We start from the raw sequence: 57,671 nt of genomic DNA on the forward strand, positions 1-57,671 counted from the left end.
GCATTCCCGCATGGTGAAACAGCAGCGACAACCAGGTGTTATCGTATCCCCAACTATCACTATAGGCTTTGCCTATCTCACGCAGTTCGTCGTTTAACCACTGTGCCACTTGGCGCACAGGGTGGCCTTCTCGCTGTAAGCGAGCTCGGGAAATTCCGTGCAAAAGTTCAGCTTTGGAGTCCCAATGCGTCCACTCTTCCAACGGCTGAATGAGAAACGCGCAGCAGCTACCGTCGGCACGAGCAATGCCAACTTCAATAGGATAGCTGCCGCGCCCAAATCCTGACGCTTCAATATCTAGCACTGTCGGTAGCGTCTCGGACACTGATTTCCTCATTCACTGATCTCAGCGGCCAAACCACTGACTTATCTTCTAGGCTGCCGCCATTTCCGTCGCTGACTGACGATCAGCCAAGCGTTGCCAATAGGCCGCTTGCTCGCCGTCTACTGCCAAGCCTAGCTCACCTAACCGATAAGCGCGCGCTAGTCGCTCTGCGGCTAAATAATGGCCTGACTGGGCAGCTCGGGCATACCACGTCACCGCGTAATCCTCGCGCCGCGGATACTGAACACAGCCATGCTCATGAATTTGCGCTGCTTGATACTGTGATCTTATATCGCCAGCCTGAGCCGCCTCTAATACATAACGCGCGCCACGCGCCTTATCCTGCGGTGACAGGCTGCGATGAAACAGCATGTGACCGTAGATCGACTGTGCGTCCGGATGCCCCGCTTCTGCACAGCGTTTAAACAAGCGCATCGTCAAACGTTGGGTGCGCGGCGAACGCGGCAATAACCAGCGAGTATGAAACAGCTGTTCGGCTAGGCGAAACTCTAACCGGGTAAACAAAGTTGATGCCTGCGGCATGGCAAACCACCCTGCCTATCTGTTGAGATCTTCGGCTAGCCATCGTTCCTGCGATTTGACCGCTAACCATACGATTAACCAGCGCTAGGCTGGTCGATGGGCTGGCAAGCATACGCTTGCCTTTGCGCTTACTCAACCCTATTGATTTGCTGCTTTTGTAGCGCCTCGCTAACATGCCTCTCACGCGCCGTTATTAGCGGCGTTTATCACCGAATATCCTGAGGCAATTTCGCTTCATTGAGGAGACGATAATGCAAACGCGCCCACTGGGTAGAACCGGGATGGAGGTCAGCCGACTTTGTTTAGGCACCATGACCTTCGGCGAACAAAATAGTGAAGCAGAAGCCCACGAGCGGCTTGATCGCGCAGTCGCTTTTGGCATCAACTTTATTGACACCGCTGAAATGTATCCGGTTCCACCAAAGGCTGAAACGCAAGGGCTTACAGAGTCTTATATTGGCAGTTGGCTGAAAGCCCGTAGTGCCAGAGATGATGTCATTATTGCCACCAAAGCCGCAGGCCCTGGCTTAGACCATATTCGTGGTGGTCCAAGAATGACTCGCGACCATCTACACCAGGCTGTTGAAACCAGCCTTGCACGGCTCAACACTGACTATATCGATCTCTATCAATTGCACTGGCCAGATCGCAAAACCAACTTTTTTGGCCAACTGGGTTATGCCCATGAAGAGCAAGAAGACGCAACGCCGCTAGAAGAAACACTGTCAGCACTAAAAGAACTTGTTGATGCCGGAAAAGTACGCGCCATAGGCCTTTCTAATGAAACGCCGTGGGGAGTTATGCGCATGCTGCAGTTATCTGAGCAGTTGGGGCTGCCACGGGTAGCGTCTATTCAAAATCCCTATAACTTGCTTAACCGTTCGTTTGAAGTCGGTCTCGCTGAGATAGCTCACCGTGAAGACGTGGGCTTACTCGCTTACTCGCCGCTGGGCTTTGGTGTGCTGTCGGGTAAGTACCTTGATGGTGCACAGCCGCCGAAAGGGCGCTTGACGCTCTATGAGCGGTTTAAACGCTATACCTCGCCAGAAGCAGAAGCGGCAACACAGGCGTACGTTCAACTGGCCAGGGAGCATGACTTGGATCCTGCCCAAATGGCGCTGGCATTTGTGAACTCTCGCCGTTTCCTGACCAGCAATATTATTGGCGCCACCACGATGGATCAGCTTGAAAGCAACCTCGACAGCGAGAGCCTTAAGCTGGATGAAGAAGTGCTCACCGCGATCGACGACATCCATCGTCGGATGCCTAACCCCTGCCCCTAATCACGTTTTCACGTTTTCACTATCAAACCGATAGCCTCGGCCATTGCTGAGGCTTGGTATAATCGCATCAGTTACTTCTTCCTCTTTTCTGTCACGGCATAAGGAGCACGCCATGCTGAGCGTTATTTCCCCCGCCAAAACGCTAGACTTTGAAACACCCTCAACAACCGATAAAGTCACTCAGCCCAACTTTCTCGACCATAGCAAACCATTAATTGAGATTCTGCGCGATTATTCACCACAACAACTCAGCGATCTAATGGGCATCAGCGATAAATTGGCGGGCCTTAACGCTGCCCGCTTCGCTGACTGGCAACCACCGTTCACCTTGGATAATGCCAAGCCAGCGGTTCAGGCTTTCCAAGGAGATGTCTACACAGGGTTGGAAGCCAACACCTTTAGCGATGACGACAACCTGTTTGCCCAGCAACATCTACGTATTCTATCGGGGCTATACGGCTTGCTGCGTCCGCTGGACCTGATCCAGGCCTACCGGCTGGAGATGGGCACTAAACTACCCAATGACGCTGGCAAGGACCTTTACGCCTATTGGAAACCAACGTTAACGCAAGCACTTAATAGCGCCATTGAAGAAAGTGGCTCAAACGTACTGGTCAACCTTGCATCTAACGAATACTTCAAGGCGATCGATACGAAGAAGCTAGGCGCTCGGGTCATCACCCCCGTTTTCAAAGACGAGAAAAACGGCTCTTTCAAAATCATTAGTTTTTATGCAAAAAAAGCCCGCGGCTTGATGAGCGCATGGATTATCCAGCAACAAATCAACGATCCCGAGCAACTCACTGCTTTTGACGTGGCTGGGTATCGGTTTGATCCTGCGGCCTCTCAAGGAGACACGTTAGTGTTCACCCGTAACGAAAATGCTCGTCCATGAACGCGCTCATTAGAAAAAAGTCACAGCGCGCGGCGAGCGCGGCTTTAGAAAGCGTTGGTGGACATCTTTGAACAGTGGCGTATCACAGCGATATAGCCATTCATAGGCAACCATGTCTGCTGTCACCGCCACTGCTCCGTTAGCACAAGCGCGCTCCCTAGCAAGGCGGGCCTCATCACTGCGACGGCTCGCCGTCGCTTCGCTCAGCCAAAACACTTGATACCCCGCCTCTAACAAGCCAAGCGCACTTTGCAAAACGCAGATATGAGCTTCTGTGCCGCAAATGATCACTTGTTTACGCCCCTGTTCTGCAAGCGCTTCAGCAAACGCTGTCTCTTCCATTGCGCTGAAATGATGCTTTTGCCAAATGCGATGATCGCCTAGTGCATTTAATAACGCAGGGGCAGTACCACCGAGCCTCTCTGGATACTGTTCCGTTAGCCAAACAGGTACTTTTACTGCATTAGCAACACCAGCCAACCAGGTAGCCTCTTCAATCGCTGATTCGCCTCCATCAATCACGGGCAAAAGTCCCGCTTGAAAGTCGACAATTAGTAACAAACTTTGAGCTTGATGTAAGCGCACGTTTTCACCCTCTTTTTGTCGTTATACACAACAACACCTTAACCCGTTTCCCCACTTACACGGTAAACTTGTCACTGCTTATTTCCTACACGCCTCTCCCGAGGTGGATAACCTTAATTACTGCATCTCTCATGGAGAATCAGAATGTTACGACAGTTTTTTGCCATGTTCCTGGTCAGCGTTATAGGCATAAGTGCCGCCGTTGATTATGCCGAAGCACGACGCTTAGGCGGTGGTAGCAGTATGGGTAGTGTTTCTCGCTCGGCGGATAAGCCCGCCAGCACTCCGGCACAACAACAAGCTCAGAGCACTCAGCAACAAGGCCAAGCTACTGCCGCTCGTCGTGGTGGTATGGGCGGCATGGTGGGAGGCCTGCTGGCCGGAGGCTTACTAGCAGCGCTTTTCTTCGGCGGCGCCTTTGATGAGCTACGCCTTATGGACATATTGCTAATGGCTGGAATTGTTGCCTTAGCAATCTTCGCTTTCCGTGCCTTTATGCGACAGCGACGCCCAGCATCAGCCACGGTGGCAGGCTATCAGCGTGAACGCCAGGAGACTCAGCACACACCGAGCAGCTTCACCGCAGCACCTGGCAGTTTGGCGAGCAGCTTACAGAGCACGCCTGCTTGGTTCGATAAAGAGCGCTTTTTGGGCGGTGCCAAAGAGCACTTTATGACGCTGCAACGTGCCTGGGACAATAATGATCTGCCCCAGATTCAAGAGTATGTAACGCCAGAATTTTACAACTTGCTACGTAAAGAGCGTGCCGAGCAGCCTGCCAATAATCGTACCGAGGTGGTACGTCTGTTTGCTGAACTAGGCGATATCAATGAGTACGATGGCTATGCCGAAGCCAGCGTTATTTTCCACGGCATTTTGGAAGAGAACGGCGAGCAAACCGAGTTCAACGAAACATGGCACCTGACTCGCAGTCTGCGCGATCAAGCGCCCTGGTACCTACAGGGTATTGAGCAAAATCCGGGTTCATAGCCCCTGATCAGTTAGCATGACTGCCTTAGAACGCAAAACAGCCGCTTCTTAGCGGCTGTTTTTGTATCGATACGTATCAATACACGGTGAAGAGGCGCTCGCTTACTCCTTAGCAGACTCTTCGATATTCTCGCCCATCTCTTCTAGGCTTTCGCCCGCATCTTCCATGCTCTCATCAATATTTTCACCTGCTTCTTCAGCAGGGCCCTGATTATCACAGGCAGCTAGGCCGCCCATCATCATGGCCATCAGTAGCGCAACCGCAAGCTTCTTCATCAACGGGGTACTCATATCGCTTCTCCTCCTGAGATGCTGCTTGAATGATAGGTACCCGCTCATACTAGTTGCTAGGCAGCGCTTCCGCCACCACGGACCAGTAACTCCCTGTTATTTAATTTATTTAAACGGTTGCTTTAAGGAAGCTCTATGCACTTCTCCGCGCCGCCCTCGTCATTCCCGCAGGCCCTTAGCGGGAATCCATGTTGAGCTGGGGTTTCGGGCTGCTGCAGGCCAAGGTCAAGATGGATTCCCGATAACCCCACTCGGGAATGACGGTGCAATGGCTCAGGAATGACGTGTGGCGACTTGAGCATGACGTGCGGTGCACGCTTCGGGAGGTGGCCACATTGTTATACCTCCGCGCCGCCCTCGTCATTCCCGCAGGCCCTTAGCGGGAATCCATGTTGACTTGGGGTTTCGGGCTGCTGCAGGTCAAGGTCAAGGTGGATTCCCGATAACCCCACTCGGGAATGACGGTGTGGTGGCCGCTTTGTTATAAGGGCTAGGGAGTGTTTTTTTCTTCCGCGCAAAACAAAAAACCCAGCCGATGGGCTGGGTTCTTTGTTAAATAAGTGCCTGACGATGACCTACTCTCGCATGGGGAGACCCCACACTACCATCGGCGCTAAGCGGTTTCACTTCTGAGTTCGGCATGGGATCAGGTGGTTCACGCGTGCTATGGTCGTCAGGCGTAACTTGTAATGTATATCATGCTGAACGTGTCATCGATGTTTTGTGGCGTCTCTCGTCTCCTGTCACTGACAGGAAGCGCGTATCCGGTTTTCATTATCACTGCGACCAGACCCCTTGGGTGTTATAGGGTCAAGCCTCACGGGCCATTAGTACACGTTAGCTCAACGCCTTGCAGCGCTTCCACACCGTGCCTATCAACCAGCTGGTCTCGCTGGGCCCTTCAGGAGGCTGTCGCTGACCGGGTTGCCGTTGCGGTCTTCGGCGCTGGCGTCCACGGTGATTTCGCCGTCGACCAGGCTGCTGAGGTCTTCGGTGGTGGTGTAGCTGCCGTCGGCACCCACGGTGGCCGTGGCGTTAACCACGTTGCCTTCGCTGTCGGTGATCACCAGGGTGACGGTCTCGCCGTCGGCGACGTCGGTGGTGGTACCGCTGATGTCTACGGCAGTCACGTCGGCCAGGTCGCCTAGGATGACCTCAAGCGTGCCGTCGTCAGCATCGGCGTCTGCATCTGCATCTGCATCTGCGTCGGCGTCGGCGTCGGCGTCGGCGTCGGCGTCGGCATCAGCATCTGCGTCTGCGTCTGCGTCTGCGTCTGCGTCTGCGTCTGCATCAGCATCTGCGTCTGCATCAGCATCTGCATCTGCGTCAGCATCTGCATCAGCATCAGCATCTGCATCAGCATCGGCGTCAGCATCGGCGTCTGCGTCTGCGTCTGCGTCGGCATCGGCATCTGCATCTGCATCGGCATCTGCATCTGCATCGGCGTCTGCGTCCGCATCGGCATCTGCGTCAGCATCCGCGTCGGCATCTGCATCTGCATCTGCATCGGCGTCTGCATCTGCATCGGCGTCTGCATCTGCGTCGGCGTCGGCGTCGGCGTCGGCGTCGGCGTCGGCATCAGCATCTGCGTCTGCATCTGCATCTGCATCTGCATCTGCGTCAGCATCTGCATCTGCATCAGCATCGGCGTCAGCATCTGCATCAGCATCGGCGTCTGCGTCCGCATCGGCATCTGCATCTGCGTCTGCATCGGCATCGGCATCGGCATCTGCATCTGCATCTGCATCTGCATCTGCATCGGCATCGGCGTCTGCGTCCGCATCTGCATCGGCATCCGCGTCGGCGTCGGCGTCGGCGTCGGCGTCTGCATCAGCATCAGCATCTCCGTCATCATCGAGCGTGCCGCTGTCGCTGTCGCTGACCGGGTTGCCGTTGCGGTCTTCGGCGCTGGCGTCCACGGTGATTTCGCCGTCGACCAGGCTGCTGAGGTCTTCGGTGGTGGTGTAGCTGCCGTCGGCACCCACGGTGGCCGTGGCGTTGACCACGTTGCCTTCGCTGTCGGTGATCACCAGGGTGACGGTCTCGCCTTCGGCGACGTCGGTGGCGGTACCGCTGATCTCCACGGCGGTTTCATCGCTCAAGTCACCCAGGGTAACGTCGAGGCTGCCGGCGGTGGCGTCGAGTTCGCCGCTGTCGCTACCGCTGACTGGGTTGCCGTTGCGGTCTTCGGCGCTGGCGTCCACGGTGATCTCGCCGTCGACCAGGCTGCTGAGGTCTTCGGTGGTGGTGTAGCTGCCGTCGGCACCGACGGTGGCCGTGGCGTTGACCACGTTGCCTTCGCTGTCGGTGATCACCAGGGAGATCGTCTCGCCTTCGGCGACGCCGGTGGTGGTACCGCTGATCTCCACGGCACTTTCGTCGCTCAGGTCACCCAGGATGACATCGAGGGTGCCATCGTCGGCATCCGCGTCAGCATCTGCATCCGCGTCAGCATCTGCATCGGCATCGGCATCGGCATCTGCGTCAGCATCGGCATCTGCGTCGGCATCCGCATCCGCATCCGCATCCGCATCCGCATCCGCATCCGCATCAGCATCAGCATCAGCATCTGCATCTGCATCTGCATCAGCATCAGCATCTGCATCCGCGTCCGCATCCGCATCCGCATCCGCATCAGCGTCTGCGTCTGCGTCGGTATCGTCAAGCTCAACGAGCTCGGCCCTTTCAAGGCCGCTTCCTTCAGTGCTAAAACTAAGCGGGTCGGTTTCTTCGGCGATACGGGCAAGGCGCACAAAACTGCTACCGCCACCACCACCGCCGGCAGCACCACCGGCTGCGGTGGCATCTAACAGCTCGAGCAGGTCGCCATCTTCATCATCCAGAGCGGCGAGTAGCGCCTCTAAGTCGTCATCCGAAGCACTGGCATCGGTGGCGACAATCGCGTCAAGATCAAGCTCCGGAGTGACAGCAACTTCTTGACCGCCTTCAACAACGTTAACACCTGTTCCGTCGGCAAAGTCTAGATCGACACGACCATCTGCAGACGTGATAATCGTTTCACCTTCCTGAAGAACATCGCCAATACGAAGCTCTCGCAGGTTGCCATCTTCATCACGTGCCCAAGCCTGACCTGAAATCGCGATAACTGTTGCCATGTGCTGTATCCCACCCGCCGTTTCATTAAAGAGTTTGCCGCTTTTGTAAAAATCAATGAAAGTAAACATTCATTAACGGCATTTTGCGGCAAGGCTAACCTTGATGACGGCGAATTCATATTGTACCGATGGACAGTACTAGCACAGTGATAGGAAGGGGCTGACGGATATGCTGAAAACTACGATGATTTTTTAATACTGAACGGAGCGTTCCAGTTTGGCTTTTTGTTCATCAACCTGCCCAATGGATTCATAGGCTTTTATAAGCCCGGACATCATATTGAGTGCGCTTGAATCATTATTGAGGCGACAACGTTGGCAGAATTCGTGCGCACGCGCAGCTAGCGCAACGCAGTTCACCGCCATGGTTAGTGAGGCAAACCCAGGCCAGCCTTGCTGACTATCAAGGCTTCTCCATTCACTGCTAATTAACTCATGCACTTCCGCATTTAGTTTTGCTGATAGCGGCCAGTGCGCTCCCAGCGTGTCATACACCCAGCCATGCCAATCCAGCAGAAGCATATGATTGCCTACGGTTGCCATGCGCGCGCTACTTGCATTTTGCACCGTCAAGCATTTGGGGAGTCTTTCTATCTCAACGATCATAAGCGGCCATAACTGCATGAAACGCTCAACTTGAAAGGCCTGTTTGTCTTCTTGCGTTAGATAGGCAAAGTGCGATGCCTCAATATTTCTCATGCGCTCGGGCAGCGAGGCAAACGTTGCAGCGTATTGGGTACTGATCTTGTCCGGCAAAGGGACGTGCTGCAAGCTTTGACGCAGCTCATTCATCCAAGGCTTACGCTCTTCAGAGTTCTTCCACTGAGGTGGATTATCGCCTACTTCCAGCAACAAATATGAACACCAAGGCAAACGCCCACTGGCTCGCAAAACAGGCACGGTAGGGATGCTTCCATAACAATACCCACCTACTTCACTCAGTAGCGAAATTTCATGAAGCGCTTCGTTCTCTCTTGCAGAGACATAACACTTCAGCAACCTATAACGAGGGAGGCCATTGCTATCGACATCACCAATTAATACGTGTGCGATGGCCCGCCCAGAAATCAGGCGACACTGCAAAATTTCAGGGTCGCGGTGGCAGTAATTAGACTCAATCAACCATGGCAATAGCCACTGTTGAAGAGCTGCTTGTTCAAAACGTTGTACAAAATTTGTGGTTGAAAAGAGAGAAATTTGCTGGGAGCGAGGCAAAAGCAGCATATTAATCTGCTGAAAATACTTGATGATGCTCAAGAAATTGACCAACCCATTAACACTGGCCGCCATGAGTTGGCGCATTCCCAGCAGCAATATGAACAGTGTCAAGAGTGGGCGCATCGTCCCATTGAGATAATCCAGGACAATAATTAAAAACCCCAACGCAAAGCTGATATTGATGACAGTCAGAACATTGCCTTGCAACATATTCTGAATTTTCTGCACCCGCTCAAAGCGGTAGTAAAAGCCAACAATCATTACTAGCCCCAACACGCAGGTAACTGCCAATAGAGCTAATAGAGGGTGTAGCAGAGCGATTATAAGACAGAAAATCAGCGCAATCACCGTTGATGATAAGGCACCTATCACAATGCCTAATACGTGCTTGCCAAGTAATCGGTGATTGGCAACTAACCGAGTTTTATTCAACCCCCCCAGAATGAGAGTTGAAAGATAAGCAATGGCTTTTTTGACTAGCCATTGAAGGATGGCGTAGCTGCAAAAGCAGAGAACGGTCAATACGATTAATATCGTTATCTTGTCACCGTGGTCATCCACCCTGGGAACCCAACCATCAATACGGCTATGCCCGGTGATCAACATTTGAAGCAGTTGCCAGGGTAGCACTAGGCTTGCCAGCAGCATGACCTGACTTGCAATTTGTATTAGCAAGATAGCCAACACGCGCCAACGGAACGGCCACAGCACCGCACGAACTAACGCAGCCATCAGATCGAGAACTTGATCCCCTTTAATCGTGTCTCGCTTACTGTTAGTGGTCTGGTTGCTCATCAATCAACCATGGGTTCAATAAGTTGCATGAATGTACGTAATTCGTCCGGTTGTTCGGCTATCGGCATATATATGGAAACGGCATGGTGCACAGCGGATAAGATGGCTCTATTGTGTCGCAGGTCATGCTGTTCTGCCTCTGCCCAACCATACACTGGCCATTGCTCTTGATGGGCCAGTGTCGCCCCAGCCTCATTTAGCGAAGAGAAAAGTAACGGTAGAAATGCACTGCCATGATACTCACTCACTGCCACTACTTGGCTGCCATCGTGATAACGCATCTCTCGTAACGCTTTTGGAATGAGGCTAGCGCCTTGGGGGTCAAGTAAATAAAACAGTCGTTGCCAAAAGGTTGCTGCGCCGTAACTATCTTGCATCACCACGTCCAGCGCTTCGGCATTAGTCGGTAAGGGGCGCCCTACTGGTGCCCCACCTCTCAATAGTGATTCCGACCAACGAGCCAACCCTTCATGCACCCAACCTTGCTTAAACATCATGTGTGCATTTTGATACAGATGAAATAACTCATGTGCAGGTGTTAAGTTTTCTGCAGCATTGACTTGCCCACCTAACGCTATACGAATATGGCAATCAGACACGGCAGGGCTGCGTACTACTTCATCATAAGCTTGCCCACCACGCACTTGGTCAGCACGCAGCATCACCATCATGAAGTTTGCACGCTGATAGCGTGGCATAAGTAAAGGTGGTGTGAGGCCTAGCACTTCACGATAGAGCACATCGGCAGCTTCAAGCTGCATTTTCAAGTCATCAAGTCTTGTGGCGTCTGGCAACGCTCTCTGATCAGCGGTCTCAACGAAGAAGCGAACACTCTCCAGACCCTCAGTATTATTCGGCTCACTTGCCAGCACCTTGAGCGGCCTGTCGCGCTGCAGATAATAGCACTCGCCTGCTTCTGGGTGCGGCTGGGCAACCACTGGCGTTAGCTTGCCGACCATCACGCAAAGCATCAGCAAAGCAACCCACCCACGCCACGGATGGAATCGGGTAGCTTTTTTTACTGTGTCGCCAGCAGTTGCCATCTGCATTTCACCTGTCCGTGCTTTATCGGTGCAAAGTAGCAAACCGCTGCTATCTCTATGTTTTTCGCATTTATACCTTGCGATACGCCGCTCACATTCAGGTACATCAATTGCAACCGTTATGAAAAGCGCTCAGCAACGGGGGCTAACTTTAATATTAACTGCAGGCGATCACGGACAGATAGCTTCTTAAATACCGCGCTTAGGTGAGCTTTTACCGTGCGCTCAGTAATGTCTAACCGGCGGGCAACTTCTTTGTTAGTTGCCCCGCGAGCAACGGCTAGCGCCACGCCTCGCTCACGCTCCGTGAGTAGGCTCAAATATTCACTGTGCTGATGACGTTCACCGCTCTGGCGATTTTGCAGGGCCATAAATGTTCCACCCATCACTTTCGCAAGCAGCTCTTGACCTACCCACACACCTTGATTGGTCACCACAAGGGCCACTTGCTTAAGTACATCAGGTGCTGCCAGTGTATGCACATATCCGCGAGCTCCAAGATCAAGCGCCTTTAATGCCTCGCGATCATTAGGAGCATAGCTGAGCAGCACTACAATTGTCTTTTGTGAGGTTAGCGTCGGAATCAATTCATCCCAGTTTTCGATCATGGTTGTTAGCCATACCACGTCACCTGACTGCAACTGATCCAATACTTTATCTGGCGTGGTGGCTGCGCTTTGAGGAAAAGCACTTTCCCAGCGTGCCTTGAGGCTACCATCCGTTGCTACAAACCAATGTTTCATTAGCGCTCCCCCATGGAATCTCGCCATGCCCTCAAAACAGGTTTTAGCAAGAACTGCATGACCGTTCTTTTGCCTGTCACAATATCTACCTGTGCCGTCATCCCTGGGATAACTTGAAGCTGATCAGTAATGCTTTCATCTTGCAAACTACGAACACGGACTAAGTAAAATGTATTGCCCTCATCATCAGTGATCGTATCTGCGCTGATGTGATCAAGCTCAGCCTGCAATCCACCATAAATGGCATAGTCATAGGCAGTGAGCTTAATCGTCGCGGGCTGACCGGGGTGGAGAAAAGCAATATCTTGGGGCGCAATGCGCGCTTCAACCAGCAGTTGGTCATCGCTGGGCACGATATCTACCACTTCCTGGCCTGGCTGGAGCACTCCACCAATCGTATTAACATGAAGGCGCTGAATCACACCATCGACAGGTGAGCGTATTTCGGTAAGCCGTACTCTATCTTGCAGACCCGTACCTGACTGCTGAAGCGCATTTAAGTCTCCTAACGTCTGAGCAAGCTCATTTCGCCACTCACTCCTGCGTTCGGCACCTAACTCTAGTAACTGCCCCTCGGCTTCTTCCACGCCAGCTTCAAGACGTGAAACAGCGGCGGCAGCTTGGTTACGCTCACCTGTAGCGCGTGATACTTCACGCTGCAAGCGCAATACCTCAACTTCTGAAACAGCACCAGAGGCAAGCAACGGGCGCGTCAAGTTAAGCTCTTGTCCGGCCATACTTGCTTCGCGCTGGGCAGTATCACGACGTGCCTGCGCTTCCCGAAGCTCTTCTTGACGCTGCCGAATGCGATCGTTGAGCACATTTTCCTGCTCGCGCAACTCCTCGCGGCGGCTTTCATATACTTCTCGTTCCTGCATTACGATATCGGGCACTTCTTGACGCAACTCTTCGGAAGGCTCAAAAGTAGTTCCCGTAGCTAACGCCCGCAGCCGCTCCGCGCGTGCTTCAAGCGCAAAACGCTGAGCACGGTTCTCGCGAAAGTCAGAAACGAACCGCGTTGGGTCAACTTGCATTAACACGTCGCCAGCACTGACCACCTGCCCTTCTCGGACCATGATTTGTTCTATCGCACCACCGTCAAATGACTGAATACGCTGCAATTGGCTGGCCGGAATGACGCGCCCTGCACCACGAGTCACTTCGTCGATAGCAGCAACCGATGCCCAAGCCACCAGTACAACGATGGTCACTAAAACGGTGTAGAGAAATAGCCGCGCACGAATGGGCTCTTGCTGCATACGCGCCCAATCAGTGTCGCTTGCCCAATCACGATTAAGATGCGCAGAGGTGATACGTCGAGCAAAGAGTCGATCCATAAAAGGACGAAATGGCTTCTTCCCTTTCTCAGAGAAACGACCAATGGCCTCAAAGCCTTTTTGCTCCCCTGTGGAGGTGGTTTTTTTCGCCATTATGACGCCCTCCCGATCTGGCCTTTGCGCAATGCCTCCACTACCGTGTCGCGAGGACCATCCGCCACCACTTTTCCAGCATCCATAACAATGATGCGATCAACGAGGGATAGCAGCGATGTACGATGAGTGACAACCAGGATGGTTTTCCCTGGTGCAACATTGGTTAGGTTGGCTTTAAACGCTTCCTCACTGGCGTTATCCATTGAACTGGTTGGCTCATCAAGCAGCAATATTGGAGGGTCTTGCACCACGGCCCTTGCGATAGCTACCGCTTGTTTTTGCCCGCCTGAAAGCGCCTGCCCTCGTTCACCTACTTCAAGATCAACGCCTTTAGGGTGGCTATTAACCAGTGAATCAAGCCCAGCAATTTCGATTGCCCGGAGCAACGCCTCGTCATCAACTCGGTCGTTTCCACCACCAGCGACAATATTATCTCGCAGTGTCCCAGCAAACAGGCTGACATCCTGAGGCACATAGCCAATATGACGACGAAGCTGGAGGGGGTCTAGCTGACGAATATCCACGCCATCTACCAATACCGCGCCGGACGTAGGCTGATAAAAACCAAGCACAAGTTTGTTCAGCGATGACTTTCCACAGCCAACACGGCCGAGTAACGCGACCTTTTCACCGGCTTTGATGGAAAGAGAGACATCACGCAATGCTTCTCTTTCTTCATGGGGATAGCGCAAGGTAACTTTCTCTAAGCGAATGCTGCCGGTAAAACTGGGCTTTTCTACGTAGGCTTTACCTTCATGACGCTCTACACCCCTGGCCATTACATCATTTAACGACTCCAGGGCCGTTGAGGACTGATGGTACTGAGCCAGTAAAGCAGCCGCTTGGCTAACAGGCGCCATTGCTCGGGAAGAGAGCATGTAAGCGGCAATTAAACCGCCCTGGGTCAAGTTGCCTTCAATAATTTGATAGACACCGATGATAATGACGCATACGGCCACGCTATGCTGAGCCCACTGAGCAACGCTTGAAACCGAGGTACTCACCATTTTGAGCTGAGCGCCGGTTCTCGATAAAAAGGCGGATGCTTTTTCCCAGTGGCGCTGAATACGGCTTTCTGCTCGCAATGCCTTGACGTTTTCTAATTGGGAAACAGACTCCACCAGTAAAGCATTACGCTGCGCGCCCACTTCCCAGGTCGTCTGTGAAAGCTCATGTAGCTTCCCTTGTGCTGCAAGGGCATATAAAAGCACGAAAACGACACCTGCAAGCACTGGCAACACAAGCCAGGGATTGATCAGTGCAATGATGGCCGCAAAAAGCATGACAAAGGGCAAATCCACTATGCCAAGGATGGTTGCAGAGCCAATAAACGCTCGTATCGACTCAAACGATTGAAGCGTGGAGGTAAAAGAGCCTGTCGATACTGGCCGCTCCTCTAAACGCAACCCTAACGTTTTCGCCATAATAGACGATGAGAGTTTTACGTCTGCCCGGCTGGCCGCCAAATCAACAAAGCTACTGCGCATTAAGCGCAGCGCTAAGTCAAAGCACAGCACGATAAAAATACCAATTGCCAGCACCCAAAGCGTTTCAGTGGCTTGATTGGGTACGACACGGTCATAAACGTTCAACACAAACAGCGGCATCGCCAGCGCGAATAAGTTGATCGCCACTGAACCTAAAACAATGTCGCGGTAGAGGCGACGATTTTCACGAATAACGCCCCAAAACCAGTGCTGGTCCCGGCGTTTTTTAACACTCGTTTCGGAGGTGCTATCGACTCTGAACTTTGGCCGCACATAGATGGCTTCACCGCTGTAACCGGCGTGAAGCTCCTCTAGCGATATTTCCGTGTCAGCTTCTGACAGCTCAGGAAAAATTACTTTTGCTTTTTGTTGCTTGAAATCCAGTCCTAGCAACACACAAGCACGGCCTGGTTCCAGCAATAAAATTGCCGGAAACAGCGCAGGATTTAGCCCTGAGAGCTTACTTTTCACAATATGCGCAGTAAGCCCGGCTCGTGAGGCTGCCCGCCCGAAGACAGAAGGAATTAATTTTCCTTGCTCTAAAGGCAGGCCCGCTTTTAAGGCCTCTGATGACACCTCGTGCTGATAATATGAAGCAACTGTCTTTAAACACTCCAGTAACTCATCGTGTTCTTCCTGATCACTATCGCGGTCAGTCCGAGATACTTCCAGCTTACGTTGCGTCACTGAGACCTCATCATCCTAATGAATTCGTCGAAAAAATCATTCACGGAAGCTTCACCAGCAAGTATGCCTAATGCGGCGACCTAATGGCCGCCACTCATCAGCCATTAAATACCACTGGTAAAATCTTCTAGCGTAAAGCCACGCGGCCCATCAACTGCGCAGGCCATCTCTACACGCGATGCAGAGTCTTCGTAGCCAAGCTCATCAAGGCTAGGAATATCATCACGGGCTACTTGTAAGGTTTGCATCAGCTGCCCCATCGCCGCCAGCGTTCGTGCTTGCGCCAGCGTTAAGTCAAACTGCGCGTTTGCATAGGCACGACTTGCTTCAAAATATTCGTTCTCACTGTCCAGTACGTCTAAAAGCGTGCGCTGGCCAATATCGAACTGCTGCTGATAAGCACCACGTACACGATCAATAGACTGTCGGTGTTCGTTTAAATATTCCAACTGTTCGTTGAGACGCTGCGTGTCGTTATAAGCGATTTGTGTCGTTTGTCTAACATTGGTGCACGCTGTTTCTCGCTGGCTATCGGCTTCTTCAATTCGTGTGGTTGCCGCATTGAAGGCAGCATAGTCGGAACCACCGCGGTAAAGATTCATGCTCGCGACAAGTTGAATGCTGTGCTCATCACGACGGCCACCAATGGCATCATCTTGGTTGTTAGTGCCGGTGCGTCCTTGAATATCTAGACGCGGCATAAAGGCAGCGCGGGCACCCTCACGCTCAGCGCGTTGTACCGCCATATTTTCAATCGCCGCGTGGAACTCAGGGTTACCCTGGAACGCCAACTCAATGGCTTGGCTAACATCCGCGGGCAGTTCAGTAGCAAGCGACGGCGCGGGCGCCATAGTTTGTGCCGGTAGTGCACCAACAATTCGCTGGTAGCGTGCAGTCACATCATGAAGGTTCGATGCTTCCGACATCAGATTGGATTCGGCTAAGGCTAAGCGGCCACTAATCTGTTCAAGATCAACACCTCGCCCTGCACCAGAAAGCGCTCGCTCTTCAATCTGTGCAAATACCCGCTGGTGTTCACGGTAGTTATCCTGCGCTAAGCGCACCAATTCGCGATAGCGCAATACATCGAGATAACTACGAAAAGCCTCAAGCGCAACTTCTTCACTGGCACCCAAAAGTTCAAAATAGGCGACTAGCCGCGCACGATCCAAGCGCTCAACCTCACTGCGCGTTGCAAAACCATCAAAAACCATTTGGGTTAAGGTCAGCTCAGCAAAATCGCTATCGTAGCTGCCGCGCCCATCATTCTGCTGATCTTGCCGACCGATACCCGCGCTGACATCAATCGTAGGCAAATAACCACCTTGAGCAACTCGAATATCACTTCCCGAGGCACTAAAGTTGGCCCAGGATGCGTTCACCTGAGGATTGGTAACGATAGCCTGCTGAATGGTGCTCGACAGATCAGTAGTACCTGGCGCGTAAAGCGTCGCTGGTAACGCCTGAGCTAAAGCAGAGAGAGGAAGACAAGCCAGAGTAGTAACCGTAAGCGGTCGAATAGCGCGCTGTAAAAACAAAGTTCTTAGTGTCGTTTTAATACCGTCTTTCATCGCCATAGATCCCTAATGAATATTTACGCTGCTGAAGAAATAGCTGCTAAACGCCACCAACCCTGGGGCACCCTTGACTCTCTTGCTTCGCCCTCTGGTCAACACCTCATACTAATGAGTATTGATACGACTCAGTGTTACGAATTAGCGCATTTACTTAGCTTAATTTAATAGCATTAGCCGTTAGGCCGATGTCATGAAGCCAAGAGTCACAAAATTTTACAATAAAAATCCTAAAAAAACATTACAAAGCATTTACTTTAACTAAATTTCACATTCTGGGTTCTGAGGCTAGATGTTAAGATCAGGTTTTAAGAACTGAGCTTTAAGCACCGGTTTCAAGAGCTAGGCTTTCGAAGATTGCAGCTGCTGCAGCGCTAGCCCTGAAAGGATCAGCATCAACCCTACCAACGTGGATGCCAACAATGGCTCATTGACAACCAGATAGAGCAGTAGCAGCGAAATAGGCGGCGAAAGAAATATCAGATTAGACACCTTGGCCGTACGCGAGACCTTGCGAACCGCCATCTGCCAAAGAATAAAAGCGACCCCCATTTCGAAAAGACCCACATAGACACCCGCGCCTAAAGCTTGCCAGCCATGCCAACTGAACCCTGGCCCGACAATCAATAGCAGCGTTAAAACAGGCAAGCCGACGCTGAAGTTCTGCCATTGTGCGACTAAGGGCGCCCTTTCATCCCGTGCGTTGAGCAACCAGTAGAGTGCCCATAACAGCGTCGACACAAGTGCAAACACGACTCCAAGGGGGTCTGCGAAATCTACATTGAAAACATTACCGCGGGTTGCTATCACCCAGACACCCGCGTAGGCAATGAGCCCCGCGATCACATCCACTCGCGTGAGCCGTTGCCCTAGGATCGGCACCGCCAGAAGCGCCATTGCCAGCGCCCAAGTATAGTTGAGTGCCATTGCCTCTTGCCCAGGCAGCCTATCGTAAGCGGCAAACAGCACTAGATAGTAGGCAACAGGATTCATCAACCCAGCCCATGCAGCGGTTCGCCAGCCATGGCGAAGGGCTTCTGTTAAATGTCCTTGCTTCACTACCAACACAAACATGAATACCCAAGATACAAGGGCCGCGAGCCACATCAACTCTAGCGGACTCATCCAGGCAAGAGCGACCTTAAAAGCCGTAGCAACTGTCGACCATAGCGCCACCGCTCCAAGACCATACAGTATGGCTTGACGATCTTGGTTCATCGGTCGATATGCCCCAAATCCCGAGCTGGCTCGATTTTATCCCGTACGCGTTGCTTTAGGACCTTGATATCTGGAAAGCCACCATCGCGCTTTCTTTCCCATAGCAATGCCTCGTCGCACCATATCTCAAAGGTGCCACCATGAGAGGGAGACAATGCAACCTCTGCAAGACTTTCACCAAAGGTTGAAAGCAGCTCTTGGGCATACCAAGCACTGCGCAACAACCACTGGCACTGCGTGCAGTAACGTATTTGAATGCGTGACATACAGAGGTCCCTAAACGTTTTAATGTGGCATCCTTGTTTTTCATTCTGTCACCTTACATTAGCAACTGCCAAGGGAACGCAATGACCAAGGTAGGTGGGATGATCGGTGGATTGGCCAAATGGCCTGGTAGCGCTCCGCTGCTATTCTGCTTGCCGGGACAGCATTCGGTGCCATGTTATCAGCCCAACGATTACCTGAGGCAGAATAGCGCCGTCGATTGCAATGCATCACAACGCTCGCCATGATGGTAGGTAATTAGCGGTGATTAGCTGGGTTTTTGCTATTCTACCTTTATTAAGCAATATGAAATGCCGCTTAGCTCCGCGTTGATGGACAGCGCATAGCTTCGGAAGAACGAGAGCAGCAACAGGAACCCATTGATGAAACGATCTCCTTTGATCAGCCCTGAGTTACTCGAACGCATTATTGACGCCTCCGAGGATGGCATCGTCGTTGCAGAGCAAGAAGGCGATGAAAACATTCTGATTTACGTCAACCAAGGCTTCGAACGTCTCACCGGCTACAGTGCAGATGAAATTCTTTATCGCGACTGCCGTTTTTTACAAAATGAAGACCGTGACCAAGATGCACTGGTCTCTATCCGGGAAGCGCTGAAAGAGGGTCGCCCTTCTCGTGAAGTGCTGCGTAATTACCGCAAAGACGGCACTATGTTCTGGAACGAGCTGTCTATTACACCCGTTTATGACGAAGCTGATAACTTGATGTACTACATCGGCGTACAGAAAGATGTGACGGAACGCGTAGAAGCACAGCAAGCATTGGCAGCCATTCAAAAGCGCCAAGAACTAGCAGAATAAACAAAAATGCCAATAAAGTAGCCTCAAGGGCTTGAACTTCAACCTAAGTGGCGGTATATAGCGGCTAAGCGCATAAAAGCGCCAGGCGCTTCTTGTTTCATCTACCGATTGAAAGAGGAAGCCGTTGTGATGCCGGTGCGCCGGCTTGGGTTGGAGGGCATACTATGAGCCGTGACCCCTTAAATCGTGAATCTTATGCCAGTGATGCAATCGATGCAGATGAGTTCGATAACTTAGACGCTGTTAACGATGACCACTACGGCAAAAGCAAACCCAGCAAAGCAGATACGCTTCGCGCCCGCCGCCAAGTAGAAGCATGGCTTGAAGAGCGCCGTTTGCAGCGCGCTATTGAAGATGATTGGGATGAAGAGGAATAACCTGATCGCCTCAACCGCTTTCATTGATTGGCAGCTTAGTTACGACGTCGAGTGACTCACGCACTAAGCCTTCACTGAGCTGCCGATCAACGCATACACAAGACTTATCTTCTACGCGTCTGGCCTTTACCTGCGCTGAGCACTATCATCTTAGCCCTATGCCAGCACACAGCTGCGACTCTTTTCTCCAACAACCTAACGGATTTCCATGGCGCAATACGTATTCACCATGAACCGGGTTGGCAAAGTTGTGCCACCCAAAAAGCAAATTCTCAAGGATATTTCGCTATCGTTTTTCCCTGGCGCCAAAATTGGCGTACTGGGTTTGAACGGTTCCGGTAAATCCACACTGCTACGCATTATGGCCGGTGTCGATAAAGAGTTTGAAGGTGAAGCTCGTCCGATGCCTGGTATTAATGTGGGCTACCTGCCTCAGGAGCCACAGCTTGATGACGAAAAGAACGTCCGCGATACGGTAGAAGAGGCGTTAGGCGCGATTAAAGAAGCCCAGGAAAAACTGGATGCGGTGTATGCCGCGTATGCCGAGCCTGATGCGGATTTTGATGCCCTAGCAAGCGAACAAGCACGCCTTGAAAATATTATTGAAGCCGCTGATGCGCATAACCTTGAGCGTAAGCTGGAAGTTGCTGCTGAAGCGCTGCGTCTGCCGCCCTGGGATGCCAAAGTAGGCAACCTTTCTGGGGGCGAGCGCCGCCGTGTAGCACTGTGCCGCCTACTGCTTTCAAGCCCCGATATGCTCTTGCTCGATGAGCCTACCAACCACTTGGATGCTGAATCCGTGGCCTGGCTAGAGCGCTTCTTGCACGACTATAACGGTACTGTCGTGGCCATCACCCACGACCGTTACTTCCTGGACAACGTTGCCGGATGGATTCTGGAACTTGACCGCGGCCAGGGCATTCCTTTTGAAGGCAACTACTCTCAGTGGCTGGAGCAGAAAGAGCAGCGCCTGAACCAAGAAGCCAAACAGGAAGTATCGCGCCAGAAAGCTATCAAACAAGAGCTTGAGTGGGTACGCAGCAACACAAAAGGACGCCAAGCGAAGAGCAAGGCGCGCCTTAATCGCTTTGAAGAGATGCAGTCTGGCGACTTCCAAAAGCGTAATGAAACAAATGAGATCTATATTCCGCCTGGCCCGCGTCTGGGTGATAAGGTCATCGAGTTTCATAACGTGACCAAGCGGTTTGATGACAAACTGCTCTACCAAGACCTCTCGTTCACCATCCCTCAAGGGGCGATTGTCGGGATTGTAGGTGGTAACGGGGCTGGTAAATCAACACTGTTCAAGCTAGTCACCGGCCAGGAACAGCCGGATGCTGGCGAAGTAGTGATTGGTGAGACTGTCGATATTGCCTACGTTGAGCAGTTGCGCGACGCGCTAGACGACAAGCAAACGGTTTGGGAAGCCGTCTCTGACGGACAAGACATTCTCAACATTAACGGCTATGAAGTTTCTTCGCGCGCCTACGTTGGCCGCTTTAACTTTAAGGGCAACGATCAGCAGAAGCGTCTAGATGAGCTTTCTGGTGGTGAGCGCGGCCGCCTTCAGCTTGCCCAAACGCTTAAACAAGGCGCAAACGTACTGCTGTTAGACGAACCTTCAAACGATCTGGACATCGAGACCCTACGCGCTTTGGAAGAAGCGCTGCTGGCCTTCCCAGGCTGCGCGATGGTAATCTCTCACGATCGCTGGTTCCTAGACCGTATCGCCACGCACATTCTCGCCTTTGAAGGCGATTCAGAAGTCGTTTTCTTCGATGGTAACTACACCGAATATGAAGAAGACCACAAGAAGCGCGTGGGTAACGACACACCTAAGCGAATGAAGTATAAGCGCATCGACGCATAACGATTCGTTGCCATACCGCTGATACGTAAAAAGCCCCTTGTACGCTAAAAACGCACAGGGGCTTTTTGCTTTTGTTGGGCTATAAAATAAACAAACCCGCTATCAGCCTGCCGGCCAAGTAAACTGCCGACCTCCCAATAAATGCATATGAATGTGATAAACCGTCTGACCACCCATTTCATTACAATTCATCACCACACGATAACCATCTTCCGCGAAGCCTTGCTGCTTGGCCAGCTGTGCGGCAGTGTGCTGCAAACGCCCAACCAGGGCTAGGTCTTCAGGATCAATATCGTTAAGCGTAGCAATATGCTTCTTAGGAATAATCAGTTGATGCGTTGGCGCCTGAGGATTAATGTCGTTAAACGCCAATACATGCTCATCTTCAAACACAATATCTGCGGGAATTTCGCGGTTTATTATTTTGCAAAACAGGCAATCCATACGGCCTCCTTCATTTTTGTAAGTGGCGAAAACGTGCTTACTAGCAAAAACGGACTAGCAAAAACGGCCTAGCGAAAACGGCGCTGAGACAACAAATGGCGAACTAGCGGCGCTAGGATCAGCTCCATCGCTAACGACATTCGCGCTCCAGGCACCACTAACGTGTGCGGACGTGTCATAAATGAATCTTTTATCATCGCCAATAGCCATGGAAAATCCACCGTTGAGGGATCTCTAAAGCGAATCACCACAAACGATTCTGCATCGGTCGGAATATCCTGAACCTCAAAGGGGTTCGACGTATCGACAGTGGGCACACGCTGGAAATTAATATGGGTACGCGAGAACTGCGGCTGAATGTAGCGCACGTAATCATCCATGCGCCCTAATATGGTATCGATGACCGCTTCCTGGGAATAACCGCGCAGCTTGGTATCACGATCAATTTTTTGAATCCATTCAAGATTCATGGTCGGCGCAACGCCGACTAGCAAATCTACGTGACGAGCAATATCATACTCTTGGGTCACCAAGCCGCCATGCAGCCCTTCGTAAAAGAGCAGATCAGTACCACAAGGCAGTGACTGCCACTCAGTGAACGTCCCTACTCGATAACCTGCCTCAATTTTTTGTTTATCTTCTGCATGAATGTAGTGACGGAACGTACCCGCTCCATGCTCACCGTACTCAACAAAAAGCCCTTCAAGTCGATCAAGCAGATTAGCTTCTACAGCAAAGTGAGAAAGCTCATCTTTGCGTTCAGGCTCGTCACGAAAAATCCGCTGGAGATCATCGCGGGTGTAGCGGTGAAAGGCATCGCCGTCCACCATGGCAGCATGCACATCTTCACGCAGGAACATGCGCTCAAAGCTGCGACGCACCGTGGTAGTACCCGCGCCTGAAGAGCCTGTGATGGCAATGATTGGATATTCCCGCGACATTAAGTACCTCTCTCCTGAGCAGTCGCGCGAGCAATCGCCTGCGCAACGTCATCAGGCACTTTGACAGGCCGCCCTGAAGAAAGGTCTAAAAGAAGCTGGTTAACCCGAGCCGTTGCCACCACCTTATCGGTTTCTGCATGACAAATGCGCTGATAAACCGTCAACGCTTTGCCTTGTGGTTCAGGGACAGCGGTCTCAATGACCAAAGCATCCGGCCAGCGCGCCTCGCTCTGGTACTGAACCGCTAGGTCAGCAACAACGCTCGGGTAGCCTTTTATATCCCACTCCGGAAAACCTAGCGCAGCGAACGCATGCACGCGAGCTTCATGCAGCAGCGATACTAAAGCGTCATGCCCCAGGTGGCGACCGTAATTCATATCCGTTACGCGCACCGTTAAAGGATGCCGATGAATAATCGCTGCCGTGGGGAAATCTAGCGTGACACGCTCCATGCTTAGCTCCTTGTCAGTGGTGGTTTAGCTCCGGCGAGATCATCGCTGATCGCTATTTTTCTCGGGCGATAGCACGGAATGCGATATCACGGCGGAATTCAGCACCCTCCCAGTGAATCGCTTTAACCCCCTGGTATGCTTGCTGTTGAGCAGCAGATACTGTGTTGCCTAGCGCGGTTACGCATAGCACTCGCCCGCCTGCGGTTACGATACTGCCGTCAGCAGCCTGAGTAGTGCCTGCATGGAATACTTTGCACTGCGCCTGACCTGCCTGCTCCAAGCCATGAATGACATCGCCTTTGCGGTAACTGCCGGGATAGCCACCTGCCGCAATCACAACACCCACGGCTGCGCGGGAGTCCCACTCACACTGCTTATCGGCAAGCTCACCCTTAGCGCCAGCCAAGCAAAGCGCGGCCAAATCTGACGTTAATCGCATCATGATTGGCTGAGTTTCGGGGTCACCAAAACGGCAGTTATATTCAATTACTTTTGGGTTGCCTTCAGCATCAATCATTAGGCCTGCATATAAAAAGCCGGTATATGCATTTCCTTCTTCCGCCATGCCCCGCACGGTGGGAAGTATAACCTGCTCCATGATGCGCTCGTCGATTTCTGGGGTTACCACCGGCGCCGGAGAGTAAGCTCCCATGCCGCCCGTATTGGGGCCAGTATCGCCGTCATAGGCACGCTTATGGTCTTGGCTAGTGGCCATCGGCACCACATTCTCACCATCAACCATGACGATAAAGCTGGCTTCTTCGCCTTCCAGAAATTCTTCGATAACAACGCGCGCACCCGCATCGCCAAATGCATTCGCCTCTAACATATCGCGAATAGCCGCTTCAGCTTCGGCTTCACTCATCGCTACAATGACACCCTTACCCGCCGCCAAGCCGTCAGCTTTGATGACAATAGGCGCGCCCATCTCAGCTAAGTAAGCCAAGGCTGGCTCTACCGCTGTGAAGGTTTGATACGCGGCAGAAGGAATTTGGTGGCGTGCCAGAAAGTCTTTGGTAAACGACTTAGAGCCTTCCAACTGTGCGGCGCGTTGTGAAGGCCCAAAAATTGTCAGGCCAGCCGCCTGAAAGCGATCAACCACCCCTTCAACTAACGGCGCTTCTGGCCCTACTACTGTTAGCGCTACCTGCTCGCGCTGGGCAAACGCCACCAACGCGTCTAAATCTGTTGCTTCAATAGCTACGTTGGTCAATTTAGGCTCAGTGGCAGTACCTGCATTACCTGGCGCTACAAACACCTGCTCAACGTCACTAGACTGCGCTAGTTTCCACGCCAATGCATGCTCGCGACCACCGCCACCTATCATTAAAACGTTCATCATCATCCTTCTCAAACGGGAGTGCCTAGCTGAGATTAGCTGAAAGCGTAACGAAAGCGTAACTAAGTTAATCGGCATATTATGCCACAACGACTCAACCAGCGGCGTCAGGAGCTTTTATCCGGCGTATCGTCATCGTCTGTTTGATTAGGCTGGTTAAGCGTTTTTTGCCAAAAACGCATATTTTCTTCGGCCAGCTCACGCATGAACTCCATAGGAGAGTGGCGTATCGCTTGTTGCCACTGGCTTTGCATGCGCTTTTGCTGTTCCAGCATGAGCTGGGTGCCCTGCTCTAAATAACGTGCTAGCGGTAAAGGCGATGACATATCGTACACACGGATCAACTGAGCCAGCAGGTCATTTGAGAAAACTTCGGCTTCACTATCAGCCTGCTCTTGCTCGATAATGATCGACAGCAAAATGGTCCGCGTCAGGTCTTCACCGCTTTTTGCATCCTCGACGCGGAAGGGTTCTTCTTCAATAATCAAACGCCGCAGATCCTCAAGCGTCACGTAACGACTTTGTTGAGTATCGTACAACCTACGGTTGGCATATTTGCGAATTACGCGCACAGCGCATCTCCTTAAACGCGGTAGAGGCTTTGTCGCCGTTGCTGCTATTGTGCCTGCAACATGCGCCTATGCAAGCCAGCTTAACGGATTAGTACCGTTAGGCGTGTCTTCCTTATGACCAATAGACGACAATCATGAATCTTATTCTGCTTGATCCGAGCGAAGTGAAGGGAGCTTATGCTTACCTTACTGACACACGACGTATCACCCATTTACGCGAGGTGCACCGCGCTTGTGTAGGGGACTACTACACAGTCGGTCTACAGGGCGGCAAGATGGGGAAAGCGCAGCTAACTGAACTACACGAGACCCAGGCAACCTTCACACTGGAAAATCTCAATGAGCTCCCCCCTCCGCCCTTGCCAGTACACTTAGTATTGGCGCTTCCTCGCCCCAGAATGCTGGCACGTACCTTAGAGCATGTCACGGCTCTTGGTGTAAAAAATATTACACTGCTTCACACCAAGCGGGTGGAAAAAAGCTACTGGCAGTCCCCAGAACTCCGTGCAGAAAAAATTCATCACCACTTAGTGCTAGGCCTGGAACAAGCGCGAGACACACAACGGCCTGATGTGACGCTGTGCAAAGGCTTTCGGCCCTTTTTAGAACAACAACTGCCTGAGCTGCTAAAAGAACGACGCGGGCTGGTGGCACACCCTGGCATGCCGAATGCCTGCCCGCGAAATATAGAAGGAAACGTACTGCTTCTCGTTGGACCAGAAGGCGGTTTTATACCTTGGGAAGTTGAAAAACTACTTGAGGCAGGCTGCGAGGGCATGCACCTAGGCCCTCGCATCTTACGAGTAGAAACTGCCGTCACCGCACTATTATCGCGACTTTTTTAATCACCGATTACGCCAGCAAGCTGGGTGACACGAGCTTTATACTTAGAACGGCGTCATTAGGACTGTTCATCTGTTGGATCGTGGGGAACATAGGCCGCATTCTCCCCACATTCAGGGTCTTGGAGAAAGGTACTGCGCACATCTAATAATCCTAAGTGGCTAATTGTGCGACGCCCCAAGAGCAGTGGGTAGATCATCTCTTCACGATCTCGCAGACTAAACTGCTCTTCATACACCGTGTTGCCCATGCAAACATCCATTAGCACCACTGGACGCTCATCACGACCACCTGCGCCACGAACCGCTAATTCTCGATAGAGGGGGCGCTCAATTTGATCGCTAAACGTTTCACCGTTTTCCTGATCTTCGAGCTTCAGACGAAAGCGAACCCAATCCTCACCGTCTTTCTCAAACATCTCAATATCACGCGCGTCTAATGAAGAGGTCAGCGCACCGCTATCTAGCTTCGCTTTTACAGCGATACCCCACGGTTCAATGGATGCATTTTCAACCCAACCAAATACTTTATCATCTGCCTGGATAGCTGTGCTCACTGACAAAGCACTGACCATTACACCGGTAGCCAGCACACCTACAAAAGTTTTCCTCATTACCTTTCGTCCTTGGTGAGAAGTTTACCTAGCATGAGACATTTGACTCGCTAAAGAGACTCATCGAAACGCAACATTAACGCAGCCGTTCTAACAACGCCTGGGTGGCAAAGCCATCGGGCGTGAGCCCTTGGTCACGCTGAAAAGCACGTAGGCCCTCGCGCGTATTAGGCCCCATAATGCCGTCCGCAGTACCCACCGAATATCCAGCATTATTTAGGCGTTGCTGTAGGGTGCGAACATCATCACGCGTCAGTGGCGCCTGATCTCTGGGCCAGGACTGGGCAATTCCGTCACGTCCAGCAATAGCATCCGCCAAGGTAGACACGGCTAACGCATAACTAGTTGCGTTGTTATAGCGCAAAATTGCCCGAAAATTAGGTCCTACCAAAAATGCAGGGCCGTTTGCCCCTGCTGGCACAATGACCGCAGCGCTATCGAATGAGGGCAGCTCACCACTCAATGAGCGAACGCCTTGTGCCGCCCATTCAGCACTGCTACGACGTTGCGTTTGTGAGTAATCGAAGGAGTCAGGCAAGTTCACCTCGGCTCCCCAGGGCTGACCGGCCTGCCAACCTGCCCTGGCAAGATAGTTAGCCGTAGAAGCCATGACATCAGGAATACTGCCCCATATGTCTCGACGGCCATCATTGTCGCCATCCACTGCGTATGCTTCAAAACTGCTGGGTATAAACTGGGTATGTCCCATGGCACCCGCCCAGGAGCCTTTCATTTGCTCGGCGGCAATATCGCCTTGGTCGATAATACGTAACGCGGCTAACAGTTCGCTGCGTGCAAAATCACGCCGACGGCCGTCGTAAGCAAGTGTTGCCAATGACTCAAGTGTCGAGAAATCACCAAAATTGCTGCCGTAGTTACTTTCGATACCCCAAATAGCCACGATGATTTCCGCAGGAACCCCATAACGTTGCTGCATTTGTTGCGCGGTATCGCGGTTAGCCGCAAGCTTCTCTAAACCATTATTAATCCGTGTGCTGGAAACCGCTGTATCTAGGTATTGCCAAATGGGACGAACAAACTCTGGCTGATACTGATCGAGCTCAATGACTCGTTCACGATAGCGAAGCCCATCAAAAGCGGAGGCAAGAGTAGACTCACTGATGCCCTGCTGAGCAGCATAGCGACGAAAATCAGCCAACCATTGATTAAAGTTGGCATAGCTAACTTGTTCTGCCGCTTGTGCATCCACTTCGCTCATCAATTGCTGATTAGCGACTGCATTAGTGCTTAATGCTCCACTGCATGTTGCTAGTGCAAACGATAAATACAAGGCGGGGCGAATACTCAGTGGACCTTTAACTTTCAAAGACATAGCATTAATCTCTTGGCAATCCTTGGCGTGATTCCGATAATGGCTCAGAAACAGCGTAGATGCTAGCCCTAGTCACATTGCATAGCCTATCTTTCGGGCACCATCGTCTATTTCCAAGAAGAACATTACTCATCCGTTTCTTGAAGTTCCGTTGTAGCCACTAGCCAACGCTGCCACTCGGCTGGCTCTACGCATGGTGCATCAAACTTAGCAGGCGCTACCCGCCAGGGTTGGTGGCGCTCCATTCCTAACGGCAGCGACGTCAGCTCAGGCAGCCAATAGGCAACGTAAAGCCCGTTTGGATCATAATGCCCTGCTTGTTTCAGTACATTAAAGTAACGGTCTTGACGGGGATCACGACCAATACCGGCAATATAACGCCAGTTGCCCCAGTTACTCGCTACATCGTAATCAATCAGGCAGTGCTCAAACCACGATGCACCAAGGCGCCAATCGACGTTGAGATCTTTCACTAGGAAACTGGCGGCATTTTGACGCGCTCGGTTAGATATCCACCCGCTAACCTTCAGTTCTAGCATGGCAGCATCTATAAACGGCACGCCGGTTGTCGCGTTGCGCCACGCATCAAATGCACTGTTAGCGGGCGGTAACTCTTCATAACCAAATAATGCCGCACCGTCCACCTGAGCCGCTCGATGGAAGTAATCTCGCCACATTAATTCGAAAATTATCCAATAACTTGATTCGCAGCTCCCATGAATGGCCTCCCAGTTTTTTACTTCTTCACACACTTGGCGCGCAGATAAGCAGCCACGCGCCAGCCAAGGAGAAAAACGTGTGGAAAAATTGGCGCCCAGCAAACCATTACGGGTTGTCTTATAAGATTCCGCGCCGTTTTGCCGCCATAGATACTGCTGAAAACGATCGCTTGCCGCCGCCTCCCCGCCAACAAACACAAAGCCCTGCCGCTTATCGGGCTGCCAGCCGGCACTCTCTTTGCATACTACTTTAAGGGGGGGAAATCCTCGGGGAGCAGATTCTGGCCAGGGTGGCAGTGTCACTGGCGCTGGCAGGGGCGCTAAAAACGTACAATGCTTTTCAACACGTCGCCGAAATGCCGAAAAGCTGGGCGGCAACTCATTCAATGCAAAGGGAAGCTCGTCTTCGGCAATTAAATAACCGCTATCAGCACAACATAACTGACAGGCCGATGGGAGTTGGTCAGCGACCCGCGCAATATGCTGTGACTCTTCATACCCAGAATGCGCTGCCACACGTACTTCTCTTGCACCAAGCATGGCAGCAGTGTCTAGCACGATACTGGCAGGATCACCGATGCGAACTAGCAAATCACTGCCACGCTGCAGCAGTTCGCCTCGTAGCTCCATCAAACTTTGCCATAAAAAGCGTAGCCGAGCGGGCCCCAGCCTAGGAGAAGCATCACCCGTAATCGAACTTTCAAACCATCGCTGGTCTAGCACATAGAGACAAAGCAGCTGTTCAGGAGGGGAATCAAAATGCAACAAGGGGTTATCAGCTATCCGCAAATTATCCTGAAGCCATACAATATCAGTCGTGATGCTCATGCATTTGCCTCCTTGGTGCGTTGGACTGTTTGGCTTCGCGACGGCAGCGTTCACTGCAATAGCGCACTTCACCCCAGCAACGCGCCCACTTTTTCCGCCAAGTAAAAGGACGCTGGCATTGAACACAGTCTTTTTGCGGTAAATCCTGCTTACGTTGCATAGACTCCATCTCGCTAGCTAACATTTACACGCCATGCGTCAAAAACATAGACATACAATCCTTCACAGTATAACTATTGTACACAAATAGGCACGCGTGTTTTCAACGTCATGCTTTCCCATGAGCCTCCTTCCCTACTGTTTAGCCGATTTTTTTCACGCTTATCTCTATAGCTTTTCCCCAAAGCACTGCAAATAAAAAAGCCATCCGTGTGGATGGCTTTTCGAGCAGACGTGTCCGCATGGGGAAAGTTAGCAAATTGCCGTCAGTCCGGGTCTGTGGCGCGGGGATGCCGTTTGGCATTTTCATGGGTTTCTAGGCCACTTTTAAGCTCATGAGTAAGCGGGTCATAATTGGGTCTCAGTTCATCCTTAACAGTACCACTCCAGAGGCGCGAACCAACAAAGTAACCCGCCCTACCAATCACATGGGCAGCAATCGGTGCCGTTATTAAAATAAACACAATAATCGCGAACGAGCGCGCAACCACCCCAACTTCAGCAAAGTGCATGGCCGAGGCAAGCATGATTAAAATAACACCAAGCGCTGCAGCCTTAGTAGTTGCGTGCATGCGAGTCAGCAGATCCGGTAGCCGCAACAAACCGATGGCCGCCAGCAACATAAAGCTTGACCCCGTTATCAACAGCGCGCCTTTGATAAATTCAATCATCTCGCGGCCCCCCTCGTTCCAGATAGCGCGCAAACCCAATCGCGGCTAAAAAGCCCATCAGAGCGATCACGATTGCCGCATCTAGAAAACTCGCTACCCCCGACTGAATAGCATAAACACCCACCAGCCCCACCACGGTAGTGGAAAACAATTCAAGCGCAACAACACGATCAGGTAAGCTAGGGCCACGAACGACACGTACGAAGGTCAGTACAAGCGCCAGCGCCATAATTATCTGGCTTATCAGAATAACGGTATCCATTAACGAAATAGCTCCAATGCACGGTGCTCCATCTCTTTTAAGTTATTTCGAAGCTCTTCTTCATTATCCAAAAACATCGCGTGGATATAGAGCACCTTTCGATCGTCAGAGACATCAAGGCTCAACGTGCCCGGCGTCAGCGAAATCAGGTTAGCGACGATCGTAATTTCCATTTCCGTGCGTGCAGAAAGAGGTAGCGCAATAACGCCGGGCTTCATGTGCCAGGGAGGGGTCACTATGTCGAAGGCGACGCGCAGGTTTGCCCGCACCAACTCCTTAATAAAAAAACCAATAAAACCAACAATTCGTGGCACACGAGCGGGGTAGCCTTTCAGTGCATCGACTTGAGGCTCAATTAACAGCAACGCAATATAGCCAAAGATCATCCCAACTAGCAGATTAAGCCCGGAAAAATCGCCACTTAATAGCACCCAGGCTAGCCCGAGCAGAAGGTTCCAAATCGCACCAGTCATGGGGCGTCCTCCGCACGGTCACCTATTTGCTCCGCCTGCAACTCACCCCGGTCAAGCAGCGCATCTTCAGCACTAGCAGAGACGCCCAGCACAGCTTCAATATAACCTGATGGGGACATTAGCTGATCACCAATAAGCATCATCACCTGCATGATGGCTTCTGCGAAAACACCGATTAACAACGACATCATGGCCAGCACAGCGACGGGCGTATACATCATCCACAGGCTTGGTTTTAGTAATCGACCATCATCACCGACGGAGGTTTGTGAGGCGGGCACTTTATTTTCTTCTGGCAACGCTTTCCAAAACACGTCATTCCAAATTTTCACCATGGAATAAAGTGTCATGAGCCCTACTGCCAACGCAAAACCTGTTGCTACATACGCCTCCGCCTCCAGGCCAGCACGAACCAGCACAAACTTGGCAAAGAATCCCGATAGCGGCGGAATGCCCGCCAGCGAAAACGCTGAGATAAAAAACGCCACGGCTAACCAAGGGCGTTCTCGGTAAAGTCCTCCCATCTTCTTAAGCTGATAAGTGCCTTGCAAACGGTGGGTAATACCGCTGATTAGGAACAGGTTCGTTTTAACAATAATGTTGTGCACGATAGCAAACACACCGCCTGCAATCGCCAGCGGTGTATACAGCGCCAAACCAAGGATCATGTAGCCAATCTGGCTCACAATGTGAAATGAGAGGATCCGCCGGAACTCATACTGAGCGGCAGCGCCAAGCACGCCGGTCACCATCGTCAACACAGCGCCCCAAAGCATAATGTCCTGCAGATACCCCATCGTTTGGTCAAAAATAAGCGTGAACACGCGGAACAACGAATACACCCCCACCTTTGTCAGCAGACCAGCAAACAACGCCGATACCGCTACTGGCGGCGTGTGATAAGAAGCAGGCAGCCAGAAAAAGAGCGGAAAAGCGGCTGCTTTAATACCAAAAGCTACCATAAACATAACGGCAAGCACTTCGACCATTCCGCTGTGCTCGGCCTCGTCCATACGCAGCGCAATGTCGGCCATGTTTAGCGTGCCTACCGTGCCATACAGTAGCCCCACAGCCGTTAAAAAAATCACCGAAGCCAACAGGTTCAACGTGACGTATTTAATTGCGCCTTCCATCTGCGCCCGTTCACCGCCCAGAATCAACAGCGCAAACGACGCCACCAGCATAACCTCAAACCAAACATACAAATTGAAGATATCACCGGTTAAAAAGGCCCCTGCCACACCTGCTAACAACAAATGCATCAGCGGGTAATAGCCAAATTTTTCATGCCCCCGCCCTGTGGTGGCCAGCGAATAAATCCCCATTGCCAAACCAATAATGCCCGTCATTAAAATCATAACGGCACTCAACATATCGGCAATGAGCGTAATCCCAAACGGAGCTGGCCAACTGCCCATCTGCATAGTGATGTAACCATCAGCTAACACGGCGACAAATAGCCATACACTCACCAGTAGCAGCGCGACATTACCTGCTACCGCAATGAAACGTTGAACGGGTCGAGAGCGCCAAAAAAGTAATGACAGTGCGCCAGAAAGCAGTGGCAATAGGACGGGCAGTGCAACTTCAGGCCTCACGTGTCGGTATCCTTCATTTTGTCCAGATCATCTGCTTTTACAATTTCGTAGGCACGGCGAATTAACACAACAGCAAATGCCAGCACCCCAAATGCAATGACAATCGCCGTCAATACAACAGCTTGAGGCAGCGGGTCGGCTACTTCACCTAACGGCTGTAGCATACCTTCCGGTATTAATGGTGGGGCGCCGCGCGTCATGCCTGCGGTAGTGAAAATCAGCAAATTAGCAGCGTTCGACAGCAGCAGCAGACCAATCACCAATTTCACGATAGAGCGACGTAACATCATAAAGATTGCGGCGGCGTAAAGTAGCCCAATTGCTAGTGCCATTAGCGGTTCCATACAGGGCCTCCTGATGCATTAGGGTTCATCCTTATCCACCTCCATCAGCGCCATCACCATTCCCATCACCGAGCCAAGAACGGCAAAGTACACCCCTACATCGAAAATAAGCGGTGTCGATGCTTTAAAATCGATCACGGGGATAGTCCACCACTGAGCGGTTAAAAACGGCTGGCCCATGAACCAAGCAGGTACGATTGAAACCATGCCCAGCAACAGCCCAGCCCCAATTAAGTCACGGGGGTCGACCATACGCAGCACCTCTTTGGTGGCACTAACGCCAAAGGCAAACAGGTAAAGCGTGAAAGCCCCTGCTGCTACTAGCCCAGCAATAAATCCACCACCGGGCTCATCGTGCCCACGCAGCAATAGGAAAATTGAAAACATCAGTTGTAGCGGCATCAAAAACCGCGCCGCAGTGTTGAGAATAATGGTGCCGGATTTAACCATCGTACGGCTCCTTAACACTGGCTTTCTCGCCGTTTTCGCCTTCTACTGATTTGCTTTCATTGTCGTCGTGGCGCAGTTTAAGCATGGCGATAACCCCTATAGCAGCAAGTGCAAGCACAAACATTTCGCCTAGCGTATCGAGTGCCCGATAGTCCACCAAAATGACGTTAACGATGTTGCGACCATAAGCCAGGGGCGCACTGTTCTCTACCATGTACATTGAAATAGGCTCAAACTGATTAATGCTCCAAGCGGTCATAATCAGTAGAAAAATCAATACCCCCATCATTGCGGCCACTGCGCCGTCACGAATACGTTCCAAGGTTGTGGAAAGGTTTGAAAAGCGCGGCAAGCGGAAGAGCACTAAGACCAACAAGATAACGGTCATGGTCTCAACCAACAGTTGGGTAATGCCTAAGTCAGGTGCACTAAAGAGAATAAAAATCAGCGCAATCGAGAACCCCATAATGCCGACCGATACCACAGCACCAAGGCGTGAACGAGAAATAGTGGCAAACAAAGCCCCCATCACCATGGTGCCAGCGACAATTACCTCATGGAAGCGCACGTCCAGCGTCAGCGCCAGTTGAGGCGCATGGCGCACAAGTATTGAGTTGCCAATCAAGGCAATCAGCACCACCAGCATGACGAGAATATAGTTGCGCATATAACCGTTTTGCAGCAGGCGTGTTTGCCATTCAGAAAAGCGCACAATACCGTTCATTAAACCTTCGTAACCCGCTTCGGGGCCATGCCGCATCACTGGTGCCAGCATTGCCAGCTTGCTACGCACACCATCCCAGCGCTTAAACAGTAAAAAGCCTAGCCCAAGGCTGGCAATCGACATGATCAGCGCCATATTGATGCCATACCAAAGCGATAATGACACTTGCAGCGGCTCACCTACCACCGCTGTCACCGCTGACGTAAGCAGCGCATCAGCACCAAGCATGGCTGGTGCCAGCCCTAACACAAGTGAACCAAGCGCCAATACAGCGGGCCCAATCAACATACTAAAAGGCGCTTCATGGGGTGTTTTGGGTGTTTTGGGTGTTTCAATTTGCCGACCATAGAAGGGGCGGAAGGCGATAATGGCAGCCACTGCAATCGTCAAAATAGCAGCCAGGAAAGCAAACAGGACTAACAACATATTGAAGCGCTCCGCCCCCAGCGCTGCCTCTAGCATTAGCTCTTTACCAATGAAACCCAATAGCGGCGGCACGCCTGCCAACGACAGTGCCGCGACAAAAGCAATCACCGCAGTGATTGGCATGGCAGATCTCAAGCCGCCCATTGCGGTGACATCTTTGGTGCCTGTCTCATGGTCCAGAATACCAGCGACCATAAACAGTGCCCCTTTGTACATTGAGTGGGCAAGCAAGAACGTTACAAATGCCGTCATGGCGTACTCAGAACCAATGCCCAGCAACATAGTTAGCGTGCCAAGCGCCATAATGGTGGAATAAGCCAGTAGCTTTTTAATATTGGTGTGATGAATCGCTAAGAAGGCACCTGTCAGCATGGTCATCGCACCGACGACCGACAGTATTCCGACCCAGAGCGCTGTGCCACCCAACTCAGGGTGTAAGCGCGCCAGCAAGTAAATACCCGCTTTGACCATGGTGGCCGAGTGGAGGTATGCCGACACCGGCGTTGGCGCAGCCATGGCATTGGGTAACCAAAAATGAAACGGAAACTGGGCTGATTTTGTGAATGCCCCCAGCAGCAAGCAAATGAGCATCGGGGTATAAAGCGAATGTTCACGCAGATCGCTTTCCATTTGGCCAATCTCATAAAACGACCAGCTTCCGCTTGCCCCCCCTAACAGCACCAGACCTGCCATCAGCGCCAAACCACCGGCAACCGTTACAAACAGCCCCTGACGTGCGGATTTTCTTGCCTCAATATCGGTATGGTTAAAGCCAATCAGCAAATAAGAGGTGATGCTGGTTAACTCCCAGAATACGAAAAGCGTAAGCAATCCATCGGCAAGCACTAGCCCCAACATAGAGGCCATAAACGCAACAAGTGCTAAATGAAAGCGTGCAATATCCGTATGGCCTTTGAGATAACCACCGGCATAGATCAATACGAAAGTGCCGATAACGGTAATCAGCAGCCCGAATAAAAGTGACAGTCCATCAAGCAGAAAACTCAAGCTGATGCCTAATGATGGCACCCAAGACCACTCCAACAGCAATGGCCCTTCACTCATTACAGCGGGTGCCTGACTGAACAGCCAGACAGTCATCAAGGCAGGAAACAGCGCCAGTACGAGGCTCGTCCGTTCTCCAAACCAGCGGTTGAGCAAAGGCGACGACGCTGCCAGCACAAAGCCCATTAATACAGCGAATTGCATCCGGTGGTTTCTCCCTATAAGAACGTGTCAGTTAACCCCAAGGCAGTAGCAAGACCAAACGGCTCTAAGCGTTGAATAAATGTGATTATTAATGCACAAACCTTATACCAAGGTTGATTACGTTTCTATAAAACTAGTCACCCATAAAAAAAGCCGCCTTAGTTGAGCACTTTTGGGGTGCAGTTCACTTTGGCGGCTTTTGACAAAACGCACTATTAAGAAGCGGACAGCCACCCCGCCAACTCGTTGTTAACAACCGCTAGCAGGGCATCAATGTGATCGTCTCGATCATTCAGGCAAGGAATATAACTAAACGTCTCCCCTCCTGCGCCCATGAAACTATCGTGAATCTCTTCTTTAATCTCTTCCAGCGTTTCCACACAATCAGCAGAGAAGGCAGGCGACATAATCGCAATATGCTTATGCCCTTGCTTGGCAAGTTCAGCCACATGATCAACGGTTTGCGGGCCAACCCACTTTTCTGGGCCAAACTGCGACTGAAAGGCGGTATCTACTTCCTCTTTGCTTAGCCCTAGTTTTTCACGCATCAAACGCGTCGTTTTCTGACACTGACAATGGTAGGGGTCACCTTCTAGTAGATAGCGTTCGGGGACACCGTGGTAGCTTGCTACCAGTTTCGTCGGACGCGTTTCAAAGCCGTCGTAAGCTTCCTGAACTGAATTCGCCAGCGCCTGAATATAGGCAAGATGCTCAAAATAAGCGGGCACCGTACGAATATAGGGCTGCCACTTCATTTTCATCAGCGTACGGAATGCCTGATCATTTGCCGTCGCAGTCGTAGGCGAGCCGTACTGGGGATAAAGCGGGAAGAAAACGATCCGCTCACAGCCCTTCTCTTTCATGCGATTAAGGACACTTTCCGTTGACGGATTGCCGTAGCGCATACAGAAATCAACTTCGATGCTATCGCCGTAGAGCGCTTTCAAACGTGCAGCCATTTTTTCAGTTTGGGCACGCGTCGTGGTCAACAACGGGCTCTCGTTCTTCTCGTTGTTCCAAATACTTTTATAAGCGTTACCAGAAGAAAATGGACGCTTGGTCAAAATAATTAGTTGTAAAAGCGGCTGCCACTTCCAATTAGCGTAATCAACAACACGCTTATCGGACAAAAACTCGCTAAGGTAGCGCCGCATAGACCAATAGTCGGTTGCGTCCGGGGTGCCCAAGTTAGCCAACACCACGCCGACTTTTGCAGGGGGAACGGCAGGATGGTCACTTGGCGCATGGACCAAGCGCCCTTCGCCCGGCTGATCTTTTACAACGCTATCGACCATGTCGCTAACTCCTCAGATGTTTTAAACAGTTGGCAAAATCTTAACACTTTTCGGCAAAGCTGCGGCATAAAGTTATACTATCAACATTATTTGTATAACTATAGGCAAACTCATGTCGAAGCCTTTACTATTAGTCCTTGGTGATCAGCTTTCGCTTTCATTGGCAACCCTGCGCAATGCGCCAACTGACGCAGTCATCGCTCTTTGCGAGGTCGCCGAAGAAGCGCGCTATGTGCCTCACCATATACATAAAATCGGCTTATTCATGGCCGCCATGCGGCACTTTGCTCAGGCGCTGCGCGATAAAGGCTACAACGTTCACTACAGCCGTATTGATGATGCTGACAATACCCAGTCACTCATCACGGAAGCTGAACGTATTGCCATTCAGTACGGTTGCCATGAAGTGCGTGTAGCAAGACCTGGTGAATGGCGACTTTGGAATGCTATGCAGCAGCGCCAAGCAGCCACCCTACCCTGGAAAGTGATCGAAGATGATCGCTTTTTCAGCTCACCTGATGACTTTGCCAACTGGGCTAAAGGACGTAAACAGCTTCGTCTGGAGTATTTCTATCGGGAGCAGCGCAAACGAACTGGGCTACTAATGGAGGGCGATACACCTGCCGGAGGAAAATGGAACTTTGATCACGACAACCGTGAGCCGATTCAAGCAACGCTCAGCTTCCCATCGCCTCCCACCCATCGCCAAGATGCGCTGACCCAGGAAGCGCTCAATGATGCCAAGCAGCATTTTAGCGAACACATGGGATCCCTGGATAACTTCAACCTTCCCGTCACCCGCCGACAGGCGCTGGTGGATTTAAACCACTTCCTTGACCATGGGTTGGCCGACTTTGGGCGCTACCAAGATGCGATTAGCGATAAAGAGCCGTTCCTTTTTCACTCCAGACTGTCGGCGGCGCTCAATATCGGCCTGCTAACACCTCACGAAGTCTGTGAAGCCGCTGAGCAGCGCTATCTAACAGGTCATGCGCCTATCAATGCAGTTGAAGGATTCATTCGTCAAATACTCGGTTGGCGAGAGTATGTTCGAGGGCTTTATTGGACACAAATGCCAGCTTATAAGCATGAGAACCGGCTTGGGTTTAAACGTGAATTACCGGCATTTTACTGGGATGGCAATACCGATATGCGCTGCTTACAGCGCGCTATCCAAATGACTATCGACAACAGTTACGCCCACCATATTCAGCGCTTGATGGTAACCGGCAACTTTGCCCTGCTATGTGGTGTTAAGCCTGAAGCGCTGTGTGACTGGTATCTAGCGGTGTATACCGATGCCTGCGAATGGGTAGAGCTGCCCAACACCTTAGGCATGGTACTGCACGCTGACGGCGGTTTAATGGGCTCCAAACCTTACTGCGCTTCAGGCAAATATATCGACAAAATGTCTGACCACTGCCAGCACTGCCGCTACTCTCCAAAACAGGTAACAGGTCCAAAGGCGTGTCCGTTTAACAGCCTTTACTGGCATTTTCTGGAAACCAACGCTGAACAGCTGAACCGCAATCCGCGTATGAAGCTGATCTATGGCTCACTCTCTCGCATGACAGATGAAAAGCGTGACGCGATGCGTCAACAGGCTGAACAGTTTCTTGCCTCGCTACCCACCAGTCCAGGCTACGGCCAGACCTGCCACACACAAGGCTATCTATCAAAGGATACCCAATGAGTCGTTTCTCTACGCTGCACGCAACGTCACCTGTCACGCTATATCATGATGGCCACTGCCCTTTCTGCCGCGTGGAAGTCGCTTGGCTTGCAAAGCATCGCCATCAAGAACGTGTCGCACTCGTGGATATTCAGCGTCGTGATTTCAATGCAGCCGATATAGGGCGCAGATTTGACGATATGATGGGGCTACTGCATGTCAAAGATAGCCAAGGAAATTGGTATATCGGGATGGATGCCAGCCGGGCCCTCTATGCGGTACTGGGCTACCGGTGGCTAGTATGGCTTTCTTGCTTACCAGGCCTGCGAGGAGTAATGGATGCAGGCTATCGTTTTTTTGCCCGTCGCCGTGTTCGGCTAGGGCGGTGGTGGGAGAAGCGTCACGCAAACAAGTGAGGACGCCATAGGATGTTGCAATGTTTGTAGTGTTAAAACACTAGCGGCATACGTGATGTTAACGGCGAACTGTAATGAGCATCGCGTCCAATCACTTCATCCTGGGGCACATGCTGCACTAAGTAAGCACGGTGAATCCCAGCACGCTTTAGCTCAAGATAAACATCATCTAGCGAGCGAAACAGCATTGGCTTACCGCGCTGGGTCAACATATGCCGCTCGCCCTCTACATCTTCAAGCTCTAGTTGATAAAAGCGGCTGCCCGAATGCGTGATAACGCGTATTTCAAAATTATCGTGACCCGCAACAAATTGCTTCAGTTCTTTAAGTTCCATGGTTCCCTCCTGTGATTGTTCATCATCATGGGGCACAGCATGACGACACCCCATGACAATTTTATTACCTTGGCACTAACTGCCTATGACGGCAACATCACAAAAGAGTTCCTGACCAAAACGTCAACTTATTCGTCGAATTATTGATACTCAGAGGGGTCGATTGCTTTACCTAACGAATTGCGATCTATCCAGTTACCGCCTTTAGTTTCCTTGTAACGGAAAACCACTTTATCGCCTACCGTTACCGGCAGTTCTGAATCTTCAGTTTGGTAGCTATATTTTTCCCCTTCAACTACCAGGAAGTAACGGTAGAGGTCAGGCATTCCCAACCACTCTTTAAATGGCCCTTCTCGCTCTAGTGACTGCAGTTCCCCACGGCCTTCCAGCTTAGGAAGACGCTTACGGTTACCACGTCTAAAACCACCTGCCATTTGCTACTCCTGTCTATCTGCTTGGTCGGGGAGGAGCATTATACGTTCTCCCCCCTAACGCTCAAGTTAATCGCCGAACGCTTCGCCATAGCTATCGGGCGCAAGGTCTTCGAAGCGTGTGTATTTACCAATAAAGGCCATATGTACCGTACCGATAGGCCCGTTACGCTGTTTACCTATAATCAGCTCGGCAATCCCTTGGTTGTCAGGATTGTCAGGGTTATACACCTCATCTCGGTAAACAAACGCAATGACGTCAGCATCCTGCTCAATCGCGCCGGATTCCCGCAGATCCGACATGACAGGACGCTTATTGGGGCGCTGCTCCAACGAACGGTTAAGCTGTGAAAGAGCTACAACAGGGCATTGAAACTCTTTTGCTAGCCCTTTCAGCGAGCGGGAAATCTCCGATATCTCACCGGTACGGTTTTCAGAAAAGCCGGGGATCTGCATTAACTGCAGATAGTCAATCATGATCAGCGCCATATTGCCGTGCTCCCGCACCACTCTACGCAGGCGTGAGCGCATTTCATTAGGCGAAAGCGCCGCAGTATCATCGATAAATAGCTGCTTGTCTTTGAGCAGGTTGACCGCTGATGTCAGCCGCGGCCAATCTTCATCTTCCAACTGCCCCGAACGCACACGGGTTTGATCAATCCGACCCAACGAAGAGAGCATACGCAGCATCAGAGATTCTGCAGGCATCTCCATGGAGAACACCATCACCGGCTTATCGCTAGCAATAACCGCATGCTCTACGAGATTCATGGCAAACGTGGTTTTACCCATTGACGGGCGGCCCGCGATAATCACCAAATCTGAGGGCTGTAAGCCTGAGGTCATTTCATCGAGGTCACGAAACCCCGAGGAGAGCCCTGTCATTTCACCCTTTAGATTGAACAGCTCATCAATACGATCAACGGCTTTGGTTAGCAGTTCACTCATACCGATAGGACCGCCCGTTTTCGGCCGCTCTTCGGCAATCTGAAAGACTAATCGCTCCGCTTCATTCAGCAGCTCGTCAGCAGGCCGCCCCTGGGGCGAAAACGCTCCGTCAGCAATTTGATTGGCCGCACGGATTAATTTACGCAGCGTTGCTCGCTCGCGAACGATATCCGCATAAGCACGAATATTACTGGCAGAAGGCGTATTGCGAGCCAGCTCAGCCAAGAATGCCAAGCCGCCCACCGTATCCAACTGATCACGCGCTTCTAATGCCTCTGACAGCGTTATAACGTCCAGCGGCTGCCCGGATTCGGCCAAATGAATCATCACATTGAATACCAAGCGATGCTCATAGCGGTAAAAATCATCCGCCACCAACCGTTCCGAGACATTGTCCCAGGCCTGATTATCCAACATTAGCCCACCTAGCACCGACTGCTCCGCCTCAAGAGAGTGCGGCGGCAGCTTTATCGCTGCCGTTTCCTGATCAGCAGAAGGCTGGTCCTGCATAGTGAGCTCCTTAATCATAAAGCGTAGCCAATTACGATGACTATCTTAGCGGGACAATCTCAAACCCACCATAAGCGACCTATCTACGCCAAGCGACGTTCAAAAAAATTCGACCCACACCTCAAACGTTTTTGACCGCGCTTAGGACGGTTTAGATTAAAAAGACAAAGGGCGCGGGAAGACCCGCGCCCTTTGAGGCGTCAGCGTTGGCGAGAGCGTTTACTCTGCGACAACAACCACGCGAACAACAGCATCTACTTCTGCATGCAGGTGTAGAGCGATGTCGTATTCGCCAGTTTGGCGAATCGGACCTTGCGGCATACGTACTTCGCTCTTGGCAACTTCGATGCCAGCAGAGGAAATAGCGTCGGCCAAGTCACGAGGACCGATAGAACCGAACAGTTTGCCTTCATCGCCTGCTTTAGAAACCAACGACAATTCGATGTCGTTAAGCTGCTCAGCACGCGCTTCAGCTTCTGCTTTACGCTCAGCGGCTTGGGCTTCAAGCTCAGCACGCTGGGCTTTGAATGCTTCAACGTTATCTTTGGTTGCCGGCACGGCTAGGCCGTAAGGAACCAAATAGTTACGACCATAACCGGGCTTTACAGTGACTTTGTCACCCAGGCCGCCCAGCTTACCAATGTTGTCGAGCAGAATGACTTCCATCTCGTAAACCTCTTGTCAGTTGCTGCGGGCAAGGCGTGCGCGAACGTTCGCGAATGTATCAATCAGCCCCAACAGCAGCACAATGAGAATCGTGGGCCAGGTCGTGATCAGCAGCACATAAAATGCCACCAGCCACAGCCCGTTCATCCCCTTTATTCCAATAAACCCATGCACTAGCGCAATGCCAGCTACCAGCAGTGGAATCCAACCAAGCATTGCCAGAGCGTGCGCTCCCAACACCATACCTCCCACACCAAGCACGACTAAAACAGCCAGCTCTTTGGGCGATAGGCGCAGTGCGTGAAACTCTTCGCGGAAACCGCCTGGGTTATAAAGCCCAGCTTGCCAGCTTCGCGCCAAAGCCAAACACGCAATAGCGGCCAACAATACCACCAAGCCTGTTACACCACCGATCACCATAGCGGCAAGCGTCGGTGCATCAATACCTTGGTTAGCAAACTCTGTCAGCATGCGATCAATCTCGGTAGAGCTTGCTCGCAGTTGCTCCAGCATCAACTCTGTTCCACCTGGCGGTATAAAAATGCCGAGTTGAACCATAACCGCTGCCGCCAATGCGCCAACGATTAACGCTTCACTCCAACGCATCCTCTCACGCAGGATGACTGCCATCAGCGTTACTAGCAGCACGCTAGCAAGTGGAATGACGTCACCTTGAGACCACCAGAACCCCGCAGGTAGTGCAGCAGCGATAATTACCGGCAGCGCAGGTGCAAAACCTTTACGCAAGGTAACTAGCGCGGCGATGGCTGCCCCTAACCAGAACAGCCAAGGCACTAGCGTCGCTAACGCCGCCCCGCCAATGGCATAGGGCGTGCTCCGCATGAGCCATCTCGCCAGTGCCAGCATCACGTTAAACGCTTACTGATGGCTATCGGAGTAGGGCAGCAGTGCCAAGTAACGCGAACGCTTGATAGCAGTCGCCAACTGACGCTGATAGCGTGCTTTGGTGCCGGTAATACGGCTCGGAACGATCTTGCCGGTTTCGGTGATGTAAGCCTTCAGCGTATCGAGATCTTTGTAGTCGATCTGCTTGACGCCTTCAGCAGTGAAGCGGCAAAACTTACGGCGACGGAAAAAACGTGCCATGGACTAGCTCCTTAAAACGTGCGGTGGATGAAATTAGGCAGTTTCTTCTTCAGCTTCTTCTGCGCGCGGTTTGTCTTCGCGACGCGGACGCTTTTCTTCTGCCGGCTTCATCATCGGAGAAGCTTCGGTGATCGCTTCTTTGCAGCGAACAACCAAGCTGCGGATGATGGCGTCGTTGAAACGGAAGATGTTCTCGATTTCTTCGAGAGTCTCGCCGGTGCACTCAACGTTCATCAGCACGTAGTGGGCTTTGTGGATCTTGTTGATCGGGTAAGCCAGGTGACGACGGCCCCAATCTTCCAAGCGATGCACAGTGCCACCGTTTTCGGTAACAATGCTGGTGTAGCGCTCGACCATAGCCGGCACTTGCTCGCTCTGATCCGGGTGGACCATAAACACGATTTCATAATGACGCATGGAATCTCCTTGCGGTTTGACAGCTTCCGGTGTGTATTGACACAGCTGTATCAATGACGACAGGGAAGCAAGGAGTTAACTGAAATGCCCGTTGCTCACCGCGAACGATGTCATTTGGGGCATCAAGCAGAACTGTTTTTCGTATTAACTGTTAACCAATACGAGCGCCCGCTTAAAGTTAAACGGGCGCAAGCATTCTAGTGGGCTAGTGCTTAACTTGCAAGCTGCCTCTGCCGAACAGCTTCAAACAAACAAATGCCTGTTGCGACCGATACGTTTAGGCTGGACACCTGTCCGGCCATAGGCAACTTTGCCAAGTTATCGCAGGCTTCCCTGGTTAACCGGCGCATGCCCTTCCCTTCAGCGCCCATCACTAATGCAGTCGGGCCAGTCATATCAATCTCAAACAGGCTAGCCTCAGCTTCACCAGCAGTACCGGTAATCCACACACCGGCATCTTTTAGCTTAGCCAATGTACGCGATAGGTTAGTAACCTGATAAACAGGTACCACCTCGGCTGCGCCGCAAGCTACTTTCCGCACCGTCGCGTTCAACGGCGCGGCTTTATCCTTAGCCACAATCACACCGTGGGCACCGGCGGCATCAGCACTGCGCAGGCACGCACCAAAGTTATGGACATCGGTAACACCATCCAGCACTAACAATAGCGGCGGTGCAGACGCTTGCCATGCGCGTAGCTTCAACCACAACGACTCTTCCCCTTCGGGAACCAGCGGCGGGCAAAATGCCACAACCCCTTGGTGGGCTGCACCCTGAGTAAGCTGATCCAGCAAGTCTCGAGACTGCTCTTTAATCCGCGCACCACGAGCCTGAGCGCTCGCAACCACTTCCTTCAAGCGGTTACCCGCTCCTTGCTGCACCCACAACTCAAGGGGCGTTTCGCCCCGTTCCAGCAGGCTTTCCAGGGCGTGAACGCCATACACTTGGTCTAGCCCATCCGGAGTACGAACAGCCGGACGCGAGCTACGTCGAGACGACGATTTCATGCTCAACCCTTATTCGGTGATGGTTTACGCGGGCCATTACGCGTGCGTCTTGGCCCACGGCGCGTCGGCTGCTTATCAGCCGATGCTGCTTTGTTAGCTCCCCCTTCTACTCCAGCACCACCCTCTCCACCGCGGCGCTTGCGCGGCTGGCGGCGTGGCCGGGGTTTCTCGTCAGCTAAACCAAAGTCGATCTTACGATCATCCATATCTACCCGCGCAACCTGAACCGTAAGCCCGTCACCCAAGCGGTAGGTCGTGCCTGTGCGCTCACCTTTGAGGCGGTGCTTCTCAGCCTCATAGTGGTAGTAGTCAGAAGGCAGCGAGGTGACATGCACCAACCCTTCGACATAGAAGTCATCCAGACGCACAAACAAGCCAAACTGAGTCACCGAGGCGATAGTACCTTCGAACGTTTCGCCCAGCTTGTCGGACATAAACTCACACTTGAGCCAACTTTCAACATCACGGGTTGCTTCATCAGCCCGCCGCTCGGTCATTGAGCAGTGCTCACCCAACTCAAGCATTTGCTCGAAGGTATAAGGACACCACTTGCTTGGCGGATCAACCGGTGCGCCTTCTACCCGAACAACCGTATTGGTTTGTCGTGGCCCACGAATCACCGAGCGAATGGCGCGATGCACCAATAGATCAGGGTAACGACGAATCGGTGAGGTGAAGTGCGCATAGGCCTGGTAAGCCAAGCCAAAGTGCCCCTCATTCTGGGGCGAATAAACCGCCTGGTTCATTGAGCGCAGCATGACGGTTTGGATGATGTCAGCATCTGGGCGATCAATAATCGCCTCACGTAACGCTTGATAGTCCTGAGGCGTCGGCATATCGCCACCACCAACGGAAAGCCCCAGCTCACTCAAGAACAGACGCAGTTTATCAAGGCGCTCCGGGGTCGGGCGCTCGTGAATACGGTAAAGAGCGGGCAAGTCATGCTTATCCAGGAAGCGCGCGGTAGCCACATTGGCCGCCAGCATACACTCCTCAATTAGCTTATGAGCATCGTTGCGAGTACGCGGGACAATTTTTTCAATCTTGCGCTCATCATTGAAGATAATCGCCGTTTCGGTGGTATCAAAATCAATCGCACCACGCTCTTCTCGGGCACTACGCAGCAGGCCATAAAGCTCGTGCAAATTTTGCAACGGCTTCACTAGCGCCTTGTGCTCATTGCGCAGCGCTTCTCCTTCATCACTCTCGTTATCGAGGATGGCCGCCACTTTATTGTAGGTCAGGCGGGCATGGGAGTTCATTACCGCTTCGTAGAACGAGTAGCGGCTAATAGCGCCCGTCTTGGAGATGTTCATCTCACAGACCATCACAAGGCGATCTACTTGCGGATTTAACGAACACAAGCCATTTGAGAGCAGCTCAGGCAGCATCGGCACAACCTGGCCTGGGAAGTACACCGAGTTACCCCGCGTACGCGCTTCATCATCGAGCGCGGTGCCCGGACGCACGTAGTGCGACACATCGGCAATTGCGACCAACAGCTTCCAACTGCCCGACTTGGTTTTCCAGGCACACACCGCATCATCAAAGTCTTTGGCGGATCCATCGTCAATGGTGACCAACGGAATCTCACGCAAATCGACGCGGTGTTGCTTATCTTCCTCTAATACTTCTGCTGAAATACCGCTGGTTTGGTCAAGCACTTCTGGCGGAAACTCAGCGGGAATATCGTAGCTACGAATCGCGATATCTATTTCCATGCCAGGATCCATCCGCTCGCCCAGCACTTCGATAACTTCACCAACTGGCTGAACACGCGTGGCCGGCTGCTGAACGATTTTTGCAGATATTACCTGCCCGTCTTTCGCGCCAGCGCTTGCCGTATGAGGAATGATAACTTCCTGGGTAATACGTGGATTTTCAGGAATCAGCACACCAAACTCAGGCGAGTTACTACGATATACACCCACAATCGTTTGGGTGTTTCGCGCAATCACATCGGCAATAGTCGCCTCATCACGGCCACGGCGGTCGCGGCCACTAACACGCGCCAGCACATAATCGCCGTGGAAAACACGGCGCATCTGACGCGGGGGCAAGACTAAGTCCGGCTTTTTGCCATCATCACGCAGCAGGAAGCCAAAGCCATCTCGGTGGCCCAGCACCTTCCCTTTAATAAGGTCAAGCTTGTCAATTAGTGCATAAGCGCCGCGACGATCGCGCAGCACCTGACCATCACGTTCCATGGCAGCCATACGACGGCGAATAGCTTCAAGATGATCTTCATCTTCAATGCCGAGCATGCGGCTCATATTTTCGTGGGTTATTGGCTTGCCGTACGTTTCCAGGGCAGCTAATAAATATTCGCGGCTGGGCGCAGGATTATCATACTTTTGCGCCTCGCGCTCGGCGTGCGGATCATCACTCAACGTCCAGTACTTCATGCGATCAACATCCTTGATTGCGTTTGCGGGAGGCAGACAGTTTGCGCAGGCGCAGTGCGCTGCGGGCGGGAGGATTCAGCCAATGATTGGCTGAAAAACATCATGTTTGGTTTGGTCATAACTGCATTATAGCGCTGCCCGCTCAATCACCCAACCACCTAGCACGGCAATTGTACGATTTTAATGATAAAAAACAGTTACCGGGTCTTGCATTTAAGCGTGGCCTCGGTATCATACGCGCCACTTGCCCAGATGGCGGAATTGGTAGACGCGCTAGCTTCAGGTGCTAGTGTCCGTATGGACGTGGAGGTTCAAGTCCTCTTCTGGGCACCATTTTATATCATGTCACTCCCTTTACATGATGTAAAACGGTGCAGCAGCAAGCGGTACTATTAAGAGATAGTACTTGAAAGATAGTATTGATGATGTATTAGCAAAACGTTTGTATTCGCCCAGGTGGCGGAATTGGTAGACGCGCTAGCTTCAGGTGCTAGTGTCCGTATGGACGTGGAGGTTCAAGTCCTCTCCTGGGCACCATACGAATACAAACAGCAGTAAAATCAGTAGCGAAATATGATATGCCCAGGTGGCGGAATTGGTAGACGCGCTAGCTTCAGGTGCTAGTGACCGTATGGTCGTGGAGGTTCAAGTCCTCTCCTGGGCACCAACATTGTAATGTTATTGACCTACCCCTCTCCCTCCTCATTTACACTTATTCTCCCTCTGACTTTTAATTCTCACCTCTACATGTCATGCCTCGATTCACATAGAGCGTTGGCGCCTGTTGGGCTGAAGATAAACAAAGCGACTACTCTTCTCGACCGTCGTCATTTAGGAAGAATAGCCGCTTAGATTACGAACGAAGTTGCACTATCAGGCGAAGATAAAGCCTTCCGCCAGATACTTACTGTGCATTTCGTCGGATGAGGCGAAGTAAGCCATTACATCGCCCTGGCCAGCCTGCTCAGTGACCAGCACCTCAGACCAGTACTCAAGCCCTTCTGCATCGGGCGCACGGTCAAAGGTATTGTCATAAAGCACCATTAGGAAGTCATCAGCGTCCAGGTTATCACCATGCTCGCTGGCAAACTCTTCCGATGCTAAGAAGTAGTCAGCCACCTCAAACAGACTGCTACCTTCGTCACGAATACCGGACCAGTACTCCAACCCTTCGGCATCCGCCTCGCGGTCAAACGCCATCTGGTAAAGCGCCTCAATAGCCGAAATCTCGACGCTATCGATTGCTTCACCCAGCTCCACAGAAACAACTGCTGATGCTGCTGCGCCTTGGCTACCGGCAATTGAATACTCGAAAGTATCGATAGCCGCCTCACCTTCTGCCAAAGCAGTAAACGCAGAGCCTTGGTCATAAGTGAAGTCGCCATTTTCCTGCACAATCACACTCGCACCGGAGTCCAGCGTCATCGCCGTATTGAAAACAACATCCTGACCATCAATGGCAGTGATGACAATTGCATCGTCCCCAGCAGCCTGATCAGCACCATTGCCATTGTCAGCAAACAGGTTGCCACTGGCCAGCCAGCCAAAACGACCCGCTAGATCATCATTACTGGCCACTGGCGCAGGTTGAACAGGTTCTGGTTCTGGTTCTGGTTCTGGTTCTGGTTCTGGTTCTGGTTCTGGTTCTGGTTCTGGTTCTGGTTCTGGTTCTGGTTCTGGTTCTGGTTCTGGTTCTGGTTCTGGCTCTGGTTCTGGCTCTGGTTCTGGCTCTGGTTCTGGCTCTGGTTCTGGCTCTGGTTCTGGCTCTGGTTCTGGCTCTGGTTCTGGCTCTGGTTCTGGTTCTGGCTCCGGAGAAGTCTCCTCAAGGGTGATCGTGGTTCCATCCTCAGCTTGTGTAAATACAAAGCTATCTGGATCATCCAAGTCCGCAAACGTCAGCGTCGTATCATTTTCCCCGTCCTGATTAGAATCAATATCTAAAATCACCGACCCAAGGCTAAATATCACATCTGACACATCAAAAAAGCTATCTTTAACAACTACTTTGTCATTCGACTCAAAACCAACAATGACATCACCATTCAACTCAGTAGTACTGCCTGTGACGGTGTTTGCCTGCTCATTCAACGTGACTTCTTCTGCAGCCGAAGTTGTAGTGACTTTGCCCCCAGCATCCGGGGCCAACGCACTGAGCACACCGCCGCCAGAGCCTCCCCCACCAATCAGAGAGAGATCAGATACAAAAAGACCTGAATCCAGAATGGAATCACCAGTATCAGCAATACCAATCTTGACGGTATTCTCGCCTTGCTGAAGGGGAGCACGAACGACAATCTCTCTGCTAAAGCCGTCCCACTCAATTGCATAAGGAGAACTAAATTGATTGCTATTATCAATAAATACACCTGACTCAAGGTTATCTGAAATAACACTTAGAGGCTTATCCGTAGCAGTAAACTCAGCGTAGTTAACGCCGTTTACATATAGAGCAGCAATATCTACAAAATCACTGTCTACATATTCAGGGAACTCTTCTGAGCCAAATACGAGGCTCGCACGAAGTGTATCCACATCCGGGTCATTGACGTTTACCGTAAACTCAATGACTGACGCATCGTTTGTGCTACCCGCTCCTGGAAATGCTTCAATTGCCGTTTCGGTTAGATCTGGGTCTCCCAACTCCCCGTGACTCACACTATACCCAGTCGTGGTATTCTCTGAGCTTGGGAACCCACCTGTCGACAACATAATACCCTGACCATATTGGTACGCTGGCAACTCAGAATCTTCTTCTGGCAGAATTTCAAAGTTATCAACCCAAAATGCAGCATTACTTGAGCCGGTATAGGTAACGTTAGTTGCTATCCCCCCTCCCAGAACTTTGTTAACAGAATCAGCCGCAATATCTGAAGCTGTAGTTTCTTCCGCCTGAGTCATTAGATCGTGGAAACTTAGATAATAACTCGCCAACAGTTCATCATCCAGCGCGGAAAATTCATACTCTTCTTTTTTTACAGTCACTTACCTACCCCCTCCAGTACTGATCTATTAGCATGATTGCTCAGAACACACCGCATAAATATATGCTTAATCAAGAGTGAAGATGCATAGCCCAAGCGGGCATCCAAATATTAGCAAAAACCATGCCACTACCGCCATATCAATCCATAAGAATAATTAGTCTAACTTAGGCAAAATATATAAAAATTCAGCCCAGTAAGAAGTTCAGATTGAATGTGGCTTGCCAGCGAGCGATTGCGTTATGCCGATGTAGCTATCCACGCCAGGTAAAAACGTTTGTCGCAGTCGCTGGAGGAGCGGCTGATAATGCATAGAAAGAAGTGCTCTGGAAGTGACTGTCTTTTATTATCGTTGTTTGTTTTAAGACGGGCATCCATATAAATTCCGGGGCATCCATGCAATAAAAACGGCCACTCTTCTCAAAACGAATCGCGAAGAAGAGTAGCCGTTTAGGTTACTGTCAAAGTTGTACTATCAGGCAAAGATAAAATTTTCCGCCAACCCATCAGCATCCATCTCGCTGTCAAACACCACTAACCAGGAAGAGCTAGAAGAGAGAGTTAGACGAGATTGCCTTCGAGCTAAATATATGCCCTCGAAAACGCTTTGACTTTAAATGCTTTAATTAGACAAATTATTGGAAACGCCCAGGACGACGCGCTACTTCTTCTAGCGCCCAGCCTTGAGTACGCAATTGCCCTTCCAGGACAGCTTCACGCTCTGCCGCTAAATCAGGGAAGAAGTTTAGCCCTGTGCGCGACTCGATCTCATCGATAGTTACCAGATAATCATCTAACGGTTCATTACCACGAACGTCTTGCGGCATGATAAAGGCAAGCGCCAGCGGTGCCTCTTCATTCGGCACAACAATGATCTTATAGAACGCTTCTGGCACTTCCACAAAACCAACGCGATTAAACACATTGTCCATGTAGCGCTCAGGAAAAATAGGCCCAGTAATCACCTGCAAGCGATCAAAGCGCGGTGCAAAATGGTCCATCACCGACTCTTCAAGGCGCTGCCAAAGCTGGCGATTCAAGTTAGGTCGCTGAGGCGTCATGTTACTCATCAAGAAGGTATCGACTTGAGCGTTACGACCATGCACCGCTGCAATGGCATAGTTAGGTGCTAAGTGTCCGCGATCATAACCACTGCCGGAATAGCTAGCCGTACCTATTGGCCATAACGTGCGCCAGTCAGCTTTAAAATTAGGCCGTGGGCCAATACGAGTATCATCGGACACCGCTTCGACTTGATAACTGACCCAAAGTGGGTTTACCCGCACATCAGACCATCCCGCTAAGAAGCCATCGTTTCTTAGCACACGGTGAAACGTTGTTAGCTGAAACCCATCCCAGGTAGGCACACCCATCCAGGTATAATCATCCTGATGCTGACGCTCCTGAAACTCCCAAAGCCCCGTTCCTACTATGACAAAAAGCACAGCGATACCCAGGCGTTTTCCCTGACGACGCCAGCGCGAAAGCGATTTCCCCAACAGACTTACTCCCTACAATAATGATTCTGCATCCTGCTTTTTATGTCAGGTAATTTATTGGTTACCAGCCCAGGGAAAACATCGTTTCTAGGTCGTGACGGGAGTGCACCTGCATCGCATTAAGCGTTTCGGTATCACTAATGCCCTCGACCGCGTTTAGGCGTTCTGTGACCAGTTCAGCAAGGCTTTCAAAATCAGGGGTCCGGGCAATAGCGACCAAATCATAGCGACCACACGTCGAATAGACTTCACTAATACCGTCTACATCAGCAAGGCGCTCGGCGACTGCCTTTACCTGGCCTTTCTCAGTATTGATTAAAATCACAGCGTTTTGCATAGCACCCCCAAAATAGCGTTAACAACAATCTAATCAGCAACCAGAGGCGAGTATAACAGGCTGCTTGCTAAGACCAAGCACCGCTCAGTGACGTGGTTAATTGTCGCGCTTTTCATAAGGTTATTCGCACTAATTTTGAGCATGCGCTAGCATGGCTTAGAGAACTCCGGCTTATTAGCCTTGTCGGAGTATTAGAGGTGGTTCACCACCCAATAACATAAGCAAAAAAACGTCAAACCGTGACGCTAAGGAGACACCATGGCTAATCAGAGCCGTCGTAAGTTCATACGTAATAGCGTAATGGGTCTAGCCGCCCTGCCATTGGGTGCTGGCATCCTGTCAAAGACTGCTTTTGCCCAGGAACTGCCTCGCCTTGACCCGTCTAATTCTACTGCTCAGGCACTTAACTACGTTGAAGTAGCCAGTAATGCAAGCGACCACCCGGCCTACGAGGAAGGAGAGCTGTGCTCAAACTGCATGTTCTTTAATGCAGAAACTGCAGGTTGCCAGCTGTTCCCGCAAAATAGCGTTGAAGCAGGCGGCTGGTGTCAGTCCTGGACTGCCAAAGGCTAATGTTAGTAGCCACCTGTCTTGGTAAAACAAACCAAGCTTGACCACTACCCCGCGCTTGCCGCGGGGTAGTTATTTAACCTTAACTCACCTCTTTGTTTTCCTCCTCAATCGGCCACTGATAACGGCGCGTCACACGCCCCTCTTCCATTGAGACCAAATGCACCGGAAATCCCCATAGCTGCTGCAAATGGCGAATCACCGGATATACGCTGCGACCAAGGGGCCGACGGCTATCTTGTACATGGTGTAACGTCAACGAACGATCTCCGCGTATAGCCGCTTCGACAACTTGAATATTGGGCTCACGCACCGATAACGCATATTGAGTTGACAGCGCCTCACGCACTCGCCGATAGCCTCGCTCATTATGAATTGCGGCGACGTCCAGTGTTTCCATCTGATCATCATCAACAATTAAGAACAGCTTGAGATCGCGTATTACCTTGGGGGATAAAAACTGCTGTATAAACGACTCATCCTTGAAGTTCCGCATTGCAAACTCAACGGTATCGCGCCACGGGCTACCCGCAATATCGGGAAACCACTCCCGGTCTTCATCCGTTGGCGCATCACAAATCCGCTTAATGTCCATAAAGATCGCAAATCCCAACGCGTAGGGATTAAGGCCGCTGTAGTGTGGGCTATCAAAGCCTGGCTGATTGATAACCGCGGCATGAGATTGCAAAAACTCCAGCATCAAGCCTTCATCGACTTTCCCTTCATCGTATAAACGATTCATCAGCGTATAGTGCCAGAAACAAGCCCATCCTTCGTTCATCACCTGGGTTTGTCTCTGGGGGTAAAAGTACTGCGCCAGTTTACGTACGATACGCACAATTTCGCGCTGCCAAGGAGCTAGAAGTGGCGCATTTTTCTCAATAAAGTAGAGCAAGTTTTCCTGTGGCTCTGAGGGATAAATACCACCACTGTGTAGGCCAAGTGGATCTGCCTCGCTATGAAGGCTACCCGGCAGTGGAGAAACGCCATCGGGCGCATCAGGGATCGTGCGCCACAACATATTGACCTGGGTTTGCAGGTAGGCTTCGCGCTCTTCTTGACGCCTTACCTCTTCTTCAGCAGAAATGGGTGAGGGTCGCTTGTAACGGTCTACACCGTAGTTTTGGAGAGCGTGACAGGCATCTAACAATTGCTCCACGGCATGGACACCGTGGCGCTCTTCGCACTGAGCAATATACTTACGAGCAAATACTAGGTAATCAACGATGGAGTCGGCATCGGTCCAGGCGCGGAACAAGTAATTGCCTTTAAAGAAAGAGTTATGCCCATAGCAGGCATGCGCAATGACCAATACCTGCATCATTAACGTGTTCTCTTCCATTAGATAGGCAATACATGGGTTGGAGTTAATCACCAACTCATAGGCAAGCCCCATCTGGCCGCGCTTGTAGGCTTGTTCAACGGCAAGAAACTGCTTACCAAACGACCAGTGGTGATACCCTACCGGCATCCCCACGCTCGCGTAGGCATCCATCATCTGTTCAGTAGTAATCACTTCTATCTGATTGGGATAAGTATCTAGGCGGTACTCATCGGCGAGCCTAGCGAGCTCCTCGTCGAAGCGCTCCAACACATTAAAATTCCAGTCGGAACCGGTCGCTATTGGCTTACGGGCTACACTCATGGCGTACTCCTCGGTTCGCGTTACTGCTCTTGACTCAACCGACGTTTAAACAGCTCACGGAAGACTGGGTAGATATCCCCGGCGTCGACAATTTGGCGCATCGCAAACCGTTCGGGAAACTGCGCGGCGACCATTTCGTATTCATGCCACAGCGACTGATGCTCATGGGGAGTAATTTCCACATAAGCGTAGTACTGCAACTGTGGCATGAGCTGTTTAACCAGTAAGTCCCGGCAAATATTCGAGTCATCATCCCAGTTATCACCGTCCGATGCCTGGGCGATATACAGATTCCACTGCCCAGCGGGGTAGCGTTTTTCGATGATTTTATTTACCAGGGTGAGCGCGCTGGAAACGATGGTGCCACCGGTTTCACGGGAGTAGAAAAACTCCTCCTCGTTTACCTCCCGCGCAGCCGTGTGGTGGCGCACAAATACCAGCTCTACTTTCTCGTAATGCTTTTCCAAAAATAGATAAAGTAATAGGAAAAACCGCTTAGCAATGTCCTTATGGTTTTGAGTCATGGAACCAGAAACGTCCATGACACAGAACATCACCGCCTGGCTGGAAGGCTGAGGCTGCGCTGCCAACTGGTGGTAACGCAGATCATAGGTGTCAATAAATGGCACCGCCTCAATACGCTTTTCCAAGCGCTCTATTTCCGCCTTTAGCTCCACTATTCTCGCCGGATTGCGCAGCACCGGATCCTTGCGCTCTTCTGCAGCGAGCGCCTCTTGAGCCTCTTTCAACGCCCGCTTAATGGGGGCGCGCATGGCAATGCGGCGCGCGTAAGCTTCCCGCATTGATCGGGTAATGCTAATTCGCGACGGCACCCCGTCACGCGCAAGCCCCGCACGCACCATTTTTATCTCTTCGAGTGACTTCAATGGTTTGCGCTGCAAATTAGGCAGCTCAAGACCATCAAATACAAACTCCAAAAACTCCTCGCGGCTCAGGGTAAATGCAAACTCGTCATCACCCTCGCCTTGATTGGAAGCACCACCTTCGCCCGCGCCATCTCCGCCGCCCTGGCCACCGGGGCGGCGAATTTTATCGCCTTCTAAAAACTCCTTGTTGCCGGGTGATACGATATTGCGCGCACCACCCGGGCCATGTTGAAACACCGGTTCAGAGATATCCTTGGTAGGAATGGATACCTTTTCCCCTCGCTCCATATCGGTAATGGAGCGGCGGTTAACCGCCTCCTCCACCGAACGCTTGATATGTTTGCGATAACGTTCCAAAAAGCGCTGCCGATTGACCGCGCTTTTGTGCTTAGCGTTAGGCCTTCGATCAATAAAGTAGGTCATACGACCTCCCGATTATCCGCTACTGGGACTTGCGCACGCGTAGGTACCACTCGGAAAGCAGCCGAACCTGTTTCTCGGTATAGCCACGATCCACCATGCGCGCCACAAAGTCCTCGTGCTTCTTCTGATCCGACTTCGACGCCTTCGCATTAAACGAAATAACCGGTAATAGCTCTTCAGTGTTAGCAAACATCTTATGCTCGATAACGCCTTTGAGCTTTTCATAAGACTGCCAGCTGGGGTTCATGCCATTGTTTTGCGCACGCGCCCGCAATACGAAATTAACCACTTCGTGACGGAAGTCTTTCGGGTTAGAGATGCCTGCTGGTTTCTCAATTTTTTCGAGCTCGTCATTGAGTGACTGACGGTTCAACAATTCGCCCGTTTCGGGATCGCGATACTCCTGGTCTTGAATCCAGAAATCCGCGTAGGTTACGTAGCGATCAAAGATGTTCTGCCCATACTCGCTGTAAGATTCCAGGTACGCCGTTTGGATTTCCTTACCAATGAAATCGACATAGCGCGGTGCCAGAAACTCCTTGATAAAGCCGATATAGCGCTCAAATACTTCTGAAGGCAGTTGCTCGCGCTCTAATGCTTGCTCTAGCACATACAGCAAATGCACAGGGTTCGCGGCGACCTCAGTGCCATCGAAGTTAAACACTTTAGAAAGTATTTTGAAGGCGAAACGAGTAGACAACCCCTGCATGCCCTCATCCACACCCGCCGCATCACGATACTCTTGGATCGACTTTGCTCGAGGATCGGTGTCTTTCAGGTTTTCGCCGTCATAAACGCGCATCTTGGAGTAGATGCTGGAGTTTTCTGGCACTTTTAGCCGCGAAAGCACCGAGAACTGCGCCAGCATGCGCAACGTATCAGGCGCGCAAGGGGCTGCATTAAGCGAGGAGTCTTCAAGCAGTTTTTGGTAAATCTTGATCTCTTCGGAGACCCGCAGACAGTAAGGCACTTTGACGATATAGACACGATCCAAAAATGCCTCGTTGTTGCGGTTATTGCGAAACGCCTGCCATTCCGATTCGTTTGAGTGGGCTAAAATCACACCATCAAAAGGAATCGCCCCCATGCCTTCGGTAGGGTTGTAGTTACCTTCTTGGGTGGCGGTAAGTAATGGATGCAGCACCTTAATCGGCGCTTTAAACATCTCAACGAACTCCATCAACCCTTGGTTAGCGCGGCAAAGCCCGCCAGAGAAGCTGTAGGCATCAGGGTCATCTTGCGAGTAAAGCTCCAACTGACGAATATCGACTTTACCCACTAACGACGAGATATCCTGGTTATTTTCATCGCCAGGCTCAGTTTTGGAGATGGCAATTTGATTTAACCGCGAGGGATAAAGGCGCACCACCCGGAACTGAGAAATATCGCCGCCCGCTTCTTTTAAGCGCTTCGCCGCCCATGGCGACATCACACTGCGCAGATAGCGCTGGGGAATACCGTACTCTTGCTCCAGAAGCTCACCATCTTCTTCCGGCGAAAAAAGTCCTAGCGGTGATTCATACACGGGTGAGTCTTTAATGGCATAGAACGGGATACGCTCCATCAACAGCTTCAAGCGTTCAGCCAGCGACGATTTACCGCCACCTACTGGCCCTAGTAAATAGAGGATTTGCTTACGCTCCTCTAATCCCTGCGCGGCATGACGGAAGTACGACACAATTTGCTCGATAGCTTCTTCCATACCATGGAATTCAGCAAAAGCAGGATAGCGGCGAATCACCTTGTTCGAGAAAATGCGTGATAGACGCGGGTCTTTCGCCGTGTCGATCACTTCAGGCTCGCCAATGGCTTCCAGCATACGCTCCGAGGCGCTGGCATAAACCTTTGGATCACGGCGACAAAGCGCCAAATACTCCTCTAGGCTCATGTCCTCTTGCTGAACGCGGGCAAATCGGTCTTGAACGTGATCAAAGATGCTCATGGAACTCTCCTGTGGCCCATCCCCCAGCAGCTACCGCCAAGCCCAAACATCAAGCGGTGCGCAATACGAGGTGTTGCTCTATCAGCGTAGTCAGCATTAGCAAAAAGTGATGACTAAACCTTCAACGCACAATGTTTAATAATTTGAGCACGGTAGGAGAGATTAAGTTGCGTTGAATGTGCGATGCCCCTAAAAACAGTGTTCAGAACGCACAGCGCCG

55 protein-coding genes, 3 tRNA genes and 1 rRNA gene (1 of these 59 cut by a window edge) are annotated in these 57,671 nt (G+C 51.5%); 13 read left to right on the forward strand and 46 right to left on the reverse strand.

Annotated elements, in window-relative coordinates:
• On the reverse strand, positions 1-325 hold the 5' portion of the coding sequence (locus CEK60_RS12805; RefSeq protein WP_089039349.1) for a hypothetical protein. 188 nt of this gene lie to the left of the window's left edge; only the first 325 of its 513 coding nucleotides appear in the window; it begins with the start codon at positions 323-325; its stop codon lies beyond the left edge, outside the window.
• A gap of 48 nt (positions 326-373) precedes the next feature.
• Entirely contained in the window at positions 374-868 is a 495-nt protein-coding gene (locus CEK60_RS12810; protein WP_089039350.1) for a tetratricopeptide repeat protein, read from the reverse strand.
• 251 nt (positions 869-1,119) lie between these two features.
• Between CEK60_RS12810 and CEK60_RS12815 the strand changes: the two genes are divergently transcribed.
• Both CEK60_RS12815 and yaaA read left to right on the forward strand, forming a co-directional pair.
• Positions 1,120-2,151 carry an NADP(H)-dependent aldo-keto reductase gene (locus CEK60_RS12815; RefSeq protein ID WP_089039351.1) on the forward strand — a complete coding sequence of 344 codons (1,032 nt, stop codon included), beginning with the start codon at positions 1,120-1,122 and terminating at the stop codon, positions 2,149-2,151.
• 112 nt (positions 2,152-2,263) lie between these two features.
• A complete protein-coding gene (gene yaaA, locus CEK60_RS12820) occupies positions 2,264-3,046 on the forward strand; it encodes a peroxide stress protein YaaA (RefSeq protein ID WP_089039352.1) in 783 nt (260 codons plus the stop codon).
• 9 nt (positions 3,047-3,055) lie between these two features.
• Here yaaA and CEK60_RS12825 read toward each other — a convergent pair whose 3' ends face one another.
• Positions 3,056-3,631, reverse strand: a complete 576-nt coding sequence (locus CEK60_RS12825; protein ID WP_089039353.1) for an isochorismatase family protein — start codon at positions 3,629-3,631, stop codon at positions 3,056-3,058.
• 144 nt (positions 3,632-3,775) lie between these two features.
• Here CEK60_RS12825 and CEK60_RS12830 point away from each other — a divergent pair, with 144 nt between their 5' ends.
• Positions 3,776-4,621 carry a Tim44 domain-containing protein gene (locus tag CEK60_RS12830; protein ID WP_089039354.1) on the forward strand — a complete coding sequence of 282 codons (846 nt, stop codon included), beginning with the start codon at positions 3,776-3,778 and terminating at the stop codon, positions 4,619-4,621.
• Between the two features lie 102 nt (positions 4,622-4,723).
• On the opposite strand, the gene CEK60_RS12835 is transcribed toward CEK60_RS12830, so the two are convergent.
• From CEK60_RS12835 to CEK60_RS12885, 11 genes are all read right to left on the reverse strand, one after another.
• Positions 4,724-4,912 carry a hypothetical protein gene (locus CEK60_RS12835; RefSeq protein WP_089039355.1) on the reverse strand — a complete coding sequence of 63 codons (189 nt, stop codon included), beginning with the start codon at positions 4,910-4,912 and terminating at the stop codon, positions 4,724-4,726.
• Positions 4,913-5,474: 562 nt separating this feature from the next.
• A 5S ribosomal RNA gene (gene rrf, locus CEK60_RS12840) occupies positions 5,475-5,590 on the reverse strand.
• Positions 5,591-5,787: 197 nt separating this feature from the next.
• On the reverse strand, positions 5,788-8,028 hold the full coding sequence (locus CEK60_RS22410; RefSeq protein ID WP_198361362.1) for a retention module-containing protein: 2,241 nt from the start codon (positions 8,026-8,028) through the stop codon (positions 5,788-5,790).
• A 192-nt stretch (positions 8,029-8,220) separates the two neighbouring features.
• Complete coding sequence (locus tag CEK60_RS12850) at positions 8,221-10,041, reverse strand: hypothetical protein (RefSeq protein ID WP_089039356.1); 1,821 nt, start codon at positions 10,039-10,041, stop codon at positions 8,221-8,223.
• A complete protein-coding gene (locus CEK60_RS12855; RefSeq protein ID WP_232471385.1) occupies positions 10,041-11,090 on the reverse strand; it encodes a hypothetical protein in 1,050 nt (349 codons plus the stop codon). The genes CEK60_RS12850 and CEK60_RS12855 overlap by 1 nt, the downstream gene beginning before the upstream one ends.
• A 113-nt stretch (positions 11,091-11,203) precedes the next feature.
• Positions 11,204-11,827, reverse strand: coding sequence for a response regulator transcription factor (locus CEK60_RS12860; protein WP_089039358.1), 624 nt, complete (start codon positions 11,825-11,827; stop codon positions 11,204-11,206).
• Positions 11,827-13,257 carry an HlyD family type I secretion periplasmic adaptor subunit gene (locus tag CEK60_RS12865; RefSeq protein ID WP_089039359.1) on the reverse strand — a complete coding sequence of 477 codons (1,431 nt, stop codon included), beginning with the start codon at positions 13,255-13,257 and terminating at the stop codon, positions 11,827-11,829. The genes CEK60_RS12860 and CEK60_RS12865 overlap by 1 nt, the downstream gene beginning before the upstream one ends.
• Entirely contained in the window at positions 13,257-15,434 is a 2,178-nt protein-coding gene (locus CEK60_RS12870; RefSeq protein ID WP_089039360.1) for a type I secretion system permease/ATPase, read from the reverse strand. Before CEK60_RS12870 ends, CEK60_RS12865 begins: the two co-directional genes overlap by 1 nt.
• Positions 15,435-15,538: 104 nt before the next feature.
• Complete coding sequence (locus tag CEK60_RS12875; RefSeq protein ID WP_089039361.1) at positions 15,539-17,005, reverse strand: TolC family outer membrane protein; 1,467 nt, start codon at positions 17,003-17,005, stop codon at positions 15,539-15,541.
• A gap of 345 nt (positions 17,006-17,350) precedes the next feature.
• Positions 17,351-18,226, reverse strand: a complete 876-nt coding sequence (locus tag CEK60_RS12880; RefSeq protein WP_089039362.1) for a DMT family transporter — start codon at positions 18,224-18,226, stop codon at positions 17,351-17,353.
• A complete protein-coding gene (locus tag CEK60_RS12885; protein WP_089039363.1) occupies positions 18,223-18,492 on the reverse strand; it encodes a SelT/SelW/SelH family protein in 270 nt (89 codons plus the stop codon). Before CEK60_RS12885 ends, CEK60_RS12880 begins: the two co-directional genes overlap by 4 nt.
• A 381-nt stretch (positions 18,493-18,873) precedes the next feature.
• Between CEK60_RS12885 and CEK60_RS12890 the strand changes: the two genes are divergently transcribed.
• From CEK60_RS12890 to ettA, 3 genes are all read left to right on the forward strand, one after another.
• Positions 18,874-19,311: a PAS domain S-box protein gene (locus CEK60_RS12890; RefSeq protein ID WP_089039364.1), complete on the forward strand. Its 438-nt coding sequence runs from the start codon at positions 18,874-18,876 to the stop codon at positions 19,309-19,311.
• Positions 19,312-19,475: 164 nt separating this feature from the next.
• Positions 19,476-19,688: a PA3496 family putative envelope integrity protein gene (locus CEK60_RS12895; protein ID WP_089039365.1), complete on the forward strand. Its 213-nt coding sequence runs from the start codon at positions 19,476-19,478 to the stop codon at positions 19,686-19,688.
• A 208-nt stretch (positions 19,689-19,896) separates the two neighbouring features.
• Entirely contained in the window at positions 19,897-21,558 is a 1,662-nt protein-coding gene (ettA, locus tag CEK60_RS12900) for an energy-dependent translational throttle protein EttA (RefSeq protein WP_038476899.1), read from the forward strand.
• Positions 21,559-21,660: 102 nt separating this feature from the next.
• Here ettA and CEK60_RS12905 read toward each other — a convergent pair whose 3' ends face one another.
• The 5 genes from CEK60_RS12905 to phaR all read right to left on the reverse strand — a co-directional run bounded on the left by CEK60_RS12905 (position 21,661) and on the right by phaR (position 25,306).
• Entirely contained in the window at positions 21,661-22,002 is a 342-nt protein-coding gene (locus tag CEK60_RS12905; protein ID WP_089039366.1) for a histidine triad nucleotide-binding protein, read from the reverse strand.
• A gap of 68 nt (positions 22,003-22,070) precedes the next feature.
• The gene (locus tag CEK60_RS12910; protein WP_038476906.1) at positions 22,071-22,943 is read right to left on the reverse strand and encodes a phosphoribulokinase; all 873 of its coding nucleotides are present in this window, start codon (positions 22,941-22,943) and stop codon (positions 22,071-22,073) included.
• Positions 22,943-23,395, reverse strand: a complete 453-nt coding sequence (locus tag CEK60_RS12915) for an acyl-CoA thioesterase (protein WP_089039367.1) — start codon at positions 23,393-23,395, stop codon at positions 22,943-22,945. Before CEK60_RS12915 ends, CEK60_RS12910 begins: the two co-directional genes overlap by 1 nt.
• Before the next feature lie 52 nt (positions 23,396-23,447).
• Positions 23,448-24,734, reverse strand: coding sequence for a phosphoribosylamine--glycine ligase (gene purD, locus CEK60_RS12920; protein WP_089039368.1), 1,287 nt, complete (start codon positions 24,732-24,734; stop codon positions 23,448-23,450).
• Between the two features lie 107 nt (positions 24,735-24,841).
• Complete coding sequence (phaR, locus tag CEK60_RS12925; RefSeq protein WP_038476915.1) at positions 24,842-25,306, reverse strand: polyhydroxyalkanoate synthesis repressor PhaR; 465 nt, start codon at positions 25,304-25,306, stop codon at positions 24,842-24,844.
• 134 nt (positions 25,307-25,440) lie between these two features.
• Between phaR and CEK60_RS12930 the strand changes: the two genes are divergently transcribed.
• Positions 25,441-26,151 carry a 16S rRNA (uracil(1498)-N(3))-methyltransferase gene (locus CEK60_RS12930; protein WP_089039369.1) on the forward strand — a complete coding sequence of 237 codons (711 nt, stop codon included), beginning with the start codon at positions 25,441-25,443 and terminating at the stop codon, positions 26,149-26,151.
• Positions 26,152-26,207: 56 nt separating this feature from the next.
• Here the strand turns inward: CEK60_RS12930 and rloA3 are convergent, their stop codons facing one another.
• The 12 genes from rloA3 to hemH form a co-directional block, all read right to left on the reverse strand.
• The gene (gene rloA3 / locus CEK60_RS12935; RefSeq protein WP_089039370.1) at positions 26,208-26,762 is read right to left on the reverse strand and encodes a retropepsin-like aspartic peptidase RloA3; all 555 of its coding nucleotides are present in this window, start codon (positions 26,760-26,762) and stop codon (positions 26,208-26,210) included.
• 76 nt (positions 26,763-26,838) lie between these two features.
• Entirely contained in the window at positions 26,839-28,095 is a 1,257-nt protein-coding gene (locus CEK60_RS12940) for a lytic murein transglycosylase (RefSeq protein WP_089039371.1), read from the reverse strand.
• A 125-nt stretch (positions 28,096-28,220) separates the two neighbouring features.
• Complete coding sequence (locus tag CEK60_RS12945) at positions 28,221-29,642, reverse strand: DASH family cryptochrome (protein WP_089039372.1); 1,422 nt, start codon at positions 29,640-29,642, stop codon at positions 28,221-28,223.
• A complete protein-coding gene (locus CEK60_RS12950; RefSeq protein WP_332459871.1) occupies positions 29,626-29,826 on the reverse strand; it encodes a DUF2256 domain-containing protein in 201 nt (66 codons plus the stop codon). The genes CEK60_RS12945 and CEK60_RS12950 overlap by 17 nt, the downstream gene beginning before the upstream one ends.
• A gap of 241 nt (positions 29,827-30,067) precedes the next feature.
• On the reverse strand, positions 30,068-30,472 hold the full coding sequence (gene mnhG, locus CEK60_RS12955; protein ID WP_038476932.1) for a monovalent cation/H(+) antiporter subunit G: 405 nt from the start codon (positions 30,470-30,472) through the stop codon (positions 30,068-30,070).
• Positions 30,465-30,734 carry a monovalent cation/H+ antiporter complex subunit F gene (locus CEK60_RS12960; protein WP_089039373.1) on the reverse strand — a complete coding sequence of 90 codons (270 nt, stop codon included), beginning with the start codon at positions 30,732-30,734 and terminating at the stop codon, positions 30,465-30,467. The genes mnhG and CEK60_RS12960 overlap by 8 nt, the downstream gene beginning before the upstream one ends.
• A complete protein-coding gene (locus CEK60_RS12965; RefSeq protein ID WP_089039374.1) occupies positions 30,734-31,207 on the reverse strand; it encodes a Na+/H+ antiporter subunit E in 474 nt (157 codons plus the stop codon). Before CEK60_RS12965 ends, CEK60_RS12960 begins: the two co-directional genes overlap by 1 nt.
• A complete protein-coding gene (locus CEK60_RS12970; protein WP_089039375.1) occupies positions 31,204-32,805 on the reverse strand; it encodes a Na+/H+ antiporter subunit D in 1,602 nt (533 codons plus the stop codon). Before CEK60_RS12970 ends, CEK60_RS12965 begins: the two co-directional genes overlap by 4 nt.
• Positions 32,802-33,149: a Na+/H+ antiporter subunit C gene (locus CEK60_RS12975; RefSeq protein ID WP_009721692.1), complete on the reverse strand. Its 348-nt coding sequence runs from the start codon at positions 33,147-33,149 to the stop codon at positions 32,802-32,804. The genes CEK60_RS12970 and CEK60_RS12975 overlap by 4 nt, the downstream gene beginning before the upstream one ends.
• A gap of 18 nt (positions 33,150-33,167) precedes the next feature.
• The gene (locus CEK60_RS12980) at positions 33,168-33,599 is read right to left on the reverse strand and encodes a Na+/H+ antiporter subunit B (protein WP_089039376.1); all 432 of its coding nucleotides are present in this window, start codon (positions 33,597-33,599) and stop codon (positions 33,168-33,170) included.
• A complete protein-coding gene (locus tag CEK60_RS12985) occupies positions 33,592-35,958 on the reverse strand; it encodes a putative monovalent cation/H+ antiporter subunit A (RefSeq protein WP_089039377.1) in 2,367 nt (788 codons plus the stop codon). The genes CEK60_RS12980 and CEK60_RS12985 overlap by 8 nt, the downstream gene beginning before the upstream one ends.
• A gap of 215 nt (positions 35,959-36,173) precedes the next feature.
• Positions 36,174-37,253: a ferrochelatase gene (gene hemH, locus CEK60_RS12990; RefSeq protein WP_089039378.1), complete on the reverse strand. Its 1,080-nt coding sequence runs from the start codon at positions 37,251-37,253 to the stop codon at positions 36,174-36,176.
• Positions 37,254-37,365: 112 nt separating this feature from the next.
• On the opposite strand from hemH, the gene CEK60_RS12995 reads away from it, so the two are divergent.
• The gene (locus tag CEK60_RS12995; RefSeq protein ID WP_089039379.1) at positions 37,366-38,946 is read left to right on the forward strand and encodes a cryptochrome/photolyase family protein; all 1,581 of its coding nucleotides are present in this window, start codon (positions 37,366-37,368) and stop codon (positions 38,944-38,946) included.
• Positions 38,943-39,341 carry a thiol-disulfide oxidoreductase DCC family protein gene (locus CEK60_RS13000; protein ID WP_089039380.1) on the forward strand — a complete coding sequence of 133 codons (399 nt, stop codon included), beginning with the start codon at positions 38,943-38,945 and terminating at the stop codon, positions 39,339-39,341. The genes CEK60_RS12995 and CEK60_RS13000 overlap by 4 nt, the downstream gene beginning before the upstream one ends.
• Positions 39,342-39,373: 32 nt before the next feature.
• On the opposite strand, the gene CEK60_RS13005 is transcribed toward CEK60_RS13000, so the two are convergent.
• From CEK60_RS13005 to rnr, 9 genes are all read right to left on the reverse strand, one after another.
• Complete coding sequence (locus CEK60_RS13005) at positions 39,374-39,676, reverse strand: DUF6482 family protein (protein ID WP_038476962.1); 303 nt, start codon at positions 39,674-39,676, stop codon at positions 39,374-39,376.
• A 140-nt stretch (positions 39,677-39,816) separates the two neighbouring features.
• Positions 39,817-40,110, reverse strand: coding sequence for a hypothetical protein (locus tag CEK60_RS13010; protein ID WP_009721685.1), 294 nt, complete (start codon positions 40,108-40,110; stop codon positions 39,817-39,819).
• Between the two features lie 66 nt (positions 40,111-40,176).
• Positions 40,177-41,565: a replicative DNA helicase gene (gene dnaB, locus CEK60_RS13015; RefSeq protein WP_009721684.1), complete on the reverse strand. Its 1,389-nt coding sequence runs from the start codon at positions 41,563-41,565 to the stop codon at positions 40,177-40,179.
• Positions 41,566-41,784: 219 nt separating this feature from the next.
• Complete coding sequence (rplI, locus tag CEK60_RS13020; protein WP_038476968.1) at positions 41,785-42,231, reverse strand: 50S ribosomal protein L9; 447 nt, start codon at positions 42,229-42,231, stop codon at positions 41,785-41,787.
• Between the two features lie 15 nt (positions 42,232-42,246).
• The gene (locus CEK60_RS13025) at positions 42,247-43,098 is read right to left on the reverse strand and encodes a hypothetical protein (RefSeq protein ID WP_089039381.1); all 852 of its coding nucleotides are present in this window, start codon (positions 43,096-43,098) and stop codon (positions 42,247-42,249) included.
• A gap of 12 nt (positions 43,099-43,110) precedes the next feature.
• Positions 43,111-43,338, reverse strand: coding sequence for a 30S ribosomal protein S18 (gene rpsR, locus CEK60_RS13030; RefSeq protein ID WP_009097135.1), 228 nt, complete (start codon positions 43,336-43,338; stop codon positions 43,111-43,113).
• A gap of 33 nt (positions 43,339-43,371) precedes the next feature.
• Positions 43,372-43,755 carry a 30S ribosomal protein S6 gene (gene rpsF / locus CEK60_RS13035; RefSeq protein ID WP_009721681.1) on the reverse strand — a complete coding sequence of 128 codons (384 nt, stop codon included), beginning with the start codon at positions 43,753-43,755 and terminating at the stop codon, positions 43,372-43,374.
• Between the two features lie 212 nt (positions 43,756-43,967).
• The gene (gene rlmB / locus CEK60_RS13040) at positions 43,968-44,762 is read right to left on the reverse strand and encodes a 23S rRNA (guanosine(2251)-2'-O)-methyltransferase RlmB (RefSeq protein WP_089039382.1); all 795 of its coding nucleotides are present in this window, start codon (positions 44,760-44,762) and stop codon (positions 43,968-43,970) included.
• 2 nt (positions 44,763-44,764) lie between these two features.
• Positions 44,765-47,167, reverse strand: coding sequence for a ribonuclease R (rnr, locus tag CEK60_RS13045; RefSeq protein ID WP_089039383.1), 2,403 nt, complete (start codon positions 47,165-47,167; stop codon positions 44,765-44,767).
• Between the two features lie 246 nt (positions 47,168-47,413).
• Between rnr and CEK60_RS13050 the strand changes: the two genes are divergently transcribed.
• The 3 genes from CEK60_RS13050 to CEK60_RS13060 all read left to right on the forward strand — a co-directional run bounded on the left by CEK60_RS13050 (position 47,414) and on the right by CEK60_RS13060 (position 47,834).
• A tRNA-Leu gene (locus CEK60_RS13050) sits at positions 47,414-47,500 on the forward strand.
• Positions 47,501-47,617: 117 nt separating this feature from the next.
• A tRNA-Leu gene (locus CEK60_RS13055) sits at positions 47,618-47,704 on the forward strand.
• A gap of 43 nt (positions 47,705-47,747) precedes the next feature.
• Positions 47,748-47,834: transfer RNA gene (locus CEK60_RS13060), tRNA-Leu, on the forward strand.
• Between the two features lie 206 nt (positions 47,835-48,040).
• On the opposite strand, the gene CEK60_RS13065 is transcribed toward CEK60_RS13060, so the two are convergent.
• The 3 genes from CEK60_RS13065 to CEK60_RS13075 form a co-directional block, all read right to left on the reverse strand.
• Positions 48,041-50,149, reverse strand: coding sequence for a choice-of-anchor L domain-containing protein (locus CEK60_RS13065; protein ID WP_089039384.1), 2,109 nt, complete (start codon positions 50,147-50,149; stop codon positions 48,041-48,043).
• A gap of 634 nt (positions 50,150-50,783) precedes the next feature.
• Positions 50,784-51,647, reverse strand: coding sequence for a DNA/RNA non-specific endonuclease (locus CEK60_RS13070; RefSeq protein WP_089039385.1), 864 nt, complete (start codon positions 51,645-51,647; stop codon positions 50,784-50,786).
• 61 nt (positions 51,648-51,708) lie between these two features.
• Positions 51,709-51,984 (reverse strand): Lrp/AsnC family transcriptional regulator, encoded by a 276-nt coding sequence (locus tag CEK60_RS13075; RefSeq protein ID WP_009721675.1) that lies wholly within the window; start codon positions 51,982-51,984, stop codon positions 51,709-51,711.
• A gap of 258 nt (positions 51,985-52,242) precedes the next feature.
• Between CEK60_RS13075 and CEK60_RS13080 the strand changes: the two genes are divergently transcribed.
• Entirely contained in the window at positions 52,243-52,557 is a 315-nt protein-coding gene (locus tag CEK60_RS13080; RefSeq protein ID WP_089039386.1) for a high-potential iron-sulfur protein, read from the forward strand.
• Positions 52,558-52,636: 79 nt separating this feature from the next.
• On the opposite strand, the gene CEK60_RS13085 is transcribed toward CEK60_RS13080, so the two are convergent.
• From CEK60_RS13085 to CEK60_RS13095, 3 genes are read right to left on the reverse strand one after another with little or no spacing between them, the layout of a single operon-like run.
• The gene (locus tag CEK60_RS13085) at positions 52,637-54,199 is read right to left on the reverse strand and encodes a SpoVR family protein (protein ID WP_089039387.1); all 1,563 of its coding nucleotides are present in this window, start codon (positions 54,197-54,199) and stop codon (positions 52,637-52,639) included.
• 20 nt (positions 54,200-54,219) lie between these two features.
• The gene (locus CEK60_RS13090) at positions 54,220-55,509 is read right to left on the reverse strand and encodes a YeaH/YhbH family protein (RefSeq protein ID WP_089039388.1); all 1,290 of its coding nucleotides are present in this window, start codon (positions 55,507-55,509) and stop codon (positions 54,220-54,222) included.
• 19 nt (positions 55,510-55,528) lie between these two features.
• On the reverse strand, positions 55,529-57,451 hold the full coding sequence (locus tag CEK60_RS13095) for a PrkA family serine protein kinase (protein ID WP_038476995.1): 1,923 nt from the start codon (positions 57,449-57,451) through the stop codon (positions 55,529-55,531).
• Positions 57,452-57,671: the final 220 nt, after the last annotated feature.

This window comes from Halomonas sp. N3-2A (assembly GCF_002216165.1).
Lineage (GTDB): Bacteria > Pseudomonadota > Gammaproteobacteria > Pseudomonadales > Halomonadaceae > Vreelandella.

Excerpts from the sequence above, each read along its gene's own strand:
- CEK60_RS12810 (WP_089039350.1), bottom strand. The coding sequence starts at position 868 with ATGCCGCAGGCATCAACTTTGTTTACCCGGTTAGAGTTTCGCCTAGCC.
- CEK60_RS12815 (WP_089039351.1), top strand. The coding sequence starts at position 1,120 with ATGCAAACGCGCCCACTGGGTAGAACCGGGATGGAGGTCAGCCGACTT.
- yaaA (WP_089039352.1), top strand. The coding sequence starts at position 2,264 with ATGCTGAGCGTTATTTCCCCCGCCAAAACGCTAGACTTTGAAACACCC.
- CEK60_RS12830 (WP_089039354.1), top strand. The coding sequence starts at position 3,776 with ATGTTACGACAGTTTTTTGCCATGTTCCTGGTCAGCGTTATAGGCATA.
- CEK60_RS12835 (WP_089039355.1), bottom strand. The coding sequence starts at position 4,912 with ATGAGTACCCCGTTGATGAAGAAGCTTGCGGTTGCGCTACTGATGGCC.
- CEK60_RS22410 (WP_198361362.1), bottom strand. The coding sequence starts at position 8,028 with ATGGCAACAGTTATCGCGATTTCAGGTCAGGCTTGGGCACGTGATGAA.
- CEK60_RS12850 (WP_089039356.1), bottom strand. The coding sequence starts at position 10,041 with ATGAGCAACCAGACCACTAACAGTAAGCGAGACACGATTAAAGGGGAT.
- CEK60_RS12855 (WP_232471385.1), bottom strand. The coding sequence starts at position 11,090 with ATGCAGATGGCAACTGCTGGCGACACAGTAAAAAAAGCTACCCGATTC.
- CEK60_RS12860 (WP_089039358.1), bottom strand. The coding sequence starts at position 11,827 with ATGAAACATTGGTTTGTAGCAACGGATGGTAGCCTCAAGGCACGCTGG.
- CEK60_RS12865 (WP_089039359.1), bottom strand. The coding sequence starts at position 13,257 with ATGGCGAAAAAAACCACCTCCACAGGGGAGCAAAAAGGCTTTGAGGCC.
- CEK60_RS12875 (WP_089039361.1), bottom strand. The coding sequence starts at position 17,005 with ATGAAAGACGGTATTAAAACGACACTAAGAACTTTGTTTTTACAGCGC.
- CEK60_RS12880 (WP_089039362.1), bottom strand. The coding sequence starts at position 18,226 with ATGAACCAAGATCGTCAAGCCATACTGTATGGTCTTGGAGCGGTGGCG.
- CEK60_RS12885 (WP_089039363.1), bottom strand. The coding sequence starts at position 18,492 with ATGTCACGCATTCAAATACGTTACTGCACGCAGTGCCAGTGGTTGTTG.
- CEK60_RS12890 (WP_089039364.1), top strand. The coding sequence starts at position 18,874 with ATGAAACGATCTCCTTTGATCAGCCCTGAGTTACTCGAACGCATTATT.
- CEK60_RS12895 (WP_089039365.1), top strand. The coding sequence starts at position 19,476 with ATGAGCCGTGACCCCTTAAATCGTGAATCTTATGCCAGTGATGCAATC.
- ettA (WP_038476899.1), top strand. The coding sequence starts at position 19,897 with ATGGCGCAATACGTATTCACCATGAACCGGGTTGGCAAAGTTGTGCCA.
- CEK60_RS12905 (WP_089039366.1), bottom strand. The coding sequence starts at position 22,002 with ATGGATTGCCTGTTTTGCAAAATAATAAACCGCGAAATTCCCGCAGAT.
- CEK60_RS12910 (WP_038476906.1), bottom strand. The coding sequence starts at position 22,943 with ATGTCGCGGGAATATCCAATCATTGCCATCACAGGCTCTTCAGGCGCG.
- CEK60_RS12915 (WP_089039367.1), bottom strand. The coding sequence starts at position 23,395 with ATGGAGCGTGTCACGCTAGATTTCCCCACGGCAGCGATTATTCATCGG.
- purD (WP_089039368.1), bottom strand. The coding sequence starts at position 24,734 with ATGAACGTTTTAATGATAGGTGGCGGTGGTCGCGAGCATGCATTGGCG.
- CEK60_RS12930 (WP_089039369.1), top strand. The coding sequence starts at position 25,441 with ATGAATCTTATTCTGCTTGATCCGAGCGAAGTGAAGGGAGCTTATGCT.
- rloA3 (WP_089039370.1), bottom strand. The coding sequence starts at position 26,762 with ATGAGGAAAACTTTTGTAGGTGTGCTGGCTACCGGTGTAATGGTCAGT.
- CEK60_RS12940 (WP_089039371.1), bottom strand. The coding sequence starts at position 28,095 with ATGTCTTTGAAAGTTAAAGGTCCACTGAGTATTCGCCCCGCCTTGTAT.
- CEK60_RS12945 (WP_089039372.1), bottom strand. The coding sequence starts at position 29,642 with ATGAGCATCACGACTGATATTGTATGGCTTCAGGATAATTTGCGGATA.
- CEK60_RS12950 (WP_332459871.1), bottom strand. The coding sequence starts at position 29,826 with ATGTTAGCTAGCGAGATGGAGTCTATGCAACGTAAGCAGGATTTACCG.
- mnhG (WP_038476932.1), bottom strand. The coding sequence starts at position 30,472 with ATGATTGAATTTATCAAAGGCGCGCTGTTGATAACGGGGTCAAGCTTT.
- CEK60_RS12960 (WP_089039373.1), bottom strand. The coding sequence starts at position 30,734 with ATGGATACCGTTATTCTGATAAGCCAGATAATTATGGCGCTGGCGCTT.
- CEK60_RS12965 (WP_089039374.1), bottom strand. The coding sequence starts at position 31,207 with ATGACTGGTGCGATTTGGAACCTTCTGCTCGGGCTAGCCTGGGTGCTA.
- CEK60_RS12975 (WP_009721692.1), bottom strand. The coding sequence starts at position 33,149 with ATGGAACCGCTAATGGCACTAGCAATTGGGCTACTTTACGCCGCCGCA.
- CEK60_RS12980 (WP_089039376.1), bottom strand. The coding sequence starts at position 33,599 with ATGGTTAAATCCGGCACCATTATTCTCAACACTGCGGCGCGGTTTTTG.
- CEK60_RS12985 (WP_089039377.1), bottom strand. The coding sequence starts at position 35,958 with ATGCAATTCGCTGTATTAATGGGCTTTGTGCTGGCAGCGTCGTCGCCT.
- hemH (WP_089039378.1), bottom strand. The coding sequence starts at position 37,253 with ATGGTCGATAGCGTTGTAAAAGATCAGCCGGGCGAAGGGCGCTTGGTC.
- CEK60_RS12995 (WP_089039379.1), top strand. The coding sequence starts at position 37,366 with ATGTCGAAGCCTTTACTATTAGTCCTTGGTGATCAGCTTTCGCTTTCA.
- CEK60_RS13000 (WP_089039380.1), top strand. The coding sequence starts at position 38,943 with ATGAGTCGTTTCTCTACGCTGCACGCAACGTCACCTGTCACGCTATAT.
- CEK60_RS13005 (WP_038476962.1), bottom strand. The coding sequence starts at position 39,676 with ATGGAACTTAAAGAACTGAAGCAATTTGTTGCGGGTCACGATAATTTT.
- CEK60_RS13010 (WP_009721685.1), bottom strand. The coding sequence starts at position 40,110 with ATGGCAGGTGGTTTTAGACGTGGTAACCGTAAGCGTCTTCCTAAGCTG.
- dnaB (WP_009721684.1), bottom strand. The coding sequence starts at position 41,565 with ATGCAGGACCAGCCTTCTGCTGATCAGGAAACGGCAGCGATAAAGCTG.
- rplI (WP_038476968.1), bottom strand. The coding sequence starts at position 42,231 with ATGGAAGTCATTCTGCTCGACAACATTGGTAAGCTGGGCGGCCTGGGT.
- CEK60_RS13025 (WP_089039381.1), bottom strand. The coding sequence starts at position 43,098 with ATGCTGGCACTGGCGAGATGGCTCATGCGGAGCACGCCCTATGCCATT.
- rpsR (WP_009097135.1), bottom strand. The coding sequence starts at position 43,338 with ATGGCACGTTTTTTCCGTCGCCGTAAGTTTTGCCGCTTCACTGCTGAA.
- rpsF (WP_009721681.1), bottom strand. The coding sequence starts at position 43,755 with ATGCGTCATTATGAAATCGTGTTTATGGTCCACCCGGATCAGAGCGAG.
- rlmB (WP_089039382.1), bottom strand. The coding sequence starts at position 44,762 with ATGAAATCGTCGTCTCGACGTAGCTCGCGTCCGGCTGTTCGTACTCCG.
- rnr (WP_089039383.1), bottom strand. The coding sequence starts at position 47,167 with ATGAAGTACTGGACGTTGAGTGATGATCCGCACGCCGAGCGCGAGGCG.
- CEK60_RS13075 (WP_009721675.1), bottom strand. The coding sequence starts at position 51,984 with ATGCAAAACGCTGTGATTTTAATCAATACTGAGAAAGGCCAGGTAAAG.
- CEK60_RS13080 (WP_089039386.1), top strand. The coding sequence starts at position 52,243 with ATGGCTAATCAGAGCCGTCGTAAGTTCATACGTAATAGCGTAATGGGT.
- CEK60_RS13085 (WP_089039387.1), bottom strand. The coding sequence starts at position 54,199 with ATGAGTGTAGCCCGTAAGCCAATAGCGACCGGTTCCGACTGGAATTTT.
- CEK60_RS13090 (WP_089039388.1), bottom strand. The coding sequence starts at position 55,509 with ATGACCTACTTTATTGATCGAAGGCCTAACGCTAAGCACAAAAGCGCG.
- CEK60_RS13095 (WP_038476995.1), bottom strand. The coding sequence starts at position 57,451 with ATGAGCATCTTTGATCACGTTCAAGACCGATTTGCCCGCGTTCAGCAA.